62 protein-coding genes and 4 pseudogenes (2 of these 66 running past the window's edge) are annotated in these 57671 nt (G+C 44.1%); 54 read left to right on the forward strand and 12 right to left on the reverse strand.

Going from position 1 to position 57671, the window contains the following annotated elements:
• Positions 1-631, reverse strand: partial view of a carbohydrate ABC transporter permease gene (locus tag EIZ58_RS04500; protein ID WP_134699297.1) — the 5' portion only. It extends 197 nt beyond the left edge of the window; only the first 631 of its 828 coding nucleotides appear in the window; the start codon lies at positions 629-631; its stop codon lies beyond the left edge, outside the window.
• Positions 631-1581 carry a carbohydrate ABC transporter permease gene (locus tag EIZ58_RS04505; RefSeq protein WP_134699298.1) on the reverse strand — a complete coding sequence of 317 codons (951 nt, stop codon included), beginning with the start codon at positions 1579-1581 and terminating at the stop codon, positions 631-633. Before EIZ58_RS04505 ends, EIZ58_RS04500 begins: the two co-directional genes overlap by 1 nt.
• Positions 1582-1702: 121 nt before the next feature.
• On the opposite strand from EIZ58_RS04505, the gene EIZ58_RS04510 reads away from it, so the two are divergent.
• From EIZ58_RS04510 to aspA, 8 genes are all read left to right on the forward strand, one after another.
• The gene (locus EIZ58_RS04510; RefSeq protein ID WP_134699299.1) at positions 1703-3508 is read left to right on the forward strand and encodes a sensor histidine kinase; all 1806 of its coding nucleotides are present in this window, start codon (positions 1703-1705) and stop codon (positions 3506-3508) included.
• Entirely contained in the window at positions 3505-5061 is a 1557-nt protein-coding gene (locus tag EIZ58_RS04515) for a response regulator transcription factor (protein WP_134699300.1), read from the forward strand. Before EIZ58_RS04510 ends, EIZ58_RS04515 begins: the two co-directional genes overlap by 4 nt.
• A gap of 133 nt (positions 5062-5194) precedes the next feature.
• Positions 5195-5926 (forward strand): ThuA domain-containing protein, encoded by a 732-nt coding sequence (locus EIZ58_RS04520; protein WP_134699301.1) that lies wholly within the window; start codon positions 5195-5197, stop codon positions 5924-5926.
• The gene (locus EIZ58_RS04525) at positions 5926-6960 is read left to right on the forward strand and encodes a Gfo/Idh/MocA family protein (RefSeq protein ID WP_134699302.1); all 1035 of its coding nucleotides are present in this window, start codon (positions 5926-5928) and stop codon (positions 6958-6960) included. Before EIZ58_RS04520 ends, EIZ58_RS04525 begins: the two co-directional genes overlap by 1 nt.
• Before the next feature lie 2 nt (positions 6961-6962).
• A complete protein-coding gene (locus EIZ58_RS04530; RefSeq protein ID WP_134699303.1) occupies positions 6963-8003 on the forward strand; it encodes a Gfo/Idh/MocA family protein in 1041 nt (346 codons plus the stop codon).
• Entirely contained in the window at positions 8000-8968 is a 969-nt protein-coding gene (locus EIZ58_RS04535) for a sugar phosphate isomerase/epimerase family protein (RefSeq protein WP_134699304.1), read from the forward strand. The genes EIZ58_RS04530 and EIZ58_RS04535 overlap by 4 nt, the downstream gene beginning before the upstream one ends.
• 15 nt (positions 8969-8983) lie before the next feature.
• On the forward strand, positions 8984-10654 hold the full coding sequence (locus tag EIZ58_RS04540; RefSeq protein ID WP_134699305.1) for a glycoside hydrolase family 13 protein: 1671 nt from the start codon (positions 8984-8986) through the stop codon (positions 10652-10654).
• Positions 10655-10792: 138 nt separating this feature from the next.
• Positions 10793-12211, forward strand: coding sequence for an aspartate ammonia-lyase (gene aspA / locus EIZ58_RS04545; protein WP_134699306.1), 1419 nt, complete (start codon positions 10793-10795; stop codon positions 12209-12211).
• Between the two features lie 26 nt (positions 12212-12237).
• On the opposite strand, the gene EIZ58_RS04550 is transcribed toward aspA, so the two are convergent.
• Both EIZ58_RS04550 and EIZ58_RS04555 read right to left on the reverse strand, forming a co-directional pair.
• Positions 12238-13155: a response regulator gene (locus EIZ58_RS04550; protein WP_134699307.1), complete on the reverse strand. Its 918-nt coding sequence runs from the start codon at positions 13153-13155 to the stop codon at positions 12238-12240.
• Complete coding sequence (locus EIZ58_RS04555) at positions 13133-14428, reverse strand: sensor histidine kinase (RefSeq protein WP_134699308.1); 1296 nt, start codon at positions 14426-14428, stop codon at positions 13133-13135. Before EIZ58_RS04555 ends, EIZ58_RS04550 begins: the two co-directional genes overlap by 23 nt.
• Positions 14429-14591: 163 nt before the next feature.
• Here EIZ58_RS04555 and EIZ58_RS04560 point away from each other — a divergent pair, with 163 nt between their 5' ends.
• Positions 14592-15821, forward strand: a complete 1230-nt coding sequence (locus EIZ58_RS04560) for a dicarboxylate/amino acid:cation symporter (protein ID WP_134699309.1) — start codon at positions 14592-14594, stop codon at positions 15819-15821.
• A gap of 90 nt (positions 15822-15911) precedes the next feature.
• Here the strand turns inward: EIZ58_RS04560 and EIZ58_RS33070 are convergent, their stop codons facing one another.
• Positions 15912-16079, reverse strand: coding sequence for a hypothetical protein (locus EIZ58_RS33070; protein ID WP_167577484.1), 168 nt, complete (start codon positions 16077-16079; stop codon positions 15912-15914).
• Between the two features lie 449 nt (positions 16080-16528).
• Complete coding sequence (locus tag EIZ58_RS04565; protein ID WP_134699310.1) at positions 16529-16819, reverse strand: hypothetical protein; 291 nt, start codon at positions 16817-16819, stop codon at positions 16529-16531.
• Positions 16820-17085: 266 nt separating this feature from the next.
• Here EIZ58_RS04565 and EIZ58_RS04570 point away from each other — a divergent pair, with 266 nt between their 5' ends.
• The 13 genes and pseudogenes from EIZ58_RS04570 (at position 17086) to EIZ58_RS04625 (ending at position 28914) form a co-directional block, all read left to right on the forward strand.
• On the forward strand, positions 17086-17286 hold the full coding sequence (locus tag EIZ58_RS04570) for a cold-shock protein (RefSeq protein ID WP_134699311.1): 201 nt from the start codon (positions 17086-17088) through the stop codon (positions 17284-17286).
• 129 nt (positions 17287-17415) lie between these two features.
• Complete coding sequence (locus EIZ58_RS04575) at positions 17416-17898, forward strand: CarD family transcriptional regulator (protein ID WP_205672107.1); 483 nt, start codon at positions 17416-17418, stop codon at positions 17896-17898.
• Positions 17899-17981: 83 nt separating this feature from the next.
• Positions 17982-19427 (forward strand): degradosome RNA helicase CshA, encoded by a 1446-nt coding sequence (gene cshA / locus EIZ58_RS04580; RefSeq protein ID WP_134699313.1) that lies wholly within the window; start codon positions 17982-17984, stop codon positions 19425-19427.
• A gap of 463 nt (positions 19428-19890) precedes the next feature.
• Positions 19891-20973, forward strand: a complete 1083-nt coding sequence (locus tag EIZ58_RS04585; protein ID WP_167577485.1) for a glycosyltransferase — start codon at positions 19891-19893, stop codon at positions 20971-20973.
• A gap of 1 nt (position 20974) precedes the next feature.
• The gene (locus EIZ58_RS04590; RefSeq protein WP_134699315.1) at positions 20975-21766 is read left to right on the forward strand and encodes a glycosyltransferase family 2 protein; all 792 of its coding nucleotides are present in this window, start codon (positions 20975-20977) and stop codon (positions 21764-21766) included.
• Between the two features lie 129 nt (positions 21767-21895).
• Positions 21896-22369 carry a MarR family winged helix-turn-helix transcriptional regulator gene (locus tag EIZ58_RS04595; protein WP_134699316.1) on the forward strand — a complete coding sequence of 158 codons (474 nt, stop codon included), beginning with the start codon at positions 21896-21898 and terminating at the stop codon, positions 22367-22369.
• A 16-nt stretch (positions 22370-22385) separates the two neighbouring features.
• Positions 22386-24113 (forward strand): ABC transporter ATP-binding protein, encoded by a 1728-nt coding sequence (locus EIZ58_RS04600; protein WP_134699317.1) that lies wholly within the window; start codon positions 22386-22388, stop codon positions 24111-24113.
• Positions 24110-26002, forward strand: a complete 1893-nt coding sequence (locus tag EIZ58_RS04605; protein ID WP_134699318.1) for an ABC transporter ATP-binding protein — start codon at positions 24110-24112, stop codon at positions 26000-26002. Before EIZ58_RS04600 ends, EIZ58_RS04605 begins: the two co-directional genes overlap by 4 nt.
• 221 nt (positions 26003-26223) lie before the next feature.
• Positions 26224-26853, forward strand: a complete 630-nt coding sequence (locus tag EIZ58_RS04610) for a YesL family protein (protein ID WP_134699319.1) — start codon at positions 26224-26226, stop codon at positions 26851-26853.
• 227 nt (positions 26854-27080) lie between these two features.
• Positions 27081-27547 (forward strand): annotated as a pseudogene (locus tag EIZ58_RS04615) (fumarylacetoacetate hydrolase family protein); the annotation flags it as partial.
• Positions 27548-27677: 130 nt separating this feature from the next.
• Positions 27678-27827, forward strand: coding sequence for a cyclase family protein (locus tag EIZ58_RS35110; RefSeq protein ID WP_167577486.1), 150 nt, complete (start codon positions 27678-27680; stop codon positions 27825-27827).
• An 8-nt stretch (positions 27828-27835) separates the two neighbouring features.
• Positions 27836-27967 (forward strand): hypothetical protein, encoded by a 132-nt coding sequence (locus EIZ58_RS34770; protein WP_255438196.1) that lies wholly within the window; start codon positions 27836-27838, stop codon positions 27965-27967.
• A 155-nt stretch (positions 27968-28122) separates the two neighbouring features.
• The gene (locus tag EIZ58_RS04625; RefSeq protein ID WP_134699320.1) at positions 28123-28914 is read left to right on the forward strand and encodes a DUF817 domain-containing protein; all 792 of its coding nucleotides are present in this window, start codon (positions 28123-28125) and stop codon (positions 28912-28914) included.
• Between the two features lie 31 nt (positions 28915-28945).
• Here EIZ58_RS04625 and EIZ58_RS04630 read toward each other — a convergent pair whose 3' ends face one another.
• Positions 28946-29590, reverse strand: a complete 645-nt coding sequence (locus EIZ58_RS04630; protein WP_134699321.1) for a Uma2 family endonuclease — start codon at positions 29588-29590, stop codon at positions 28946-28948.
• 260 nt (positions 29591-29850) lie between these two features.
• On the opposite strand from EIZ58_RS04630, the gene EIZ58_RS04635 reads away from it, so the two are divergent.
• Positions 29851-30045, forward strand: coding sequence for a hypothetical protein (locus tag EIZ58_RS04635; protein WP_134699322.1), 195 nt, complete (start codon positions 29851-29853; stop codon positions 30043-30045).
• Between the two features lie 160 nt (positions 30046-30205).
• Here the strand turns inward: EIZ58_RS04635 and EIZ58_RS04640 are convergent, their stop codons facing one another.
• Positions 30206-31099 (reverse strand): LysR family transcriptional regulator, encoded by an 894-nt coding sequence (locus tag EIZ58_RS04640; protein ID WP_134699323.1) that lies wholly within the window; start codon positions 31097-31099, stop codon positions 30206-30208.
• Between the two features lie 141 nt (positions 31100-31240).
• Here EIZ58_RS04640 and EIZ58_RS04645 point away from each other — a divergent pair, with 141 nt between their 5' ends.
• Entirely contained in the window at positions 31241-32428 is a 1188-nt protein-coding gene (locus EIZ58_RS04645; protein WP_134699324.1) for an aminotransferase-like domain-containing protein, read from the forward strand.
• A gap of 318 nt (positions 32429-32746) precedes the next feature.
• On the opposite strand, the gene hcp is transcribed toward EIZ58_RS04645, so the two are convergent.
• Positions 32747-34390, reverse strand: a complete 1644-nt coding sequence (hcp, locus tag EIZ58_RS04650) for a hydroxylamine reductase (protein ID WP_370297622.1) — start codon at positions 34388-34390, stop codon at positions 32747-32749.
• A gap of 249 nt (positions 34391-34639) precedes the next feature.
• On the opposite strand from hcp, the gene EIZ58_RS04655 reads away from it, so the two are divergent.
• From EIZ58_RS04655 to EIZ58_RS33075, 4 genes are all read left to right on the forward strand, one after another.
• On the forward strand, positions 34640-35212 hold the full coding sequence (locus EIZ58_RS04655; protein ID WP_240688945.1) for an RNA polymerase sigma factor: 573 nt from the start codon (positions 34640-34642) through the stop codon (positions 35210-35212).
• Positions 35209-35988 (forward strand): DUF4367 domain-containing protein, encoded by a 780-nt coding sequence (locus EIZ58_RS04660; RefSeq protein WP_134699326.1) that lies wholly within the window; start codon positions 35209-35211, stop codon positions 35986-35988. Before EIZ58_RS04655 ends, EIZ58_RS04660 begins: the two co-directional genes overlap by 4 nt.
• 154 nt (positions 35989-36142) lie before the next feature.
• Positions 36143-36484 (forward strand): hypothetical protein, encoded by a 342-nt coding sequence (locus EIZ58_RS04665; protein WP_134699327.1) that lies wholly within the window; start codon positions 36143-36145, stop codon positions 36482-36484.
• 134 nt (positions 36485-36618) lie between these two features.
• A complete protein-coding gene (locus EIZ58_RS33075; protein ID WP_167577487.1) occupies positions 36619-36822 on the forward strand; it encodes a hypothetical protein in 204 nt (67 codons plus the stop codon).
• A 397-nt stretch (positions 36823-37219) separates the two neighbouring features.
• Here EIZ58_RS33075 and EIZ58_RS04670 read toward each other — a convergent pair whose 3' ends face one another.
• Positions 37220-37546, reverse strand: a complete 327-nt coding sequence (locus EIZ58_RS04670; protein ID WP_134699328.1) for a hypothetical protein — start codon at positions 37544-37546, stop codon at positions 37220-37222.
• 229 nt (positions 37547-37775) lie between these two features.
• Here EIZ58_RS04670 and EIZ58_RS04675 point away from each other — a divergent pair, with 229 nt between their 5' ends.
• The 13 genes and pseudogenes from EIZ58_RS04675 to EIZ58_RS35050 all read left to right on the forward strand — a co-directional run bounded on the left by EIZ58_RS04675 (position 37776) and on the right by EIZ58_RS35050 (position 46214).
• A complete protein-coding gene (locus tag EIZ58_RS04675; RefSeq protein WP_240688946.1) occupies positions 37776-38873 on the forward strand; it encodes an ABC transporter ATP-binding protein in 1098 nt (365 codons plus the stop codon).
• On the forward strand, positions 38870-39490 hold the full coding sequence (locus EIZ58_RS04680) for an ABC transporter permease (RefSeq protein ID WP_134699329.1): 621 nt from the start codon (positions 38870-38872) through the stop codon (positions 39488-39490). Before EIZ58_RS04675 ends, EIZ58_RS04680 begins: the two co-directional genes overlap by 4 nt.
• Positions 39427-40065 (forward strand): ABC transporter substrate-binding protein, encoded by a 639-nt coding sequence (locus EIZ58_RS04685; protein WP_167577488.1) that lies wholly within the window; start codon positions 39427-39429, stop codon positions 40063-40065. Before EIZ58_RS04680 ends, EIZ58_RS04685 begins: the two co-directional genes overlap by 64 nt.
• Before the next feature lie 568 nt (positions 40066-40633).
• Entirely contained in the window at positions 40634-40801 is a 168-nt protein-coding gene (locus EIZ58_RS04690; protein WP_240688947.1) for a DeoR/GlpR family DNA-binding transcription regulator, read from the forward strand.
• A 34-nt stretch (positions 40802-40835) separates the two neighbouring features.
• Positions 40836-41093, forward strand: coding sequence for an HPr family phosphocarrier protein (locus EIZ58_RS04695; RefSeq protein ID WP_134699332.1), 258 nt, complete (start codon positions 40836-40838; stop codon positions 41091-41093).
• Positions 41094-41220: 127 nt separating this feature from the next.
• A complete protein-coding gene (locus tag EIZ58_RS04700; protein WP_134699333.1) occupies positions 41221-41652 on the forward strand; it encodes an N-acetyltransferase in 432 nt (143 codons plus the stop codon).
• Positions 41653-41726: 74 nt separating this feature from the next.
• On the forward strand, positions 41727-42011 hold the full coding sequence (locus tag EIZ58_RS04705; protein WP_134699334.1) for a hypothetical protein: 285 nt from the start codon (positions 41727-41729) through the stop codon (positions 42009-42011).
• A gap of 652 nt (positions 42012-42663) precedes the next feature.
• Positions 42664-43008 carry a DUF3219 family protein gene (locus EIZ58_RS04715; RefSeq protein WP_240688948.1) on the forward strand — a complete coding sequence of 115 codons (345 nt, stop codon included), beginning with the start codon at positions 42664-42666 and terminating at the stop codon, positions 43006-43008.
• On the forward strand, positions 42998-43990 hold the full coding sequence (locus tag EIZ58_RS04720; protein WP_134699336.1) for an LLM class flavin-dependent oxidoreductase: 993 nt from the start codon (positions 42998-43000) through the stop codon (positions 43988-43990). Before EIZ58_RS04715 ends, EIZ58_RS04720 begins: the two co-directional genes overlap by 11 nt.
• A 171-nt stretch (positions 43991-44161) precedes the next feature.
• Positions 44162-45307, forward strand: a complete 1146-nt coding sequence (locus tag EIZ58_RS04725) for a glycerate kinase (RefSeq protein ID WP_134699337.1) — start codon at positions 44162-44164, stop codon at positions 45305-45307.
• Between the two features lie 24 nt (positions 45308-45331).
• Positions 45332-45475: a hypothetical protein gene (locus EIZ58_RS34325; RefSeq protein ID WP_240688949.1), complete on the forward strand. Its 144-nt coding sequence runs from the start codon at positions 45332-45334 to the stop codon at positions 45473-45475.
• A gap of 55 nt (positions 45476-45530) precedes the next feature.
• Positions 45531-45665 (forward strand): annotated as a pseudogene (locus EIZ58_RS35045) (pirin family protein); the annotation flags it as partial.
• 42 nt (positions 45666-45707) lie between these two features.
• Entirely contained in the window at positions 45708-46214 is a 507-nt protein-coding gene (locus tag EIZ58_RS35050; RefSeq protein WP_370297623.1) for a pirin family protein, read from the forward strand.
• A gap of 32 nt (positions 46215-46246) precedes the next feature.
• Here the strand turns inward: EIZ58_RS35050 and EIZ58_RS33080 are convergent, their stop codons facing one another.
• On the reverse strand, positions 46247-46399 hold the full coding sequence (locus EIZ58_RS33080; protein ID WP_167577489.1) for a hypothetical protein: 153 nt from the start codon (positions 46397-46399) through the stop codon (positions 46247-46249).
• Positions 46400-46654: 255 nt separating this feature from the next.
• Between EIZ58_RS33080 and EIZ58_RS04735 the strand changes: the two genes are divergently transcribed.
• Positions 46655-46846: a hypothetical protein gene (locus EIZ58_RS04735; protein ID WP_134699338.1), complete on the forward strand. Its 192-nt coding sequence runs from the start codon at positions 46655-46657 to the stop codon at positions 46844-46846.
• A gap of 34 nt (positions 46847-46880) precedes the next feature.
• Here EIZ58_RS04735 and EIZ58_RS34330 read toward each other — a convergent pair.
• Positions 46881-47046 (reverse strand): annotated as a pseudogene (locus tag EIZ58_RS34330) (response regulator); the annotation flags it as partial.
• A gap of 216 nt (positions 47047-47262) precedes the next feature.
• On the opposite strand from EIZ58_RS34330, the gene EIZ58_RS04745 reads away from it, so the two are divergent.
• The 12 genes and pseudogenes from EIZ58_RS04745 to EIZ58_RS04805 all read left to right on the forward strand — a co-directional run.
• Positions 47263-47577, forward strand: a complete 315-nt coding sequence (locus tag EIZ58_RS04745) for a hypothetical protein (protein WP_134699339.1) — start codon at positions 47263-47265, stop codon at positions 47575-47577.
• A gap of 509 nt (positions 47578-48086) precedes the next feature.
• A pseudogene (locus EIZ58_RS04750) lies at positions 48087-48832 on the forward strand (SDR family NAD(P)-dependent oxidoreductase).
• Between the two features lie 37 nt (positions 48833-48869).
• Complete coding sequence (locus tag EIZ58_RS04755; protein WP_134699340.1) at positions 48870-49613, forward strand: MBL fold metallo-hydrolase; 744 nt, start codon at positions 48870-48872, stop codon at positions 49611-49613.
• 618 nt (positions 49614-50231) lie between these two features.
• Positions 50232-50915 carry a Crp/Fnr family transcriptional regulator gene (locus EIZ58_RS04765; protein WP_134699341.1) on the forward strand — a complete coding sequence of 228 codons (684 nt, stop codon included), beginning with the start codon at positions 50232-50234 and terminating at the stop codon, positions 50913-50915.
• 413 nt (positions 50916-51328) lie between these two features.
• On the forward strand, positions 51329-51751 hold the full coding sequence (locus EIZ58_RS04770) for a c-type cytochrome (protein WP_134699342.1): 423 nt from the start codon (positions 51329-51331) through the stop codon (positions 51749-51751).
• Positions 51752-51765: 14 nt separating this feature from the next.
• Entirely contained in the window at positions 51766-53634 is a 1869-nt protein-coding gene (nosZ, locus tag EIZ58_RS04775; protein WP_134699343.1) for a Sec-dependent nitrous-oxide reductase, read from the forward strand.
• Between the two features lie 61 nt (positions 53635-53695).
• On the forward strand, positions 53696-54277 hold the full coding sequence (locus EIZ58_RS04780) for a hypothetical protein (RefSeq protein ID WP_134699344.1): 582 nt from the start codon (positions 53696-53698) through the stop codon (positions 54275-54277).
• On the forward strand, positions 54256-55566 hold the full coding sequence (gene nosD, locus EIZ58_RS04785; protein ID WP_134699345.1) for a nitrous oxide reductase family maturation protein NosD: 1311 nt from the start codon (positions 54256-54258) through the stop codon (positions 55564-55566). Before EIZ58_RS04780 ends, nosD begins: the two co-directional genes overlap by 22 nt.
• Positions 55563-56360 carry a copper ABC transporter permease gene (locus EIZ58_RS04790; RefSeq protein WP_134699346.1) on the forward strand — a complete coding sequence of 266 codons (798 nt, stop codon included), beginning with the start codon at positions 55563-55565 and terminating at the stop codon, positions 56358-56360. The genes nosD and EIZ58_RS04790 overlap by 4 nt, the downstream gene beginning before the upstream one ends.
• The gene (locus EIZ58_RS04795; protein ID WP_134699347.1) at positions 56357-57016 is read left to right on the forward strand and encodes an ABC transporter ATP-binding protein; all 660 of its coding nucleotides are present in this window, start codon (positions 56357-56359) and stop codon (positions 57014-57016) included. Before EIZ58_RS04790 ends, EIZ58_RS04795 begins: the two co-directional genes overlap by 4 nt.
• Positions 57017-57018: 2 nt before the next feature.
• Positions 57019-57378, forward strand: a complete 360-nt coding sequence (locus EIZ58_RS04800) for a FixH family protein (RefSeq protein WP_134699348.1) — start codon at positions 57019-57021, stop codon at positions 57376-57378.
• Positions 57379-57386: 8 nt separating this feature from the next.
• Positions 57387-57671, forward strand: the start of a protein-coding gene (locus EIZ58_RS04805) for a hypothetical protein (RefSeq protein ID WP_134699349.1). It continues 345 nt past the right edge of the window; 285 of the gene's 630 nt are visible here — the first part of the coding sequence; it begins with the start codon at positions 57387-57389; its stop codon lies beyond the right edge, outside the window.

Consider the following 57671-nt stretch of genomic DNA (forward strand, 5'->3'; position numbering starts at 1 on the left):
GAAAATCATTCCATATCCAAAGGCTGTTCAGAATCATGACGGTGACCGTGATCGGCTTTAACAAGGGGAAGACGATTCGCCAAAAAACGCCTAAGGCGGAACAGCCGTCAATAATGGCCGCTTCTTCCAGCTCCACTGGGATTCCTTTGATAAATCCGTGATACAAGAAGATGGTTATCCCGGCACCAAAGCCGAGGTACATCATCACAAGCCCCCACAGGCTATTGAGGAGTCCAAGGCTGCTCGCCGTCTTAATCAGCGGGATCATAATCGATTGAAACGGAATAACCATGGTCGCGATAAAAATCATGAAGATGATGTTGCTTAGTTTATTTTTAGTCCTGACAAGCATGTAGGCTGCCATCGAACCAAAAACAACAAGAACTACATTGCTTGCTACCGTAATCAAAAGCGAGTTAGTAAATGCTTGTAAATAATGGAGCTGCTTAAATGCATTCACGTAGTTTTGAAACTCGAAAACAGAAGGCAGGGCAGAGGTATTAGTTAAGATTTCCGCAAACGATTTAAAGGAGTTGGATATGACGTAATAAAAGGGAATGAGGAACAGAAGTCCAATCGTAATGGCCACCATTTCGAGTATAAAGGTTTTTCCCGTATACTTATTTTCCATTAGGCTTCTACCTCCCTTTTCTTGGTAATCATGACTTGAATGACGGTGATGGCTGCTACGACTAGGAAGAAAATAAGCGCTTTTGCTTCCCCGAGCCCGTACCTGTTATTCACAAAAGCTTCCGTATAGATGTTTAGGGCTAGCATTTCGGTTGACTTGAAGGGTCCGCCATTCGTAAGTGATAGGTTGACATCAAATATTTTAAAAGAGGACGAGATCGTCAGGAATAAGCTTATAGTGAAGGCCGGAGCCACCATCGGCAACGTAATGTGCCGGAGCACTTCCCATCTGTTGGCACCATCAATTTTGGCGGCTTCGATAATATCCAGGGGCACATTTTGCAAAGCGGCCAAGTAGATGAGCATGATATAACCTGCACCTTGCCACACGCTAACAATCACGATGCCCCAAAAAGCCGTTTGTTCATCGCCCAGCCATGGGAGTTCGAAAAAAGCGAAGCCGGTTAGTCTTCCTATTGAATCAAACCCTTTGATAAAAATAAACTGCCAGATAAACCCAAGCAAAAGGCCGCCAATTAAGTTAGGCAAGAAGAACATGGTGCGCAGGATATTTCTTGTTTTTAGCATCTGCGAGACGAGCAGGGCCAGTCCAAAGCCTACCAGATTGGTGAGGATAATCGCCACGAACGTATATTTGATCGTAAGCAGGAAGGACTGCTGGAATTGTTTATCCTCGGTCAAGAGATATTTAAAGTTATCCAGCCCGACCCATGTGACATTCCCATTTACCCCGTTCCAATCCGTAAAGGCATAATAGATGCCGGTGATAAAGGGAACCAGGACAATCAGAGAAAAAACTAAAAAAGTCGGTCCTACAAAGAGGGTAAACAACCCCACTTTCTTCCATTTCCTGTTTAGCGACAACCAATCAGGTGAGACCGTCGTGCCCCGTACTACAGGTGAATTTGCATTTTCCAGTTTACTATTCATTTTCGCACCTCCGATATCTTTATTTTAATCGGCAGCAAAAATCATGAAACGGCTTACATTGACCAAAAGGGTGTAAAATATTAAACTATGAAAACATTAAGATTTTTAAAGGGAGGTTAAAATGTGGTGGAGCATTCGTAAAAAACTGATCTTTTTCCTCATTGCTGCGACCGTTATTCCTTTTGGCTTAGCCAATGCCTTAACGTATTATCATACGACGGAGGCACTTACCCGTAAATTTGTGGCTACCGGTCATGTTGTCATCGAAAATGGGAAAGCGGATATTGCCAGCTATTTAGCGGATTTTTCCTATATCCCAACATCCCTTTATTTTTATACGCCGCTGATGAATGTTTTTCGGGATGGGGTGTCTAGCAATATGACGAATAACCAAAAAGAAATTAACCGGATTCTAGGTTACTTATACAATTCTCGTCCGGAAATTGAGCAGATGCATTTATATATCCATAATGGCAAGGACTCCTACACGAATTACCATTCTACCTTAAGCGCCCGGGGCTATTATGAAAACGTAATGGAACATCCGTATTACCGCGAGTTAAGCGAAAGGTTAGATTTTACAATCATTGAGCCGCCCCATGAAATTTACAGCTATAATAATTTATCGATTATCCCAAATTCACAAAAAAAGCCAGTTCTCAGCTTTCACAACGTGATCCGAGATATTCCTGCAGACCGGGCTCTAGCCTTTTTGTCAGTGGATATCGAGTTGTCTAGGGTGAAGTCGATTCTTGAGCGCTTATATGATCCGACTACGGAAGACTTTTACCTCATGAATGAGAAAGGGGTTGTGGTCTATTCTTCCGACGAAACCCTAATCGGGACGACCAATCATCAAGATTGGTTTACGGCGCTGAAAAAAGGGCCTGAGGCAAGTCAAAGCCTGGAGTGGAAGGATCGGGATTTTTCCGGTGTCATCGTATTTGATCAGTTCTCCGAACCCCATAAAGACTGGTACATTGTAAAAAGGATTCCCTACCATGTTCTTTATCAAAGCGCAAGAGAAACAACACTTATGAATATTCTGATTGGACTGTTCTCGTTGGTTTTTGTTGTACTTGCAACCATGTGGGTTTCCTACAAGTTCACTGCTCCGATTAACGTTTTAATCGCTAATATGAAGAATGTGGAGAAGGGTCAATTCAGTGCGGATTTTGATTCCTTGGGTAATGATGAGTTTGGATTGCTTGGAAGGCATTTTAAGATGATGATTGCAAAAATTAATCATTTGATTGAGCGAGAGTACAAGCTCGAAATTGAAAAAAAGTCTACGCAGCTCAGTGTCCTGCAGTCTCAGATCAACCCGCATTTTCTCTATAATGCACTACAGTCCATTGGGACATTGGCCCTCAAGCATCAGGCGGCACACGTATATTCTCTTCTCACATCCTTAGCCAAAATGATGAGGTACAGCATCAATATGCAGGAGGATTTTGTAACCCTATCAAGTGAAGTACAGCATGCAAAAGCCTACCTATCCCTGCAAAAGCAAAGATTCGACGACAGGTTTGACTATGGTCTCAAAATCGAGCCTGAAGCAGAGGCCATTCAGGTGCCTAAAATGATTTTGCAGCCGATTGTGGAAAATTGTTTCAAGCACGGTTTTGACCAATGGGAAGGCAAGGCTTTTATAGGGGTAGAAGCTTGCAAGCGAAAGGATAGACTGTGCATAACCATAAGGGACAACGGTATCGGTATGGCCCAAGAAGAGGCAGCTAAAATCCAAGATGGCTTGTTCAATAATATAGCACCAAAAGAAGGTTCGGTTGGATTGAAGAATATCTATGATCGCTTACAGATCTATTATCCACATGAAGCGGGGATGCTGATCCGAACTACGGAAGGTAAAGGATTTGAAGTTTCGATGGAAATTCCACTCATTCCGCCAAGGAGGTTAGAAACATGAAAGTATTAGTCGTGGACGATGAGCAGCATGTCCGGGAAGCTATACGGCTTCTTGGAAACTGGGACAAGTATGGCATAGAAGTTATTTTGGAAGCGAGTCATGGCGAAGAGGCCATAAGCTTAATTCTGGAGCATAGGCCAGAAATTGTTTTCTCCGATGTGAAGATGCCCAAGATGGATGGCCTACAGCTTTTGGAATGGATGAAGGAAAAACACCCCACCGGAAAAACCATCATCGTTACAGGGTATGACGATTACCAGTATATGAGGAAGGCAATTCATTGCGGAAGTGCCGATTATCTATTAAAACCAGTCGATCCTGAAGTCTTGAATCAAACACTGGATGAAGCCGTGCAAGCATGGGAAAGGGAAGAAGCGGAACGGAAAGAAAAGAAAAGCAGCTCCCAATTTATCAATGAGATGAAACCCATTTACCGGGACAGAATTCTTACGAAAATTTTAGATCAAGTTCATTCCGAAGACTTAGACTATCAAGCACTAAATCTACCCCCATCCGCCGCGTATCAAACCGCACTGGTAAAGATCAATGGGGATCATGAACTTGATTATTTTTCGGCCCTGAATGTGATGAATGAGATGGCAGGTAGCAAGAATTGCGGCATGGGTTTTCGTTACTTATCGGCTAAAGGGGAAATTGTCGTCGTTCTTTGGGACAGGCTAGACGATACCAAGCAGCTACTAATTCACATGTACCATTCCTTAAAGAAAGTTCTGGGCGTTTCTTGTCCGATGGCTCTCGGCAAGCCGGTTGACGGATTAATGAGCTTAACGAAGTCCTATCAAAAAGCTAAAGAGGTGCTTCTGAGCCAAAATATTCTAAAAAAAGAGAGCGTGAGGGTCTATAGTCAAGAAGAAGGAACGAAGGAACCGTTAATCAACCTCCTTTCCTATTCGACTTCTATTGAGCTTGCGATCCAGGCAGGCGAAATCGAGGCTTTTAAAGAATTAATGAAGAGAATCACGAAAGAATTCCAAGACCGATCTTTTTTATCCTTAAACCAATTGCACCATCTGGAGAAAGAATATGCCATCATTGGCAATCGATTTTTCAAAACGTATCATATTCCCTACTCCATGTCTGATGAGCTAGAAAAAAGAATCGACTGCTTTTTTGATCAGAATGGTACCTTCCAATTAGAGAAATACATGGAAAGAAAGAAAAGGGAGATCTCACTATTGCTTAGAATGGTCAAAAGATATTCGCCATCTAAAAAGGCGAACGTCATCTATGAAATTGAACAGTACTTGCAAGCCAATTTTAATAGAGATGTAAAGCTGCAGGAAATCTCCGACCATTTTTATTTAAGCAGGGAATATATTTCTAGAAAATTCAAGCAGGAGTTTAATGAAAATATCTCGGATTATATCATAAAAATTAGGATGGCCAAGGCCAAATCCTTATTAAAAAACAGTGAGTTAAAAATCTACGATATCGCCAATATGATTGGCTACCAGGACGACAAATATTTTCGCAAGGTATTCAAAAAAGTAGAAGGGATCACTCCTAATGAATACCGATCCTCCCACACTTAATACCACAGGGGCCAAACATCATGTTTGGCCCCTGTTCAATATCTTCCACCCTATGTGTCAATGTAAGCCGTTTCATTCATTCCCGTACGCTTTAAAATGATAGATAACGAAAGCGAAAAAAGGAGTGGGTGTCATGTTGAAAGTTACCGTGTGGAATGAAAACCGCCATGAACAGAAAAATCCGGCTGTAAGGGAGATTTATCCTCAAGGAATTCATGGTGCGATCGCTCAGTTTTTACAAGCAGAAGGGTTTGAAACAAGGACGGCGACACTTGATGAGGAAGCACATGGATTGACAGACGAAGTGCTGGAGGGAACCGATGTCTTGGTTTGGTGGGGGCATCTGGCACACGACGAAGTACAGGATGGGGTCGTTCAAAAGATCCATCAGCGGGTTCTTGATGGGATGGGGTTGATTGTCCTGCATTCCGGCCATTTTTCAAAGATCTTTAAACGGCTCATGGGGACCAGCTGCGATTTAAAGTGGCGGGAAGCGGATGAAAAAGAACGCCTATGGGTGGTCAGCCCAAGCCATCCGATTGTCGAAGGGATATCGGAATCTATCGAACTGGAAAAAGAAGAAATGTATGGCGAGCACTTTGATATTCCGCAGCCTGATGAACTGATTTTTGTCAGTTGGTTTGAAGGCGGAGAAGTGTTTCGCAGTGGCTGCACGTACCATCGCGGAAATGGGAAGATCTTTTATTTCCGGCCTGGGCACGAAACCTATCCGACCTACCATAACCTGCAAATTCAACGTGTGATTGCAAATGGAGTCAAATGGGCACAGCCAATCAATAGGCAGCGTCCGGTTTATGGAAATGCAAAGCCATTGGAAACCATCAAAGCCATGGAGGTACTGTAATGAACAAGCTAAGAGTAGGGGTTATCGGATGTGGAAGTATTGCGCAGCACCGCCATTTACCGGAATACCATGCAAACCCTCATGTGGAGATCGTTGCGGTTTGTGATGTCCATGCCGAGCGAGCTCATGAAGTAGCCGAGAAATTCGGCGCCACTGCGTATACAAGCTTTGAAGAGCTCTTGAATTGCGGGAATGTCGATGCGGTCAGCGTTTGTACCCCTAATTATCTACATGCACCGATCACGATTGCCGCACTGGAAGCGGGCCTTCATGTTCTTTGCGAAAAACCGATGGCTACATCCGAGGTAGAAGCCAAGTCGATGATAACAGCTGCTAAACAAAGCGGCAAAAAACTAATGATTGCCCATAACCAACGGTTTGTACCATCGCACCAAAAGGCTAGGGAGCTCATTGCGAGCGGGGAAGCAGGCAGGATCTTCAGCTTCCGCACGGCTTTTGGCCATGGAGGGCCGGAAGGCTGGAGTGTAGAGGGCAAGGAAGGTTGGTTTTTCCAAAAAGAAAAAGCTTTTGTGGGGGCCATGGGGGATCTAGGTGTTCATAAGACGGACCTGCTCCGCTATGTCCTGGGTGAGGAAATGACCGAAGTCGCTTCCTTTGTCCAAACAAATGCCAAGGATTTTGCCGATGTGGATGACAACGCGGTATGCGTCTTAAAAACGGAAAGCGGTATTATCGGTACCTTAGCCGCAAGTTGGGCTTATGTTAGCAAGGAAGACAATTCCACAGTGATTTATGGGGAAAAGGCGATCCTCCGCTTAGAGGATGACCCCGATCATTCCCTTATAGTCCAGTATGGGAACGGGGATATCGTCAAGTATCAGCTCGGCAAAATTCAGTCCAATGAAACTGGCGGACAAAATAACTCCTATGTGGTTGAAAAGTTTGTTGACGCGATCATGGAAGATAAAGAGCCGCCCATCCCTGGAGAAGAAGGAATGAAGTCCTTGCAAGTGATTTTGGCCGCGCTCGAATCCAATGAGACCAAACGAACGGTCAGCGTAAAGGGGGTGTAGCGGTGAACAAGCTTCGGATCGGGATCATCGGAGTGGGAGGCATTGCTCAGGACCGCCATATTCCGTCATTTCTTGAATTAAAGGATTGGTGTCAAATTACCGCGGTTACCGATGTCCATGTAGAACGTGCAAGAAAAGTACAGGCCACTTACAGCATTCCGCATGTGTTTGAAGATTACCATGATTTATTTGCAGAAGTGGATGCGGTTTGCATTTGTACGCCTAATAAGTTTCATGCAGAAATTTCCATTGCAGCATTGGAAGCCGGTGTTCACGTCCTGTGCGAAAAGCCGATGGCACTGAACGCTAAAGAGTGTGAGGCGATGCTGGCCGCCTCAAGGAGGTATGGCAAGGTATTGGCGATTGCCTATCACTACCGCTTTATGAAGGAAGCCCAAGCAGCAAAGACAGTCATGCAAGAAGAAGTGGGCAAGCCACTGGTGGCCCGGATCCAGGGCTTACGAAGAAGAAAGGTTCCCGGCTGGGGCGTGTTTACGAATAAAGAGCTGCAGGGAGGAGGCAGTTTGATCGATTATGGCTGCCATCTGCTTGATCTGGCGATCTGGCTCATGGGTAACCCCAATCCTATCGTCGTTCATGGAAACACATACAACACGTTAAGCAAAACCCCCAATCAAGTGAATCTGTGGGGATCCTTCGATCATGAAGGCTTTGATGTCGATGATCATGTAACAGCTTATATCACCTTTGAAAATGGCGCTTCCATGCTGTTTGAAACCTCATGGTCAGCTAACATCAAAGACGATAAGGAGCATATCAGCATTTCAGGTGATCTTGGCGGGATCAGCGTCTTTCCCTTTGAGATTTATTCAACTAAGAATGGTTTATTGTTAGACAGCGTGCCTGCTTGGCTTCCGGGGGAAGAGAACCCAGGCCTGCCGCAGGCGAAGAATTTTATTCGGGCTTGTCTTGGCATGGAGGAACTGGTGGTTAAGCCAGAAGAAGCACTTCAGGTTTCGCAGATTATGGATGCCATTTATAAGAGCAGCTACGCTTTGCAAAAGGAGGATGTAACACAATGAAATTAGGTGTGTTTACCGTATTATTTGCTGATCAATCCTTTGAAGATATGCTGGATCGGGTGCAGGCGGCGGGGCTGCAGGCAGTGGAAATTGGGACAGGCTGTTATCCGGGCAACAGCCATTGCGATTTGGACCGTCTATTGGATAGTGAAGAAGCACGCCAGGAGTATAGGCAAAAGGTGGAGGAACGGGGGCTGTTCATCAGTGCCTTCAGCTGCCACGGCAACCCGATTTCTCCTGATCCGAGCTTTGCCCGCGAGTCGCATGAAACGCTCCTTAAAACCATCAAACTAGCCTCTCTTTTAGGTGTCCCCGTTGTCAACTGCTTCTCAGGGGTCAGCGGAGACCATGAAGGAGCCAAGTCTCCCAACTGGCCGGTTACGCCATGGCCGAACGAGTATGGGGACGTTCTAAAGTGGCAGTGGGAAGAAAAGCTGATTCCTTACTGGAAAGAGGTGGGGCAATACGCCAAGGAACATCACGTCAAGATTGGGCTTGAATTACATGGGGGATTCCTGGTTCATACCCCTTATTCGTTATTGAAGCTGCGGGAAGCGACTTGTGACGCCATCGGGGCCAATCTAGATCCCAGCCATTTGTGGTGGCAGGGCATAGAGCCAGTGGCAGCGATTAAGATCTTGGCAAGGGAAAATGCCATTCATCATTTCCATGCCAAAGACACGTATATTGACCAGGATAATGTCAACATGTATGGGCTGACCGATATGCAGCCATACGGTGAAGTACAGACAAGAGCCTGGACCTTCCGCTCGGTAGGCTGCGGCCATGGCTTGAAGGAGTGGTCTAACATGATGAGCGCGCTTCGGACCTATGGTTATGATTATGTAGTCAGTATTGAACATGAAGATCCGATCATGTCGATTCAAGAAGGATTTACCCGGGCGGTCGCCAATCTGAAATCCGTCCTGATTGAAGAATCCCCTTCCCAGATGTGGTGGGTATAAAAGAGGTGGAACAGCATGAGTAAAACGTGGTGGAAAGAAAGCGTAGCCTATCAGGTGTATCCCCGCAGCTTCATGGATAGCAATGGAGACGGAATAGGCGATCTTAAGGGATTGACATCCCAGCTGGATTATTTGAAGGATTTAGGTATCGATGTGATTTGGTTGTCCCCGATGTATCAATCGCCGAATGATGATAATGGGTATGATATTTCCGATTATCATGCCATTATGGAAGAATTCGGGACGATGGATGACTTTGATGAGCTGCTGGAAGCGGTTCATCAACGCGGGATGAAGCTCATCCTTGATTTGGTAATTAATCATACCTCGGATGAGCATCCCTGGTTTATCGAATCGCGTTCATCGAAGGATAACCCGAAGCGGGACTGGTATATTTGGAGAGACGGCAAAGACGGCGCAGGACCAAATAACTGGGAATCCATTTTCAGCGGTTCCGCTTGGAAATATGACCGGGAAACAGATCAATATTTCATGCACATTTTTTCTTCCCGCCAGCCGGACTTGAATTGGGAAAACCCCGAGGTTAGGGAAGCCTTGGCTGATATGGTGAATTGGTGGTTGGATAAAGGGATCGATGGATTTCGCGTAGATGCCATTTCCCATATCAAGAAGCAGCCTGGCTTGCCTGATATGCCCAACTTAAAGCAGCTGGATTATGTTCCATGCTTTGACTATATGATGAATGTAGATGGCATTGACGCGTTTCTTTCCGAGTTTACCCAGAAAACGATTAAAAATTACGATGTCATGACCGTTGGAGAGGCCAATGGCGTGGGCCTTGAGGACGCAGACAAATGGGTTGGTGAAGAAAACGGCTATTTCAACATGATTTTCCAGTTTGAATTCTTGGATCTTTGGAATAAAAAAGAAAAGGACCAAGTGGATGTCGTTGCCTTGAAAAACGTGCTGACCAAATGGCAAACCGGGTTAGAGGGCAGGGGATGGAATGCCCTCTTCATCGAAAACCATGACCAGCCCCGTCGGGTCTCTAGTTGGGGAGACGACCAAAATTACTGGAAAGAAAGCGCCAAAATGCTGGCCGCTATGTATTTTCTCATGAAGGGCACTCCTTTCATCTATCAGGGACAAGAAATTGGGATGACCAATGTTAAATTCCCTTCTATTCAAGACTACAACGATGTTGGCATGATTAATTATTATAAGATTGAAAGAGAAAGGGGACGCCCGCATGAAGAAATCATGGAGGTCGTCTGGTCTCGCGGACGCGATAATGCCCGTACGCCCATGCAATGGAACGCATCCCATCAGGGTGGATTTACCTCGGCGGATCATACCTGGATAGGAGTAAACCCGAATTTCCGAGAGATTAATGTAGAAAGCCAATGGAGTGATGAAGGCTCCATCCTGAACTTCTATAAGAAGCTGATCAAATTGAGAAAAGAACATCCGTTATTTGTATATGGCACCTATCAGCTCCTTTTGCCGAATCATCCCAAACTCTTCGTTTATACCCGCAGCCTTGGCAACAGGAAGGCTATCGTGATATGCAACTTCTATGGGGCAGCTACCCGATTTAAACTCCCTTCCGAGGTGAAGTTCCGTTCTTCAGAGCTTGTTCTTGCCAACTATGAGCGGACGGACGGGAAGCTGGAGAAGAATTTCACGCTGAAGCCCTATGAAGCAAGAGTTTATTTATTAAGATAACCCTAACCCACATCCCTTTCTCGTAAGAAGGGGATGTTTTTATTGTCTTAGAATCTAGTTTTTTGTCTCTTTTAGTAGATCATCAGTAAGATATTCTCAAGAGAAAGCGCTTAAGAGATAACAAAGGGGATAGAAAACATGATAAAGGATATCGTTCGTGTCGAGAAAGATTTTTTGGGAGAAAAGGAGGTCCCAGCAGAAGCCTATTTCGGCATACAAACGCTGCGCGCGGTAGAGAATTTTCCTATAACCGGCTATCGGATCCATGGGGAGCTAATCAAAGCCTTAGCGATGGTGAAGAAGTCAGCGGCCATTGCCAATAGGGAAGTTTCGCGGTTGAATCCTCGGTTGGCTGAAAAAATCGTAGAAGCTGCCGATGAGATTATAGGCGGCAGGTGGCATGATCAGTTTATCGTAGACCCGATCCAAGGAGGAGCAGGGACATCGATCAATATGAACGCGAATGAAGTGATTGCGAATCGAGCATTAGAGTTGCTGGGAGAATCGAAAGGCGATTATTTCAATCTTAGTCCGAATACGCATGTGAATATGTCCCAATCCACGAATGATGCGTTTCCTACAGCGGTTCGGATTGCCCTGCTGTCCTTGCTCGAGAAGTTGCTAGCGACAATGGGGGATCTTCATCAAGCCTTCGTTCAGAAAGCAAAGGAATTTGATTCGGTAATCAAGATGGGCCGGACGCATTTGCAGGATGCGGTTCCCATCCGCCTGGGGCAGGAGTTCGAAGCATACAGTAAAGCACTGGGACGAGATCTTAAAAGGATAAAGCGAACCTGCGAATCCTTGTATGAAGTGAATATGGGCGCGACGGCGGTGGGTACCGGACTGAATGCCGATACACGCTATATCAAACGAGTCGTTGAACTGCTTAGGGAGACCAGTGGCTTTCCGTTGACCAATGCCGATCATTTGGTGGATGCCACGCAAAATACGGATGTTTATGCCGAAGTGTCAGCAGCGCTGAAAGTATGCATGATCAATATGTCAAAGATTGCGAATGACTTGCGTTTAATGGCTTCGGGTCCTCGTACGGGTTTAGGGGAAATCTCCCTTCCTGCTAGACAGCCGGGATCGTCCATTATGCCGGGAAAAGTCAACCCAGTGATGTGCGAGGTCCTCAACCAAGTGGCATTCCAAGTGATGGGCAACGATCATACGATTTGCTTGGCTGCCGAAGCTGGACAGCTTGAGCTCAATGTGATGGAGCCTGTGTTATTCTTTAATCTCATTCAATCCTTAAGCATCATGAACCAGGGCTTCCAGGCGTTCCGAACGTATTGCTTGGAAGGGATTGAAGCCAACGTGGAACGGTGCCGCGAATACGTAGAAAAAAGCGTGGGGATTATTACGGCCCTCAATCCCCATCTAGGGTATGAAACGGCAGCGCGAATCGCTAGGGAAGCAATCGAGACAGGCCAGTCCGTGCGGGCGCTGTGCCTATTGCACCAGGTGTTGACGGAGGAAGAGCTCAATTTGATACTCGATCCTTATGAAATGACGTATCCGGGAATCGCAGGCTCAAGCTTATTAGAATAAAGTAGAATGGGGTAGGTCCTTTTGACCTACCCCATTAGCTGTTTTGCCTCCAGATATAGGACTTGAATGAACTTTTTGGTGTGGATTCGCGAAGGATTAGGAGAAGTCTCTTCACTTTCCAATTCCATCATTTTCTTGCGGACCTCAGTAAAATCAAAAAACCTGGAAGCGTAGGTTTCAAATTTCGGATTCGAATAATCGGTAAGCCCAAGCGAGGCCAGATGGTTTAAGGCCTGTAAGATGGCCCTGCGAATTCTCTGCTCGGAAGCCTTCACCTCTTTTTGAAGATCACCAGCAGTTGCCTCAGGCCCCAGCCTTCTCCTTGCGATGTGCAGGAAAATGTCCTTCAGGGGAGGAAAGGGATATTCGAAGGATCCACCTTTTTCCTGTTCATCCAAAAATTCCAGGATTTCAAGCAAATCCTTGCTACCCACTTCCCCTACCATCCCCAAATCCGACAAGAGAATCTGACCAGTTGTCCCAATGCTTTTTTCTTTGTAGAACGGTTCGCGTTTAATGCCTGTATTGCCTGCGAGCACATTCAGCGATTTCTGGATATCCTCGATGGATTGCTGAAGCATGATGCGCTCTTTCACCTTTTGAATAATGTTGATGACTTCGAGTCGGTTAATCGGTTTCAAAATGAAATATTCAATGCCAAGGGAATAAGCCTCGCCAATGAGCCCTTTGGATTCCACCTGGGAAATCATTATGACTTTACCGTTAAAGTCAGGGCTGATGAGGCGCATCGTTTCAATTCCGTCTCGAATCGGCATCAGCAGATCAATCATGAGAATATCCACTTTTTTCAGGTTTAGCGTGTCTGCGTCAAGTAGCGCTCCGTCGTTTGCCTCTCCCACGACTTCTCCTAAATCCTCATCCTCAATTAGTTCAGCCAGCATCGCCCGAATCGCTGGATCATCATCTGTTATGAAATAGCGCATGTTCTTCTTTTCCTTTCGTAATGCTGATTATGGGCAAGCGAACCAGGAAGGTGGTGAACTTCCCTTCGGGATCCACCCGCAGTTGAACGCTGCCGCCCCATTTTTCCACCACTTCTTTTACATAAGACAACCCTATACCTGTCGAGGGATTACCAGAGGTATCAAATTTAGTGGTAAAGCCGGGCTGGAAAATATGCTGTTGCTTTCTCTTGGAAATTCCCGGTCCGTTGTCTGCTACTTGAAATTCAGCGACATCTTCCTTTACGTCGGCAGATAGGGTAATCTGGCCTGATTTTTCGATGGCTTCGATGGAATTGGCCACCAAGTTATTGATGATAGACAAAATTGCGTAAATGAAGTAAGGGGGATGTTCTCCTTGGATCTTTAGCTCAAATTGGATGTCTTTCCCTAACATCAAGGCGTATTTCTGATTGGTGTTGAGAATCACCTCTGCCAATTCTTCCATCTTCATATAATCAGCCAAGTTCTCATTGGAAATCAGCTTGGAGAGTCCAGCGTACACCCGCTGATTATCTTTTTTTATTTCATGAATCTGGCCGGCCAATTTCAATAGTTCCCCAGCTAACTCCGGACAGCCTGCATGATTTAGAGAACGGTATAACTCATAAGAGTCCTTCGTAATTTCCTCAGCATGATGCATCGTTTTTTTTAGGTGAAGGGATTCAACATACAGATTGGAGACGAGCGTTAACATATGCTCGTTGCGTTTCCGATGTTCTTCTTCCGCCAGTTTAGCCTGACGAAGGATAAGGATATTAAAAAATCCAAGGACAAAAAAGCTGCGGATGACGGCAATGATCACAATCTGATAGATGGCTGAGAAGGATATGGCTGTATCCGAGAGAGGATAGCGAACAGAAAGTTCAGCCAAGCTAGCGATGATCTCAACCCCTACCCCTAACCCTCCAATCAGGAGGGGGCGATGGTGATACCGGTTAATTTTGACTAAGTGAAAGAACAGGCCGTACGTGGAATAGTAGACAAAAGCGGGGAAGTGCTGGCCAAGTGCTTCTTGAAATGGAAAAGCAGGAATAAAAAACCACTCAAGGGAAATCCGCAAGAGGGTAACAGCAATCCCGACCAAAATTCCCGAGATGACGGGAGAGATCGTTCGAATCCACAATAAAAAGAAGAAAAAAGCTGGGGTTCCGAAACTGACCCGAAAGTCGTTCTGAAACGGATGAAATTTAAGCTCTCCGGCTAAGGGAACAGCAATCAGCATTAATCCAAGAATGAATAGATTATCCCGCAAGGTCTACACTTCCTCTAGCACATTATAGCTAATCATTTTAACGGAAGTAGAATAGGAAATCCAACTTATTTTTTTAGTTGGGCTCGTGTAGATTTTAGTAGGTTCCTGTGGGATTACGCTTACAATTTGTTCATCAAATGTTCACAAAAAGGGGGATTCTTTTATGAAAGATAATCTGCTGACAAAGATTTTAGTCTCATTTGTCCTTGCCATTTTGGCAGGAGCCTTGATCGGTCCGAGTATTGAGATTGTTAAACCATTAGGGGACTTGTTTTTGCGCTTAATCAAATTCATTATTGTACCTTTGGTTCTTGCTTCCCTGGTTGTTGGGGTAGCGAGTACCGGAGATATGAAAAAGCTTGGCCGAATGGGAGGCAAAACCGTAGCGTATTATTTGCTTACAACAGCCTTGGCTGTCACGATTGGACTGGTTCTCGGTAACGTCTTTGCTCCCGGTGCCGGACTAGATTTGCCAGCGATCGAAGAAAAGGTGGAACCGAAAGAAGCGCCAGGCCTTATGGATACTCTGGTGAATATAGTACCTACCAATCCCATTGCCGCTTTAGTGGAAGGGAACATGCTGCAGATCATTTTCTTTGCTATCTTCCTTGGCTTGGGTATCACGATGCTCGGAGACAAGGTGAAAACCGTTCAAAGCTTTTTTGAGCAGTTGGCAGAGATTATGTACAAAATTACTGGTTTGGTGATGCGTTTTGCCCCGATTGGGATATTTGGCTTGGTAGCCCCGATCGTTGGAAAATACGGCCTTTCCGTACTCATGCCTTTACTGAAGCTCATTCTTGCTGTGGCGGTCGGATCAATCCTGCATACCGTGATCACGTATTCCACATCGGTTAAGCTATTTGCCAAGATGAGCCCGGTTAAGTTCTTTAAGGGCATTGCTCCGGCAACTCTGGTTGCATTCAGTACGTCAAGCAGCGCCGGCACTTTGCCGATCACCATCAAGAGTACGGAGGAAAACTTGGGCGTCTCAAGAAAAGTGAGCAGCTTTGTCCTTCCTCTGGGCGCTACGATCAACATGGATGGAACAGCACTGTATCAAGGGGTTTGCGTAATCTTTGTAGCACAATTCTTCGGGATGGATCTGACGTTTGCCCAGCAACTGACAATTATTCTCACCGCGACCTTAGCTTCCATCGGTACGGCAGGTGTACCTGGGGCAGGCTTGATCATGCTGACCATGGTCATGACATCAGTAGGACTGCCGTTAGAAGGAATTGCCCTGATCGCTGGGATCGACCGAATTTTGGATATGTTCCGTACCTCCGTTAATGTTACTGGAGATGCTTCAGCTGCTGTTGTGGTCGCCGCATTGGAAGGCGAACTGGCTTCTGGCCAAGTGGACCAAGTAAAAGGAACGATTTCAGCGTAGATAAGAGGTCCCCATCTCATTAGGTGGGGACTTTATTTTTTGGACATAGCCTGGATGGGAAGATAATTGAAGAAAAAGAAACCGCAAGGTTTAGCGGTTTCTTACGATATCACGTTCTCTAACTTTTACGAACTGTCCGGTGTGAGTTCGAACAACAAGGTGATCTTCGTACACGTCCTGTACTGTAGCTGGTGCATTTTTCATTCCATGCATTCGGTCTAAGATAATTTTTTGTCCCACTGTGTATGTTTTAGTCAAATCCCTCACCTCAGCATAATATATGCTGTTCCGGTGAAATCAGTCATTAATATATAAACTTGCTGGAATGTTTGTCCATTGCTTTAGTTAATAAATTAAAGTATAGTAGGATATAGAAAACAAAATAAGAAAGATTGCAATGAGAAATTCACATGTTATAAAGGGTTATCATTCTTGGTCGCTCTTTATAGTATGTGAATTTTTTTAATTTACAATTCACATACTGATCCTCTTGTTAAGGACCCTCCCTGAATCCATGTAGATTTAATCCACCTTCCAATGGCAACTTTCCTTATACATTTTCACACAATTTCTTGAAATTTCAATTCACACTGGCACGGTCATCGGAGCCGTAAGGATGGAAGAGAGGTAGGGCTTTCGTTGTTTTGATCTTTTGATTTAAAAAAGTATCCTACGAAGGGGTAGGATACCAATTTATTGTGACTTTTTTAATCTTTCTTGGTTTTAGTGGGAATTTTTGTTTCTTTAAAACTATGGTTCAAAAAATCCATTCGAACATTTGGGTGATTCTGCAACTCGAGACCTTCGTGCTGAATTTGCTGAGTAGTCGCTTTTTCACTCGGCTTCCTGTTTAATACCTTCCACCCGCCCGTAATAAGCGATACATAATAGTATCGATAGACTTTTTTGTTTTTAGAAGCTCTAATAATCACTTGACTATCCCAGTCCGTCGTATCGATCAATTGCACGAGCTCTACCTCAACGTTGGCAAAATTCATTAGCTACCCCCAATTTTTTAACATTCTTAACTATTATTTGTCTAATGTAAGAAATATAACCATTTGTTGTTCGAATTGATTTACTTGCTTTTCTTGGCAAAGTGTTATAAAATAGGTTTTACAGTTAATTTGCTAATTCTAATGCCATGTTAAATTCACATGTTAAAAAGGGTTATCACGTTGCGGATGGTTACTCTTTTTAATATGTGAATTTTTTATTTTCTAGGAATGCAGCATATTTATCATAATAGTTGGGGGTTTTTTATATGCAAAAAGGTACAGTGAAATGGTTTAATGCAGAAAAGGGATTTGGTTTTATTGAAACAGAAAACGGAAATGACGTATTTGTCCATTTCAGCGCGATTGCTACGGATGGTTTTAAGTCTTTAGATGAAGGCCAACGTGTACAGTTCGAGGTTGTTCAAGGACAACGTGGAGCACAAGCTTCTAACGTTACAAAGCTATAAGATACTTTAATCCCCTATAGTAATAGGGGATTTCTCTTTCTTTAGGACCTCTTTAACAATCTCTTCTTAATTCTCCTGTTTTGTCTCTTCACACCGCGCTGATTTTGTGATCATGACCCAAATAGATTTTTGGAGGTGGACCTTTTGTTTCAAATTGGCGATAAGATCTTCTACCCTATGTATGGAGCAGGTACTGTAGAATCCATTGAAGAAAAAGAGATTTTAGGGGAAACGCAGTTCTATTATATTTTGAACATGACATTGAGAAATTTACAGGTCATGATACCGACCAAAAAGGCTTCAACCCTCGTGATCCGAGAAGTGGTAGGCAACGACATTCTTGAAAATTTGTTAGCTACTTTTCATCATGGTCAACCGAATGTGACAGAAGATACACATAAAGTTAGGCAACGAATTAACATAGATAAAATAAAAAGCGGAGATATTTTTGAAGGAGCGGAGGTTATCCGTGACCTAACGTACCTCAGTAAAAGCAAGAAGCTTGGCATGGAAGATAAGATGATGCTTGACAATGCCCGACAAATGTTAATCAGTGAGTTGGTGCTTGTAAAGGGATTAAATTTCGATCAAGCAGCTCGTTTAATAAACTGACGGTAAACAAAGCAATAAAACGTGCATCCGTGCGAAGATTTTGGTTCAAACTATATTCAATGTAAAAAAAAAGGGGTAATTATATGACAACATTTAATGAAATGGGTATTAGCGAACCTATTTTAAAGGCTATTACAGATATGGGGTTTGAAGAAGCGTCACCTATTCAAGAGAAAGCTATTCCTATTGCCTTAGAAGGCAAAGACATCATTGGACAGGCCCAAACCGGCACGGGAAAGACTGCGGCTTTTGCCATTCCGATCTTAGAGAAGGTGGATCCAAGCAAAAACTATGTTCAAGCCATAGCCATTGCGCCTACAAGAGAACTTGCCATCCAGGTAGCGGAGGAGATCAATCGGCTGGCGAAATATATGGGGGTTTCCGTTCTCCCCATCTATGGAGGACAGTCCATTGAACGACAATTAAACGCCTTAAAAAAGAGACCTCATATCATTACCGGAACACCCGGAAGGCTGTTGGACCATATTCAAAGAAAAACGTTGCGTTTAGAGCGTGTATCCATTGCTGTGTTAGACGAGGCAGATGAAATGTTGGATATGGGTTTTCTGGAAGATATTGAGAGAATCCTTAAAGAAACACCCGAACAAAAACAAACACTACTGTTCTCTGCAACGATGCCGAAGCCCATTCAAGATCTTGCCGAAAAGTTTATGACGGATCCGGAGCTTATTAAAATCAAAGCTAAAGAAGTGACTTCTCCTAGCGTTAGTCAAGTTTACTATGAGGTTAATGAAAGAGACAAGTTTGATGTGCTCAGCCGTCTACTCGATGTGGATAACCCTGAATTGGCGGTAATTTTTGGACGCACGAAAAGACGCGTGGATGAGTTAACCGATGCCTTGAACAAAAGAGGCTACCTTGCTGATGGACTTCATGGAGACTTAAATCAACGACAGCGCGATATGGTAATGAATAAGTTTCGCGATGGTAAAATTGATATCTTGGTTGCCACAGATGTTGCAGCAAGAGGTATTGATGTATCAGGTGTGACCCATGTCTACAATTTTGACATCCCTCAAGATCCCGAAAGCTACGTTCACCGTATCGGTAGGACGGGACGAGCGGGTAAAACGGGGGAAGCTATTACACTTGTTACACGTAGGGAAATGGGACAATTGCGCACGATTGAAAACTCGTCCAAGGGAAAGATTCAACGAAAACCTATACCAACCGTTGCTGACGCTGCAGAATCTAAACAGCGAATCGCATCAGAAAAATTGATCCGATTGGTCGAAGAAGGAAATTATAATCAGTATAAAGAAACAGCCAGTGAGTTACTTGAACAGTACGATTCCATCACACTGGTTTCCGTTGCCTTGAAACTTCTGACCAAAGAACCAAACGATATCCCTGTACAGCTTACTGCCGAAGCACCCCGAGTAGCGAAGAAGCCTAAGCTAAAAGTAGAGAGAAAAGCAGGTCACAACAACCAAAAGGGAAAGAAGTTCGGAGGTAAAGAGCAAAAAGGTAAGAGGGAACGACGTTTTAAAGAGGCCGTGCTTAAGTAAGGATTCAACAGACTGCAAAATTGCAGTCTGTTATTTATGGACATTTAATAAATTAGAAAATTTATTCCTTTCACAATTTGTTCACTTTTTTATTGTAAGGTTATGCCTTATAATAAAAACATAGGGACAAGAAATACAACCTGTGAAAATTTCTGTCCCACTATGAACATAAGGAGGATGTTGTTATGGATACATGTGTGCACTGTAGAGAAGAATTAGCTGTGATGGAACGTAATCGAACAGAGTGCTGGGAATGCCAGGACAACATATCCGTTACCTACTCTGACGACGAACTAGAATAATGAGACATAAAACCATAAAGAAAACCCCTCTATTTTTTACAAGTAGAGGGGTTTTCTTTAGATGTTAGGGACTTGCCCTTTCTCTATCACTCTCTCTATGAAAGCTGCATAAAATATAACAATCTATTATAAGAGAATTTATGAAAGGAGGCATTGATCCGGTGAGGAAAAGGATCGCATTCGTTCGTACCAAGTATCTCCCTCCCTCTGAGACGTTTATCTATGAGGAATTAAAAAATATACGCAAATATAAACCGATTGTTTTTGCTCGAAAAATATATAATCTAAGGAAGTTTCCCTATCAACCTATCCGAAGGCTTCCTTCAAGTGATAGAAAGACGGCTCGAGTTTGGAAAAAGCTTCGAATCAAGTTAATCCATGCCCGTTTCGGTACGACCGGAACCAAATTAATCAAAGCTAAAAAGATAGCCAAAATCCCCATGCTAACTTCTTTCCATGGCTTTGACCTGCCTCAGCGCCGACATAAGGATAAATCCTACCTACGTAAACTTCCACGGCTCTTCCGTATCGGAGAGAGATTTACCGTGCCTTCCAAATATGCGAAAGCCAGACTCGTAAAATGGAAATGCCCTCCCCAAAAAATTAAGGTGATGTACAGCGGCATCGATTTAAACAAATTCCATTATGTTCGGCGTAAGCCGAAGAAAGAGAAGATCCATATTATAGCTGTAGGACGTCTCCATGAAAAAAAGGGGTTTAAATATCTCATTAAAGCCTTTAAAGAAGTGCATAAAGCTTATCCTACGAGCAAACTGACGATCGTCGGAGATGGAGAGCAGTACCGTACCCTAAAGAGACTGGTTAAAAAGCTGAAGCTCAAGCATTCCGTTGAATTTAAAGGGAACTTATCTCATAAAAAGGTAGCTAAAGCGCTGAAACGCTCAGATATCTTCTGTTTGCCAAGTGTCACGACGAAGGATGGCAATCAGGAGGGGATTCCGAACGCATTAAAGGAGGCCATGGCTTCCGGACTTCCGGTTATCAGTACGAAACATAGTGGGATTCCCGAGCTAATCAAAAATGGCAGAGAAGGATTTCTTGTGCAGGAGAGGAATGCCAAGCAATTAGCCAAAAAAATGAAGGAACTCATTAAGGATCCAAAGCTGCGCATCCAAATGGGAAAAAACGGTCGTTCCAAAGTCGAGCGTTTCTTTAATTCTAAAAAGCAAGTGAAAGTCCTAGAATCGATTTATCGATCCGTTATGAAAATGAGGAGGGGCTAAGATGAAGAAGGCCCGCGTGACCGTGGTTATTCCTACGTATAATCGAGCGAAGTTTCTGCCTAGAGCCATTAGGAGTATCCTAAAGCAAAATACAAAGCACTGGAAGCTGTTGATCGTCGATGACGGCTCAACGGACGACACGAAAAAGGTCGTCAAACGTTTTTTAGAGGATGAGCGCATACGCTATGTACGGCTGAAGAAAAATCGTGGGGTCTCCTATGCTCTAAAAAAAGCCTTATCGATGGTGGACACTCCCTTTTTTGTCCAACTCGATGCCGACGACTGGTTTGAAAAAAAGACAATCAAAGCTTGTTTAAAAGCGATGAAAAAATCAAGCAACAAAGTGGCCATGGTGTATGGGAATGAAAAGGTCTGGAAGCAAAGCAAAAGCGGAAAGATCAAATATGTGAAAACGAAGAAAAAAAGACAACTAAAAGGAAAATACGATTTTATTACCTACCATCCAATGGTGTATCCTCGCTTCTATCGACGGAAGGCCCTGCGATCGGTTGGAGGATGGACAACAAAGGTTCCTCATGGCGGTCGCTTCGCCGAAGATCGGCAAATCCTGCTCAAGCTTGCTGGGCGATATCCGTTTAAATGGATTAATAAGCCCCTCTACAACCACCTCACACATGCCAATAATAATTCTCGAAAATCCAACAGTAAAAAATATGCCGCGGTAACAAGCTACTTGTATAAAGATGCCTTAAAGCGCTGGGGCAATAAGTATAAGCCGGTCTTTACATGGAAAAAAGGACGATTGAAGGTGAAAAAGCTGGTGAAAAGATAAGCTGAATCAAAGGAAGAATTAACTGGCATTTGGCTGGTTGATTTTTTCTTTGTAAGGAAATATAATTAGGTTACCTAATTAAATAATTTGGTTTGCTAATTAAGTTTAGTGTTCCGGAAGGAGACATCCATGTGTGAGGAAAAAAACGATACGATTACCCGAGATTTATTTAAAGCATTCCGCAATATTAAGCATGTAAGCCAATATTGGCGGCAACCTGTAGCGGGATGTACACCGGGCGAGGTCATGATGCTGCTGGTCGTACGCGAAAGCATGGAGAAGGATAGCCATGGGCTAAAGGCATCTGAACTCAGCGGCAGGTTGCGCGTGACCTCACCTACCGTGACGCAGATGCTGAATGTGATGGAGGCCAGAGGGCTGATCGAGCGGGGAACAGATCCGGTTGACCGTCGTGCTGTACGGATTCGTTTAACCGAAGCAGGAAGGGAAGTGACAATTCTTGCGAAAAAAGCAGTGGATCATGAAATGGAGCTGTTAATCCGTCATTTAGGAGCAGAACGCAGTCAGCAGCTGATTGAGCTGTTGAACGAAGTTTTCAGCTATTACAAAACGAGAACGGATGAAGCAGGAGAATGCGAATAGGAGTGGTGAACCGGTTATGTTAAAGCTACTGCGGTTAATGAAGCCTTATGGGCTGTGGGTGGCGCTTGCGGTGTTGCTGATTTTCTTACAAGCGATGTCAGAGCTGTACTTGCCGACCTTGATGGCCGACATGGTAGATCATGGCGTCATTGAGGGGGACACCCCCTATATCTGGCGCATTGGCGGTTTTATGCTGTTGGTTGCAGCGGTGGGCGCCTTGTGTGCCGTCGGGGGAAGCTACTTTTCTGCCAGAGCCTCGGGGGCGTTCGCACGAGATTTGCGAAGCCGTGTGTTTGCACACGTCGAGCAATTTTCCTTACATGAATTTGATAAAATGGGCACCTCCTCTCTGATTACGAGAACGACAAACGATATTACGCAGGTATACCAGGTGCTCAACGTTATGATGCGCGTGATGGTCATGGCCCCTTTGATGTGTATCGGGGGGATTGTGATGGCCGTATCGAAGGATGCCAAACTAGCGTTGGTCCTGATTTCGGTTGTACCGGTCCTAGCGGGCTTCATCGCATTCATTTTCTGGAAAGGCGGTCCGCTGTTCCGATCGATCCAGACGAAGGTGGACCGGTTGAGCTTGGTGTTGCGTGAGCATTTGACCGGCATAAGGGTCATACGTGCTTTTAACCGGACGGAGCGTGAGCTACAGCGTTTTACCGAAGCGAATGGGGATCTGACGGATACGGCCATTCGCATGAATCGGATGATGGCGGTGATCATGCCGTTTAATTTACTAGCGCTTAATCTCGCTTGCGTTCTGATCATCTGGTTTGGCGGCATTCGGATTGAGGGGGGTCATATGCAGGTTGGGGATCTCATTGCGTTTATCCAATATGGATGGCAGATAATGTTCGCCTTGGTATTCGCCTCCATGATGCTAGCGATGCTGCCACGAGCAATGGCCTCCGCCGCAAGAATCACCGAGGTGCTGGAGATGAAGCCTGAGCTGACGGATACAAAAGAGGTTGCCGATCCACCGTTGGCCCTTGCTAGCGTTGAGTTTCGCCATGTATCCTTTTACTACCCGGGAGCAGAGATGCCTGCCTTATCCGATATTTCCTTTCGAGCGAACCCGGGTGAAGTAACAGCGATCATTGGCGGGACCGGTTCAGGCAAATCCACGATGATGAACCTGATCCCTCGCTTCTATGATGTTTCAGATGGACAGGTGTTGGTCGGTGGAGTAGATGTGCGCGAGCTGCCGCAGGCCAAACTTCGATCGATGATTGGATTAGTGCCGCAAAAAGCTCTCCTGTTTACGGGGACGATTGCGGACAATATCCGCTTCGGAAACGAGCGGGCATCCCATGAAGAGATTCGAAGAATAGCAGCGGTAGCCCAAGCGGAGAATTTTATAGATGAGTTAACCGACGGTTATGATGCACCAGTAACCCAAGGAGGCACCAACCTCTCCGGCGGGCAGAAGCAGCGGTTGTCGATCGCTCGCGCCCTCGCGCGTAAGCCCGAGATTTACCTTTTTGATGATAGCTTTTCGGCGCTCGACTTTAAAACCGACGCCAAGCTGCGAGCGGCCCTTAGGGAAGAGACGAAGGAGTCCGTCGTCTTGATCGTCGCCCAAAGAGTAAGCACGGTTATGGAAGCCGATCAAATTATCGTTCTGGAAGAAGGCCGTATGGCTGGGATCGGCACCCATCGCGAGCTGCTACAGTCGAACCGCGTGTATCGCGAGATCGTAGCATCCCAGCTCTCAGAGGAGGAGATTGCATGAGTGAACAGGAGCAAAAGCCAGTCGCTGGCCCCCCTCCCGGATTAGGTTTCGGTCCTGGGCGCGGACCCGGAATGATGGGCATGCCTAGTCAGAAGGCCAAAGACTTCAAGGGGAGTTTACGCCGGCTAGCTACCTATTTAAAACCCCATCAAGGCGCTCTCGTGATTGTCCTTGTCACCGCGGTGTTGAGTACCTTGTTTGCTATATTAAGCCCCAAGATTATGGGGGATGCTACAACCGCTATCTTCGATGGCATGATAGGAAAAATGAAAGGGGAGACTGGGGCAGGAATTGATTTTGGCTATATCGGCCAGATCCTAGTGGTTCTTGCGATACTGTTTGTGGTCAGTGCCGCGTTCAGCTATATCCAGCAGTATGTGATGGCCTCAGTTTCCCAGCGAGTGGTCTACGATTTGCGTCAAGAGGTCAACCGGAAGCTGGAGCGGTTGCCCTTAAAGTACTTCGACTCACGAGCCCATGGCGATACGATGAGCCGTGTGGTCAACGACATCGAGACCATTAGCAGCACGCTGCAGCAAAGCTTAACCCAACTGATCACCTCCCTTGTTACCCTAGTTGGCGTATTAGCCATGATGCTTTGGATCAGCTGGGTCATGACGCTCAGTGTCCTCATCACCCTTCCGCTCAGCGTGATGGCGATCCGAGCGATCACACCGCGCTCGCAAAAGCATTTTCGCGGGATGACGAGGTCACTTGGCGAGTTAAACGGCCATGTGGAAGAAATGTATACGGGCCATCACGTCGTGAAGGCGTTTGGTTATGAGAAGAAGTCGCTGCAGAAGTTTGAGGGGATGAACGAGAAACTCTACCAATCGTCCTGGCGCGCTCAATTCATCTCTGGCATTGTGATGCCGTTGATGGGCTTTATCGGTAATCTTAGTTATGTTCTCGTTTGCGTAGTGGGCAGCATCTTCGTCATCCAAGGCTCCATTACGATTGGGAACGTGCAGGCTTTTCTTGCCTATACCCGACAGTTTACGATGCCGATCAGTCAGACGGCGCAAATTGCAAATATCATCCAATCGACTATCGCCGCCGCAGAACGAGTATTTGAGCTGCTCGATGAGCAGGAGGAGCTGCCGGAAGAAGAGCGAAAGCTGAGCACCGAGCAAGCCCGAGGAGAGGTGCGGTTCGAGCGCGTCGACTTCGGCTACAAACCGGATACCTTGCTGATCGAGAACATGTCGATCGAGGTGAAGCCTGGGCAGACCGTCGCCATTGTCGGTCCGACCGGCGCTGGCAAAACGACGCTGATCAATCTCCTGATGCGCTTTTATGAACTCAACGACGGGCGCATCACCATCGATAGCATGGATATCAAGGAGATGAAGCGAAGGGAGCTTCGTGGTCTGTTTGGCATGGTACTGCAGGATACATGGCTGTTTAACGGAACGATTCGCGAGAACATTGCTTACGGACGCGCAGATGCTACGGAGGAAGAAATCGTCCAAGCGGCCAAGGCTGCCTATGCGGATCACTTCATCCGGACGCTTCCGGAAGGTTATGATATGGTGCTGAACGAGGAGGCATCGAACCTTTCCCAGGGTCAGAAGCAATTGTTGACGATCGCCCGAGCCATCCTGGCCGATCCGACCATTCTCATTCTGGATGAAGCGACCAGCAGCGTCGATACCCGGACGGAGGTCCATATTCAGCAGGCGATGAACGCACTCATGAAAGGCCGCACCAGTTTTGTAATTGCCCACCGACTCTCGACCATTCGGGATGCTGACCTAATCCTGGTGATGAACAAAGGAACGGTGATTGAGCAGGGAACGCATGATGAGCTGCTCGCGAGAGATGGATTTTATGCCGATCTGTACCTCAGCCAGTTTAGTGGAAGGAGACCGGTGAAGGAAGCGGGGTAAGTTACTTAAAAAGGTGTTTTGAACGATAATGTTCAGAACACCTTTTTTCGATGAATACTAAATGCAGGGTTTCCCTTTAATATTTGGAGAAGAAACGCCATAATTCAAAGAAGCTCGGTGTCTGAAGTGGCACCGAACTGTGAATTTTTTGAAGATAAGCTAAAATAAATAGTATAGAATAGAGAAAAGGAGTCTTCGTACACATAAGGAGGAGGGCAGATATGACAAGACTCATGGGTGGATTCTATAGAATTTCAGAATGGATTACGAGATTGGCCTATGCAAATCTATTGTGGATAGCTGGAAACTTACTCGGATTATTTCTGCTAGGTTTTTTTCCTGCTACTGCAGCTCTATTTGCTATAACTAGGAAATGGGTAATGGGAGAAGCCGATATCCCTGTATTCAGAACCTTTTGGAAATCATATAAAGAAGAGTTTGTAAAGGGTAACCTTATGGGACTCATCGTTGTCATAATCGGTTACATTCTTTATATTGATTTTAACTTCCTACTGCAATTGGAAGGAAGTCCTCTACGATGGCTCTATCTGCCATTACTAGGTTTAACTTTCTTTTATGTCTTGCTATTATTCTACCTCTTTCCTGTTATGGTTCATTATGAGCTGAACAAACGCAATATTCTAAAAAACTCGTTTCTTTTCTCCGTCACGTCGCCTATCACAAGTATGGTTATGCTTCTTGGAGGGCTTCTCATCTATTTTATTATGATTCGATTCCCCGGATTGATGATCTTTTTCGGGGGGAGTAGTTTAGCTTTACTTCTTACAGGTTCTGCCCACTTTGCGTTCAGAAAAAATCAAAAGAGAATAGAATCAAATAGAATAACATAAGAATATTCGCTGACACAGCCTGTTGAAAAATCTCAACAGGCTTTTTATTGGTTGAGAATTCCAAGACTAACACTACATGTAATGTAAGAATTTTAAACATGTACAGGAAACACACATTTCACTTGTGTGTTTCTCGTACAGCATAATCAGTGATTGGTTGAGAAACAGCTACCCCATATGATTGGCATTCTTCTTGCTTATTTGTAATATCGAGCCGGTTGAAAAGGCTCATCGGGAAACAAGGAACCAACATCAAAGCCAGTGAGGCGGAGGAGTATATCTTCGGCTATACCATTCTCAATGACTGGTCTGCTCGCGATCTTCAAATGCAAGAAATGAAGGTGCTGCTGGGTCCGGCAAAAGGAAAGGATTTCGCTTCCTCCATTGGTCCCTACCTGGCAACGAAAGAGGAATTGGCCCCCTACCGGACAGGAGACCGTTTTGACTTAGAGATGACCGCGAAGATCAACGGCGAGGTGCTGACGCGTGGAAACTTCAAAGATATCCATTATAGCTTTGCCCAAATGATTGAAAGAGCCTCGGAAGAAGTCACGCTTTACCCAGGAGATATCATCGGATCGGGAACCGTTGGCTGGGGTTGCATTATGGAACATGGACCAGAGAGGTGCATCGCTGGCTCGAGCAAGGGGACGAAGTGGAGCTGGAAATCACGGGATTGGGGCGTTTGAAAAATGTCAACGTCTAGAGAACGGCTAAGAATCATTGACTTGAGCGTCCCAATTGGTACGGACTTGAAGGATCCACTTCCTTTTTCGATCCGTTTTTAAAGCCATGAAGAGGGTGCGGAATTCGGCGCCAAACTGGTGGGCGTCAACCCAGAGGATTTCCCCGAGAGAAAAGGCTTGGCAGGGGAGTTTTTGACGCTTACTCCACATGCCGGCACTCATGTGGATGCTCCTTGGCATTATTGGCCCACCTCCGAGGGAAAGCCTCCAAAATTCGTCCGGCTGTAGAGAGAATGATGGAAGAAGCGAAGTTGGCTGCTAGAAATCTTAGACATCAAAAAGAGACTGGGAATGATGAAATAAAAGAGATTTTCGGTGAATCGGAGGAAGGTAAGTCATTTAAAGTTATAGAGCATTCTTTGTATTGAAGAATGCTTTTTGTCTTGTCTAAAATCAAAAGAAATATTTAACAACAATAAGAATACAATAAACTGCAATATAAATTTATTGTTAATCGATAAATTGTGTGTTAAATTAAAAATGACACTAAAACAGTGAGGTGCTTTTGATGGAGGCACGAATCATGAGAGGACTAAAACAACTCGTTCGTTTTGGTTGGGAGCAGGCGCTATCGTGTTTGTTTCCTGTCGTCATTTTTTCCTCTTTGGCTTTTACACAAATCGTGTCGCTTCCCTTCCTGCCACGGTATGACTGGCTGCTCATCATCTGCCTTCTCATGCAGTGGTGGTTGGTGTGTTCTGGGCTTGAAACACGGGATGAGTTAAAGGTAATCAGCTTGTTCCACCTTATTGGTCTTGTTCTGGAAATTTTCAAGGTCTATATGGGATCCTGGTCTTATCCAGAGGAAGGATACTTCAAAATTCTTGGAGTGCCTTTATATAGCGGGTTCATGTACGCAAGTGTAGCAAGTTATCTTTGCCAGGCATGGCGGAGGTTAGACGTTGAACTAGTGAAGTGGCCACCGTTGATAGTTGTTGTCCCACTGGCAGCTGCGATTTATTTGAATTTTTTCACCCACCACTATTGGATGGACATTCGTTGGTGGTTATCTGGTCTTGTCCTTATCATCTTTTGGTCATCATGGGTCACTTATGAGGTTAATGGAACGCGATACCGCATGCCAATCGCTCTTTCTTTTGTGCTCATCGGATTTTTCATATGGATAGCTGAAAATATCGCTACCTTCTTTGGTGCGTGGGAATATCCAAATCAAACGGATGCATGGAGTCTCGTTCATCTAGGAAAGGTGAGTTCATGGCTGTTATTGGTAATTGTAAGCTTTCTGATCGTAGCGACGTTAAAGCAGGTAAAAGGAAAAAACTCCACTAGTGTAGATATGAGTCCATTTTTATAAACCAAAAAAGGATGAATCCCATGGCAAGTGTCTAAAGCTTATCTATATGCTCAAAGAGTCTATTGAGGGGAAATTCTATACTTTCGAAAATCGTAGACTTTACTTGGTCATACAAACTGTAGGAAACTGGAAATTTATAAAGATTGTCATCCCAAACATATTTATGTAACAAAAAGTTACTACAATCTACAATCCAATATTCCCTAACGCTTAATGCTTGGTAGACTTCAAGCTTAGTAATGAAATCAAACCCTGAGTTTGAAGCAGACAAAACTTCAGCAACTAAATCCGGAGCTCCGTAGCATTTTCCATCCTTTATCTTAGAGCGATCACAAAGGACGGTTATATCTGGACAGTAAGATTTCGGTTTTGAAGATTTGGCAATTTTGTTCTTAGGTATTACAACAGCTAAATTACTTCCGTACACGGAACAAGGGCCCCCTCGCAAAGAGGTAACAAGCTCTGCGATTAAGTTGGCTACGGTTCCTTCGTGCTCTGCTGAAGCGGGAGACATAAGGACAGGATATCCATCATGCAATTCATACCTCTCCTCGCCAGCATATTGAAAAAATTCTTCTAAAGAATATTCCCTAGTGGTATCCAACCTCTTCACGTTCGAGTCATCATTTCTGAAATCATCGGAAATCATTATTTTCCCTCCTTCAAATGTAAACATTGGTTAGAGCTTGCAGAATAGGTGTCCGTTCTTTTCTCCTATGTTAAGTTTAGCACATTCTAGCAAAGGGACCAAATCAAAGCTTTCAGGATTCCAAATGGAAGCGAAGCTTATAGTATGGAGTTTATGATTTAAATTACGTTTATGCACCTTATCAAACTTATTAGACTTTACTTTAAAATCTGCAAATTATGGACTATTATTTTGTTGTAAGTGCTATCATTTACATGGAAAATAAATACCTGATGGGGGAAAGTAACATGACTGGAACAGCCGTACTTTATATGGCGGACGAAAAAATGCTAATCCTACGAAACATTGAAAAAGAGGTAATGGAAGAAATTCAATCCCAATGCGGTCATGATCAATGCATTTGCCATGTGGATGAAAAAGAAGTGAATTATGGCAGTGTCAAGTATGCCATGTGGATGGAACGCGTGGACATCGGTGACTAATAACTTTTAATCCACTCCGGGGTATGGAGTGGTTCTTTTATCGAAATGGAATTAATGACCCGAACGGAAGACAGCCGATTTATTGGCTGCCACCTATTTTATGCACGTGATTGAGTAAAGAGGTACAGCCCTTGGAGCCTTAATGAGGCTCCATTTTTTGTTAGAATTGGTCTTCCTTAAAAGTGTCGATGAAAGCCTGTGCGCTCTTGGAAAGATAGCGCTCTCTAAGCCAAACGATACCTACATCAGATTGAAAAGTTGCATCAAGTATATCTAACATTTTGATCTCCGACATCGGAAAGGAAGACATTACAGACTTTGGTAGGATCGTAGCCCCAATACCTGCTACTACTAACGCTATAATAATTGCAACGCTTGAACATTCACAGACAATGTTCGGTTCAAAACCGAAACGTCTGCATTCATTTACGATTTTTTCGTTCAGTCTAACTGTTCTATCACTCTTTAAGGCCAAAAGAGGTAGAGAGGCAATATCTCTCATGTGGATGGATGGCTGGGATTCAATCCAATCTTGAGGAGCTACTACCACAAATGGGTCTGATGGTAAATGGATGATATCGTACTTGGAGGATGGGGAATCCGATTCAAAAGGAAGTCTTGTGATCACGAGTTCAATATCTCGATTTTCAAGATGCCTTCCCAGAGTGAAATGATCGCCTTCCAAGATTTTAAAGATCACATCCGGATACTTCTCCCGATATTGTTTCATTTTCTCTGGGAGAAGCGACACGCATGAAAACACCGAACCAATTGATAAGGTTCCTCGTAGTCCTTGATCAATCTCTTGGATTTCCGTTATCGTTTCATTCAGTTGATGTATCAATTTCTCCGCTTTTTTCTGTAAAATGATCCCCGGTTGTGTCAGTTTTAACTGCTTTCCATTTCGTTCAAACAAGGAGACACCGAGTTCTTGTTCCATTAATTTTAATTGTCTACTTAACGGCGGTTGTTCCATGCTTAGGGTTTTTGCTGCACGAGTAATTTGTTCTTCTTTTGCTATAGCCAAAAAGTATCGAAGCTGCCGAATATCCATTGAAATCCCCCTGAATGATCATACCTTTTTGATATGATAAACCAATAATATCGATATTTTAAATATATATCTTATGATGATAACATAAAAGCAGAGGATATAATTTATTGAATTTTTAATCATTAATGGGGGATTGAATTTATGCACTATGTTTTTGCAGATCGGACGAAAAATTTCACATCTTCATCCGTTCGGGATCTTTTAGCCATCATTCAGCAAGGAAATGTCATTTCTTTTGCCGGTGGACTTCCTTCTGAGGACTTCTTCCCAGTAGAACAACTCCAGTTGGCTTATGAGAAAGTTTTTGCATCGAGGGCGGGTGCATTACAGTATGGCGTAACGGAAGGTTTTATGCCCCTGCGTGTATTGCTCAAAGAAAGGATGAAAATGAAAGGGATTAATTCAGAGCCGGAATCCATCTTGTTGACGACAGGATCACAGCAGGCGATTGATCTGTTCAGTAAAGTTATGATTTCACCTGGTGACATCGTCCTGACTGAAAATCCGACCTATCTAGCAGCTTTGCAGGTATTTAAAGCCTACGAAGGACAGGTTTGCTCCGTTTTAGGGGATGAATATGGCATGGACCCCCAAGATTTAGAATCTAAAATGAAGACGTTAAAACCCAAATTCATCTATGTGGTTCCTACTTTTTCTAATCCTGAGGGGAAGGCTTGGAGTCAGGAACGTAGGATAACCTTAATAGAATTGGCTAAAAAATATAATGTCCTCATTATTGAGGATGACCCTTATGGTGAAATCCAGTTCAATGATGGGGAAACCTATCCATCTCTGGCTAGTCTAGAACAGGAACGAACACATGTATTATATACAAGTACTTTTTCTAAGACCGTTGTTCCTGCTCTTCGCAGTGGTTGGATCACAGGACCTAAAGAAGTGATCTGCATGATGGTACAGGCAAAACAAGCGTCTGACCTTCATTCTAGTTCCTTAGATCAGCAAGCCCTCTATTTTCTGTTGCGTGATTTCGATCTAAACGGCCATATTGCTCTACTTCGACGGAAATATTATGAGCGTATGAATGTCATGCGCGAATACTTAGAGAATCTAGAAGGTTTTAGCTTTACCATACCAAAAGGAGGGATGTTCATCTGGGTAGAAGCTGATGAACATTTAGATATGACCCGTTTGCTTCCAGAAGCCGTGAATCATGGTGTAGCGTATGTTCCCGGATCACCTTTTTATGTTGTAAATCCACAGAAAAACACGTTCCGATTGAACTTTACCCATTCCACTCCTGAGAAGTTAAAGCTTGGGATGACGCGTTTATCTGAAGTTCTAAGTAGGGTAGAAAAAGTAGAAATGTAAAACGGTCTTCAATAAAAAAGGTGATCACTATAGGATGTGATCACCTTTCGACCTTTGTTCTTTGCACTCAAAAGGGCCTTTATTGTTTAATCTAATAAGATATCTTCCAAAATCTCTTGTGCAAGTAATTGAACACAATGACAATCTCTAGAACTACTTTGACAGGAAATACAAACCTCTTGAGACATCATTTCTTTCCATTGAACTACCTTAGGAGCAGTGTCTGGTGGAAAGTTGGTCAATTTAAAGGGCATGGAAATTCATCCTTTTTGTTAAGTATTTTCTGTCGTATTCCCCTTGTTTTATGCATTTTTGAAATTAGAAGTTCATGAACATTTCCATGTCGTCTTTTGTATTTGTAATGCCGCCTACATTAAAGTTTTCAATTAAGAAGTTCGTTACGTTGGGTGATAAGAATGCGGGTAGAGTTGGGCCAACGTGAATATTTTTCACCCCTAGGTAGAGTAAAGATAAGAAAACGATCACCGCTTTTTGCTCATACCATGCGATATTATAAGATAAAGGTAATTCATTTACACTTTCTAAACCAAATGCCTCTTTGAGCTTCAATGCCGTCATGACGAGAGAGTAAGAATCATTGCATTGACCAGCATCCAGTACTCTTGGAATTCCGTTGATATCACCTAAATCAAGCTTATTGTATCGGTATTTGGCACAACCAGCGGTTAAAATAATCGTATCACTTGGAAGCTCTTCGGCGAACTCTTTATAATACGTTCTGCTCTTATGGCGACCATCACAGCCAGCCATCACAAAGAATCGTTTAATATCACCATTTTTCACAGCTTCTACCACTTGATCCGCGACTTGAGCCACTTGATTATGGGCAAATCCACCGATAATTTCACCTTTTTCAATTTCTACTGGTGGTTCGCATTTCTTGGCATGCTCAATAATGACGGAGAAATCTTTTGTACCATCTTCACTTTTAGGAATATGGGTTACACCTTCAACTGCCGTTGCCCCCGTTGTATACATTCGTTCTTTATAAGATGCCTTCGGTGGTACAATACAGTTGGTTGTCATTAAAATCGGTCCGTTAAAGCTCTCGAATTCACGCGTTTGTTCCCACCATGCATTTCCGTAGTTACCGACAAAATGGTCATATTTTTTGAATGCCGGATAATAATTTGCTGGAAGCATCTCACTATGTGTATACACATCTACACCCGTGCCTTCTGTTTGTTTTAATAACTGTTCCATATCCTTCAGGTCATGTCCACTAATTAAAATTCCTGGATTTTGACGTACGCCAATGTTTACTTTCGTCATTTCAGGATGGCCATATGTTGATGTATTGGCGGTATCTAGAAGCTCCATGGCATGAACGCCGAATTTTCCACATTCCATGGAAAGGTCAATTAATTGTTGCATACTTACGGCATCATCTGTGATCATGGCAAGTGCCTTTTGCATAAACGCATTGAGCTCTTCATTTTCATAGCTAAGATTTGCCGCATGCTCTAAATAAGCAGCCATCCCTTTTAAACCGTAAGTTACTAATTCTCTTAATGAACGAATATCTTCATCTCTTGTAGCTAATATACTAACTTCTTGAGAAGCTGATTTCATTTCAAGCTGATCATTGGTTTCCCCATACCAAGTGACAAAATCGCTTTGGTTGTCTACGGTGTACCCCGCCTGTTCGATTGCCGCTTTAATTTTTTCACGAAGATCTAACCCTTCTCTTACCGTTTTGAAAAACTCATTTTTATCCCAATTGGCATTGGTAATCGTCATAAAAAGGCCATTGATGATAAATTCATCTGTTTTCTTTTGATTAATCCCGATTTCACGAGCCATTGTATTTACAATTGATACTCCCTTAATCGTGTAAATCAATAAATCTTGCATATTGGCTAAATCATCTTTTTTTCCACAAACACCAGCGATTGTACAACCTGTTCCACCTGCAGTTTCTTGACATTGAAAACAAAACATACTCATTTATCATTACCTCCATTGGATGATTTACGATGATTACGTAATAAATACTACCAACCCCAGAACTAAAACGCGGTGATGAATATCACATAATTTCAAATCGTGATAATGTTTAAGGCTGTGCTAAACAGAATAGGCTGCAAATATTGCCGATAAATGGAAATTGATATAAACTATTAAACTATAGTGGCAAAATAGACAGATAGTGCAGTGAGGATTTCCTGCTGTACGGGAGGTGTCGAGAGATTGATAGATGGCATATGGAGGAAGCTGAGGAAAAAGGAGGTGCATACAGAGAAGATCTTGTTCGAGATGTTCTATCACCGGGTATTTAAAACCGCTTACTTTATAACGCATGATCGGGATCTAGCACAAGACGTAACCCAGGAAACTTTCATTAAAGCGTTTAAAAATTTACATACTTTGAATGATGGCAAAAAGATCGAAGCCTGGCTTGGAACGATTGCGACAAGGACAGCCATTGATTTTCTTCGACAAATAAAAAGATGGAAAGATTTTACCGCAGAAGACGACTATAATGATGAGATTGGGATCCAAAATGAATCCGTATCCTCTGTTGAGCGGCAAATAGTAGACCAATACATAAAAGATTTGCTTCAAGAAGAAATCTTAAAATTAAAGCCCGAATACAAACAAGTGATCATCTTGAAGTATGATTATGAGCTTAAAGATGAAGAGATCGCATCGGCACTGCAGGTAACCGTCGGAGCGGTCAAGACACGCCTGCACCGGGCTAAGCAAAAAATAAGAACCTCACTGCAAGAGCATCCAGCCATACGGGATGGTGATATCATATGATGAAAAAAGATGGACTAGATGAATTGATAAAAGACCTGATCTTGGACCAAATAAAAAATAGTCCTGCACCCCCATTATCTTCAACAGAGGCCTGGGAGAAAATTCAACCCCAGATAGGAAATGCTAGCCCCTCAAGGTATTCCTTTTCAAAATGGAAAGGGGTCTATGCTGTATCGGGTTTTATACTATTATTAGTGCTGCTAATCACATGGAGTCCTAATAACGGGGGGGCATTCCAAAAAATCATTCAAATGATGCAGGGCTTTAAAGAAAATTCAGCCCAAATGATGATTAGAGTTGGTGACACGCCCGATAACGGTAAGGGAGCACCTCCACAAGAGGAATTTAGTATTATACCTGGGTCACAGTCCGTCCCCCAAAATATGACATTGGAAGAAGCCCAGGAGATTATGAAGTTTCCGATTATGGTACCACAAGTAGTCCCTGGGAACTTTAATCTCAATCATGCTACCGTCATGACTAATGCCATTGATGAAAAGTACAGTGAAATCATACTCTATTATTCGAATGATATAGATAAGGAAAAATTCTTTTATGTTCAACAATTTACAATTAGCGACCAATTTGGTGCAGGCGCAACATATGGAGATCGGCTGATTGAGGAAGTAAATATTGGAGGTCATAAAGCAACGCTAGCCTATTCACCGAAAGAGGAGTTCAGCACGCTCACTTGGGTCACCCAAAGTCATTACATTTCAATTTGGGGGCATTTAACGAAAGACGAGATTATCCAGGTTGCAAAGTCGTTACGATAAGATCCATGCAACTGGCCAAAGATTTGGGGATGGACGCCTATCCTTCCCCCACCCCCTCGTCCGTTTATAAAAGCATGTAAACCAAATTATCGTTTTCGGGACGTTAAACATTTTTCTATATTGGATATTTGGATAAGGAAGGGGATAGCACCGGGTGAAACACGTGTTTATTATTCTATTAGGTGTTTTTTTATTCCTATCAGGATGTAATAATAAAATACCTTTTGAACAAATAAGCTTAGATGAGGTACCAGAAGATATTAGGACTTCGATTGAGGAAACGCCGTCCGCTAGCACTGGGATGGCAGAAAGAGGGAATAAGGCCTACGCTATTATTATTGGAGAAGTTGGTCAAGAAATTGAAGTGATAACAGTTGAAAAGTTTGATGTACATTATCGAATCACGGAATCATCAAATCCTAACTCCGAACGCCCGATAAAAGTAGTTAAGTTTAGGAATAACGGTTCTCCTGTTGGTTTTAAAGAGGTTAAATAAAGCTAAAACTGCAAAAAGCAGGTTTAATATAAAGTGTCTTCTTATTTTTAATCTTGTCCAACCAGTAAGCAGAGAACTAGTGCTGGTATAATAGCAATGGCAACTACAAGATAATACCATCAATATTATCACAAGTGGTCATTGTAGCTGAACCAAAAAGAACGGGTTATCAAGAGATTTGGATTGAAAGAAGAAGGTTACCTTCCGGCAAAATGTTATTGCATTTGGTCACATCATTTGAGATTGATTATTTACCCATCATGCCACCAGAAGTAAATAATCAAATAGAGATGATTACTAAAATGAAAAAGCGGAGAACAGAGTCTCCACTTGTATGAAAGGGGATTTCATGAGCTGTGCTGGGCAGCTAGATGGGGGAGAAGATTAAAAGAACCCTGGGCGGCTAACAATCACAAGTAGAATGTAGAGGACAAGAATAAACGCAAGTCCGCCACCACCAACTCCAATTGCACTCATAAGGCACAGCCTCCTTTCTCTTAAGCTACTATTATCATATGAAAATATGTTGTTAAGGTATAGGGAGATAGCCCCTAGTTTAAAGTGGATTTGAACGATCGGTAGTGAGGCCCCTTCCATTTAATTAAAAAAACGCCAGACCTTATGAGCTCGGTGGATCAATTTGAATAATGGGTCTTAGAAAAACTTGGTCAATCCCTATAGTCGCTGAAGGACTCGAATCCCGTAATCCGATAAAAATGACGGGTTCCTCAGCGCCTAAGACTGGAACCGCCATCTGCCTAAACGAAAAGTCTCTAAAGGAAGGTCAAACGTGTAATTGCTAGCTGCGGAATACGTCATAAATACTCTTCCTGTCGTGAGGCTAGTTAATCTTCTTACATAAAATAAAAGTCTATAACCTCTCCTTGTATCTAAAGGAAGGGTATATTGAGCAATGTATCGTTCTAATCCTCCACTGATTACACAGAAATTATTTCCCACCAACGCATTCCTTCTAAATAAAACACCGTCACCGTACCAAGGAGCCAATGTGCTGTTTTCGAAGCCTCCATTTTGGATAGCTCCCCACGGGGTTTGTTTCACTTTACTCCTTCTATTAAGATATTTCTTCTTATTTCGACTAGATAGGGTTAGCTTAGTTTGAGGAGATATTTTTCCTTTTAAATATAAGGGGGGATCCAAAGACAATGGCTATTCCTCCTTACGAGCTTTTATATTTCCATATATATGCAAGTCTAATTTTTGAGTAACTCGTTATGTGACACAAATAGATTATGATATTCAAACCCCAGCAAATTATGGTTAAATAAAATTGAGAAAAAAGGAGGGGGGATTCAAACTGTCACCTTACATCCTCGAACTATTAAATCTGAGTAAATCTTATGACGACCATTCTGTCATTCACGGCATTAGTCTACAGGTTGGTTTGGGGGAGTTCCTAACCCTATTGGGTCCGTCCGGCTGTGGGAAAACCACGACCTTACGTCTCTTGGCGGGATTTGAACAGCCAGACGAAGGAGAAATCCGAATGGAAGAAAAGGATATTATTCCTCTGCCGGCCTACAAACGGGATGTGAACACCGTTTTCCAAAACTATGCACTATTTCCTCATATGAATGTGTTTGACAACATCGCCTTCGGTCTTAGGATGAAGAAAGTTTCGAAATCGGAGCTGCAACAACGTGTAGCCCACATGCTGTCCCTGGTGCAAATGAGTGAATACGCCAAGCGAAAGCCGGAGCAGTTAAGTGGGGGACAGAAGCAAAGAGTAGCCATTGCCAGAGCCTTGGTGAATCAACCGAAAATTCTCCTGCTTGATGAGCCGCTAGGCGCCTTGGACCTCAAGCTTCGTAAACAAATGCAAGGGGAGCTGAAGCATCTGCAGCAGAAATTGGGAATTACGTTCATTTATATCACGCATGATCAGGAAGAGGCCTTGACGATGTCGGATCGGATTGCGGTGATGAATCAAGGAAGGATCGAACAGATCGGAACTCCGGAAGACATTTATAAGCGCCCCAATTCTCGTTTTGTTGCCCACTTTATTGGGGAGGCCAATCTTTTGGAAGCCCGTATCGAATCCCTTGAAAAGGAAACCATGCTGATAAAGTGGTTGGACTACCAATTTTGCTTGCCTCGATATCCCTTCTGTAAGGAACAGAGTCTAGTTCATCTAGCTATTCGCCCTGAACATTTGAGACTTTACCCTAGGGCACAAGTAACGTCTCCGATGATCCCAGGAACCTTTCAATCCCGAACCTATGCAGGTGCTTTTTACAAAACCATTGTTTCCATACAGGGAACCGAACTCATTGTCCATGAGACCCCTGAAGATACGGTTCCACTAACTAAAGGGGATCAAGTCTATCTTTCTTGGAGTCCACATAATCTGATGGTGGTGGAGTCATGATGATTGTTCCGTTTATCGTATGGATGCTTGCTTGTTTTGTCGTCCCCATAACCTTGGTTTTATTTGTTAGCTTGATGTCCAAAGGGATATATGGCGGGATCGACTATACCTTCACCTTAGAAAACTACCTCCGTTTATTAGACCCCATGTATCTTCACATTCTCGGCAAATCGGTATTCCTTTCTGGATTCGTAACGCTCTTATGCTTACAGTTTGGATACACTTTTGCTTATCTGGTGGCCAGGTCCCCAAAGAAATATCGGAATCTATTATTGTTTCTCGTCATTATTCCTTTCTGGATGAATTCTCTGATTCGGACCTATGCCTGGATGGTATTGCTCCGAACGGAAGGAGTCATCAATACCCTGCTGATGCAATTCGGATGGGCGAATCAGCCATTGGCGCTTCTTTACCATGATGGAGCTGTTCTGATTGGATTAGTGTATACGTTGTTTCCGTTTATGGTTTTACCCTTGTATGCTTCCATTGAAAAACTGGATCCTGCCTATTTGGAAGCAGCTAACGATTTAGGAGCAAGCCCGTGGAGGACGTTTTGGAACATTACGCTGCCTTTAACGTTTCCAGGGCCTCCGTGGCGGGCTACAAGGACTTGTTAAAAGACGAGTTTAAGCATGCGTTAGTGGTTCCGGATGATATGCGCAGCATGATTGGGGTAGCCAATCTGCTCCAAGGCCAATCATTGAATACGACCGAACCAGCGGTGCTAGAAAAATCCAAGCAGCTGCTTCTTGAGCTGCAGCCTCAAATCAAAGTATACGATAGCGACAGCCCGAAGACACTGCTCATCAATGGGGAAGTCACAGCAGGCATTGTGTGGGGAGCCGAAGCCTACCTGGCCAATCAGGAAAACCCAGCCATCCAAACGGTTCTAGCGGAAGAAGGAATGGAACTATTCCAGGATAACTTTGTCATACCTAAGGGAGCCCCTCACAAGAAAAACGCCGAGCTGTTCATTGACTTTATCCTGCGTCCCGAAATCAGCGCGGAAATTTCCAAGGAATTTCCCTATGCCAATCCAAATGTAGCTGCTCATCATTTGATTGATCCACAAGTTTTAAACGACCCGGCCGTCTATATTCCTGCTGATGCGATGAAAAGAGGGGAGTATATGACCGCCTTGGGTGAGGCGACGAAAATCTATGACCGCATTTGGTCGGAGGTTAAGCAGTAAATAGAATGTATAACCTTCTGGGAGTTATACGATCCACGCAATAAAGGATATTCACCGTAATAAAGAAGTATAAACTCTAAAATCTCGCGAAGGGCAATCAACTGCAAGACATTGGTTGTCCTTTTACCATTTCGTATTATTTCCAGTTTTTTGATATAATTAATGCACTACGGGACAAGTGGATGGTGGAATCATGTCTTGAGATAACCTGGGCAGATCGCTCGGATGAGGTACCAAATGCTCGCGGTTCGTGCCCTGAATCGGGCGTTCGCACTTAAGCCAAAGAGAATCGATACAGAGGGATATTGGTTCCGTTATTTGGGTAAAATCCTGAGTTTTTTCCTGATTATGAAGAAAATAATGTATTCCATGTCCGATCATTGCCCCAATGTAGCGTTTTTAGAGGAAATAGCGTACTCTATGTCCCTAAATCCCTCTAGAGTATCCTTGTGATAAATACTGTGGGTCTAAATGGTTCAGAAGAGGTTTGGACAGTGGACGATAGAATAGAAAAAATAATTATCAAGCTGTTAAATGAAAAAGTATCTCACTGTAAAAGATGATAGGGATGGCAGATCAAGTGATCTTGCTTGCCGACGCTAGCAAATTTGGTGTTCAAGCCTTTACACGCGTGGCTGATCTAAACCAGATCCATTCGATCATCACAGACAATCGAATTTCATCAGACACCTTAAGTCAGCTTAAAGAACGCTCGATCTCCATACGGACAGTTTAACCTGGTAGGGGATTTTCGGGAGGAGGAACTAAGCATGCTTGTTAAGGATCTCACGGTCAAGTTAAAGCAGGGCTTGCACGCAAGATCTGCTACCCAGTTTGTCAAAGCCGCGGCTTCCTTTAGTAGTAAAATCGAAATCATCAAGCAAGATCAAAAAACGGATGCAAAAAGTATACTAGGGATTATGTCGATGGCCGTTTCCAAAGGGGAAACCATTACACTGACTGCCCAAGGGGAAGATGAGCGGGAAGCGATTGATACGTTAGCCAAAATTCTTTTAGAAGAGGAATAGAGTTCCATTCTCGGGACTCTTTTTTCGTATAATGAAAAAGAGGAGTACACCTTGGTCTGTAAGGAAGTAGGGCAGAAATTCGTCTAACATAACAGTAATAATGATCAAAGTCGGGAGAGGGTATTCCATGATAAGACCTTTTAAGAATGAAGACATGGATCCTGTCTTAGAAATATGGCTTAACGGATCCTTGCAGGCCCATGAATTCATTGATTCATCCTATTGGCACGCAGCAAAGACGCAGATGAAAAACGAATATATCCCCCTGTCAGACACCTATGTAATTACTGAAGACGCAAAGCATGTGTTAGGTTTTGTTTCGATGGTTGGTGATTATCTCGCGGCCCTGTTTATTGATTGTGCGCAGCAAAACAAAGGCTACGGAAAGCGACTGTTAGATTTCATGAAGGAAAAGCATGAAAGGCTGGAGTTGAAAGTCTATCAGAAAAATACGAGCGCCGTAGAATTTTACCTAAGAAACGGATTTGAAATAACTGGTGAGAGCATCGATGAATCCACATTGGAAAAAGAATGGAAGATGTCGTGGATGAAAAATTAAGCTAAAAACGTGCGAAGGCCTATCGGTTATTGGATGGGGCCTTTTTCCAAAGTTTGGTGAAAGGCGGGGTACAGTTGTATGGGATCATCCTATTCCTATCTTTCTTAGCTTCTACAGTGATTACTGTTGCTACGAAAAAAAAGACAACTAACAAATGGTTAGGATTGTTCATAGCTTTTGGTGTAAACACCTTTACTTTAATCACCTCGACGTTGATCTTATATCAGTTTGACGAGGAAACAAGATGGTTTGGCATGGGGCATTCTGGCCTTTATGTGTTGATTCTTTGCATCCCCCTTATCACATGGCTTAACTACTTCAGTGGGGAATTGGTAGAAAGGTTGAAGAAACGCGAATGAATTAGTACTTAATCATTTCCCACAAAGGATCGATATTTGGTTCAGGGGTTAATTAGAAATATAAATTTGGGATACCCTAAATAAAGAACCAAAATGAGCCGAGGTGAAACGTTGATGATTACAAAAAGGCACTTTTTCTTTAATTTAGCGCTAGTCATTATTCCCTGGTTTACGCTGCTATTTATAGGGAAAAAAAGTTGGAAACGGTACTCCTTTTCAGGCCTTTTTATCGTCATTTTTGAGATCATCAATCATTTGTATGGTCACCAGCGGAAGTGGTGGAAGTTCTACGATAAAAGAAAATCCTTCCTTAGAGACGAGCTTCCCTTTAGTGTAGGACCCTATATGCCAATTTGTATGTGGCTACTTAAAATTTCGTATGGTAATTTTAAAAAGTTTGTTTGGCTGAATGCTGTCGCCGATGGTTTCTTTGCCTTTTTTCTCATAGATCTTCTTAAAAAATTAAGAATCATCAGACTCAATCGGTTGAATCATATTCAGTTTTTTATATACTTGAACTATAAAGCCTACTTATTATATGGGGTACAGTATTTATTTGAAAAATTGAGAACTAAACACAGCTAAGAATCCCCAAAAGAGCGATAAGTCGATTATTGCTCTTTTTTCTCATGTCCCCATGGGTGGCTTCGAAGTGAGCAAAAAATTGAAAGGAAGGAGCTCCAGTTTGGATATGGAAGTGTATGTAAATGAAGTTAAAATTAACGCTACGGGCTTTCAAGAACAAAGGATCAACGATCCGAAAACAGGAAAACGTTTATATCAGATCAGCTTTGACTTTAAAGTGAGAAGCGGAGAAGACTATCACCATATTACCACCTTATTATATAAAGAGCGTTTCGATGTGAAGGTTCCTGAACGAAATCTTGAATTCAGAGGAAGCATTGTGAACTACTCAACTTCGATTACGAATCTTTATCAGGAAAACAAAGTTGGAGATTTTTCGTTGGCGCTGATGGAGATAAACCATGAAGCTTAGCATTCTAGACCAAGCTCCCCGTCCATCTGGTATCGGCGCACGAGAAGCCTTGCAAGAATCCATGAAGCTTGCCCAACTAGGGGAAAAATGGGGATACACTCGCTATTGGATCGCGGAGCATCATGATTTGGCTGGATTAACCTGTTCAGCTCCGGAAGTCATGCTTGGCTACATCGGAGCTCATACAGAACGAATTCGACTTGGATCCGGAGCGGTGTTGTTGCCGCATTATCAGCCTTATAAAATAGCGGAAACATTTAATTTGCTTGCTACTCTTTTCCCGGATCGCATGGATGTCGGAATCGGTCGGGCGCCAGGGGGTTCGGCAGAAGCAGCCATCGCACTTTCCGGCAATTTTTTGGAGCATGTACGCCACATGCCTGGATCCTTAAAGGAACTCCTTCACTTTATTCATCACGATTTTCCATCAGACCATATGTTTTCGAAGGTGGCGGCATCTCCTTTGCCTGAGGTTCCGCCCCACGTATGGCTTTTGGGTACAAGCGAAAAAAGCGCCAGATTAGCAGCAGACAACGGAATTGCTTATGCATTTGGACATTTCATGAGCGAAAAGGACGGACCGGATATAGTAAATACCTATTATCAGCATTTCAACCCCATGGGTCGATTGCCTCAACCGAACGCTATTGTGGCCGTTTCCGTGATATGTGCCGAGACCACAGAACAAGCACAACAGCTGGCACTAAGTGAACAGATGTGGAAACATCAGTTAGCCAAGGGAGATGGATCAAATGGGATTCCTTCTATAGAAGAAGCGAAAGATTATTTTAAAGGAATGGAGAAGGGGCTACATTCAGGCCCGCAAACGGTAATAGGCAATCCGAGGGAAGTAAAAGAACAATTGTGGAACATCCAATCTCTTTACCAAGCCGATGAAATTATGATGGTCACTATTACCAATTGTTTTAAAGATCGGGCTCGATCCTATGAGTTGGTAGCGGAGGAGATATTTGGAGGATGACACGGGTCATATGTACGGCTAGGGATGCATCAAAACTTACTGTAACTCTGTTGAGCTTGGACAGGCTATGATAAAATAAAGTCATGCAAATTTTATGATAACAAACTGGTGGAGCATGAGAAACAGTTGTTTAAGATCCTAACAGATTCGTTTAAAAAAGGCGGTAGAAAAATGAAAATTGTCATTGCACCAGATTCGTTTAAGGGAAGCATGTCGGCTTGGGAAGCATGTGCTGCGATTCAAAATGGAATAAAAAATGTATTACCGGATGCGGATCTGCACCTGATTCCGGTTGCGGATGGGGGCGAGGGGACGATGGATAGTCTTGTGACCGCAACCTCAGGTCATAAGGTAGAAGTTACCGTTACTGGCCCCTTATCTGAACCGGTAACCGCGGCTTACGGAATTCTTGGCGATCAGGAAACCTGCGTGATTGAAATGGCGAGTGCCTCAGGGTTATGTCTCGTTCCGAATGAGCAGCGCAATCCGATGAAGACCACTACATTTGGAACGGGGGAGCTAATCAAGAGCGCTCTAGATGCTGGCTGCAAAAAATTCATCTTGGCGATTGGCGGAAGCGCCACCAATGACGGTGGAATCGGGATGCTTCAGGCCTTGGGCATGAGATTGCTAGATTCCGAGGGAACGCCCATCGGGTTAGGTGCCCAGGAGCTCCACAGGATATCTAGAATCGACACCCAGAAATTCGACGCGCGAATAGCGGGAGCCGAATTTCTGATTGCGACGGATGTCCAAAATCCTCTTGTTGGCCCGCAGGGTGCATCTTTTGTATTTGGCCCGCAAAAAGGGGCTTCAGCTGAAATGGTTCACGTTTTGGACGACTATTTGAACCACTGGGCTAATCTCATTGAAGCCCATAGCGGGATACGTCTACATGACTTGCCGGGAGCAGGAGCAGCGGGCGGAATAGGCGGAGCCTTTCAAGCTTTCTTCCCGTCGCAGACGAGACGCGGAATTGACATCGTAATCGAGTATACCAAGCTCGCAGAGACGATGGAAGGAGCTGACCTTGTTATCACGGGAGAAGGCCAAATTGACTACCAGACCGCATCAGGCAAAACACCGATGGGGGTAGCACAAGTAGCTGCCAAGAAAGGGATTCCCGTTTTTGTTCTTGCGGGCTCCATTGGAAAAGGCATTGATACGCTTTATCAATACGGCATCCACAGTATACATAGCATTGTAAATGCGCCCATGCCTTTGCAGGAAGCAATGGATAAAGGGAAGGAATTGCTTTCGCTTACAGCGGAACAGGTGCTTCGTACTTATGTAGCCTCACTTCATCCTCGTCCGTAACAAAACTTGAAAGGATGATCTAGGATGACAACTTTTCGTACGATTGAAGGAACCTATAGAGGGACGCCTTTTCAAATGGTAGGCAATGGGTTTCGGGTATCAAACTACTTTCCCTCAGGAAATAAGCTGCAACAGCGCATAAGTCCATTTATTTTGCTGAGATTATAACTCTCCTTATGAGTTCACGCCGACCTCTGAGCCAAGAGGGGTAGGTGCGCATCCCCACCGAGGCTTCGAAACGGTGACCATTGCCTACGAAGGCTATGTTGAACATCATGACAATGCTGGAAACCATGGGGTTATTGGCCCGGGCGATGTACAGTGGATGACCGCTGGATCTGGGGTATTGCATAAAGAATATCACGAAAAAGCCTTTGCGCAGAGGGGCGGTGTGCTCCACATGATTCAGCTATGGGTCAATCTCCCGAAACAGCATAAAATGACTCCACCCCGGTACCAAACCCTGTCGAAGGAACAAATGGGACATGTTGACCTGCCAGACCAAGGGGGAACCGTGCGAATTATAGCTGGCGAATTCGATGGGGTAAAGGGACCCGCTCGAACTTTTACCCCTGTTCATCTCTTTGATATTACGTTTAAAGCGCACGGTAAAGCTCGTTTTGCCCAACTGGCTTCCTTCAACACAGCTATCCTAGTCCTTTCTGGCAAGGTAAAATTTAACGATACAGAGCTTGCCTCGGAAGGGGATTTTATCCTTTTTAATAATGAAGAAGGAGACATCCTCCTAGAAGGAACTACGGATCATGCCATGGTGATCGTCCTGAGTGGACAGCCGATAAATGAACCCATGGTTCAGTATGGCCTCTTTGTCATGAATAGCAAGGAAGAGATTAAACAAGCCTATGAGGATTTCCAAGCAGGAAAATTGGGCAATCCTGACTTTTAACACATGAAGCACAATCTACGGATTGTGCTTTTTTAAGTGCGTGCGGTATCTCTTAATTCTAGCCTGCCATTTTGGAAGGAAACCGATAAACGATGCAGATGAGGGGCCACATCCTCTCGATAGTAAATAGTCAGATCGTTTACCTCGGTCACAAAATCTCCGCTCTTGAACTCATCCAGAGTCAATTTGAAAGAGGAAAGTCCTCAAGTACTTTTCTCGCTATATCCAATGCGAACACCGCTCTTGACACGCTTCCTCATCAATTGCTGCAGAAATTCACTAGCATCATCTGTCATCATCATAGTATAAATCCCCCTTTTAGCCCTTGTGTTTATTATATAGTATTGAAATTCAGAAGTTCTAACAAATCCAAACCGATGGGGCACAGAAAACATAGAATGTAAGCGTGATCGTTATCTAAGAAAGGGGAGGGGAAAAGCTTGCATATTCCTTCCGGTAAGCGGGTCAAGGTGAACGTTTGGGAAAAAGGGTTATCTTTTATAGGAAAAGTGAAGAAATGGGATTTGGAGGAAGTGGTGATTCTTCAGGTGATCACAAACCAGGAGTGGAAGTTTCCTTATCAAGAAATTATTAGAGGGAAAGTGAAGATCTCTAAGATGGAAGTAAGCTAATTAATAGCCCTGTCCACTTGTGTGGATAGGGCTGCAGAATTCCCCGTATATCAAAAGGCTTAGTGATATAATCATCTGCTCCTAGCTCAAGTCCGAGAACCTTATCAACGATATCATCTCGAGCCGTTAACAGTAATCTCTTTACAAAGCTCAGATCCCGACGTATCTGAAAGCATAAGATCTAGCAGGATAATATCAGGCAACCACTCTAGGTAAGGAAATAAATTGAAACAAATGATCAGTAAAATACGTCTTAATTAATAGTATGGATACGCTACGAAAAGGAGCTAGGCACGTGAAGAAAATAGTAATACTACTGCTAGCCATGACTGTTTTTCTGATAGGTTGTTCAACAGGAGAAACAACTAAGGAATCCCTCGAGCTAAGAATTACGAATATGAATTCTTCTCTGGGGCTTGTTTAAAGAAGATCCGGCATACCAAAATTTCGGATACGAAATCACCATTGAAAATGTTTCTTCCGTTCCCGTTGATGTAGACTATGTAGAGCCTGTTATTTTGAACAATGTGAAAATAAGGTTGAAGGAGGAAACCGATCTAAGACTATCCATCAATGCGGTAATGAATAAAAATGATTTCATAACCTTGAAAAGGAATGTATTAATTAAAGCTGATGATTTAACAAAAGAAGAGATGTCTTCTTTTAAGATTATTGAAGGGGTCATGGTATACATGAAAACAGGCGAGCCCTATTTTGTGAAATTGAACTAAGAATTAATTCCATAAACTTACACAATACTTAAACCCACCAATCCTCATATAATTAACTCATCAACTGAGGTTAGGTGGTCTATATGCTCAAAATTACAAAAAATTGGGTTATCGGAACTGTATTGGGAAGTTTGCTCCTCACAGCTTCCTGACGAGAGATGGGACACTAAACGTAAACTAATCGGAATGAAGCAATTCCAATATAAAAACGGAAAGCTTGAATTTGAATCCGAACTAAAATAAGAACAATTAGGAGGAGCCACCCATTTGTGCGCTCCTCCTCTTTTTGTTGTTGTTTAATCAAGCCTATTTCTCGCCGAAACTGGTGCTGCTGCGCTTAAGCCGAGAAACATGACGTTCGAAGAGGCGACTACGGTACTGTATGAAAAAGTAAGAAGGAAAAACAGCTTTGAACTTAAGTTCAGTTTTTCTGAACCAAACAATCAATTCTTTCAATTATACAAATATCAGGTGAAAATATACAATCAGCTAAAAGGAGATGATCATCTATGGATTTGAAAAACAAAGTCGCTCTTGTTACCGGCCCGGCGGCGGCACCGGTATTGGCCGGGCAACCTGCTTTGCACTGGCTGAGCGAGGGGTACTTGTTGCTGTCAACTATTCGCGCTCTAAAACAGAGGCGGAAGAAACGGCACATACGATTAATCAAAAAGGAGGGTGTGCTATAGCCATTCCTGCCAATGTTTCAGTGGATCAGGAAGTACGAGGGATGGTGAATCAAATCGTACAACAATTTGGCACCATTGATTTGCTTGTGAATAATGCCAGCATTACACGGCACATCCCGCTGAATGATCTGGATGCGGCAATGGAGGAGGTATGGGACGAACTTTATGCTGTGAATGTCAAAGAGATGTATTTCTGCGCGCGAGCCGTTTCCCCTTTCCTAAAAATGAAGAAGCAAGGAGCGATCGTTAATCTAGGCAGTATAGCAGGACAAACAGGAGTAGGCTCCTCTCTTCCATACGCTGTATCCAAAGCAGCAGTTCATGGTCTAACTAAATCGCTGGCACACGCGCTTGCTCCAGATATTAGAGTCAATAGCGTTGTTCCAGGCGCCGTCTCAACAAGATGGTGGGAGGGAAGGGAGGAACAGATGAAGAGGTTAGCTCCTAAACTTCTATTGCAGCAGATTGCAACACCTAAAGATATCGCTCAATTGATCTGTGCAATCTTGGAACAAGAAGCCATGACAGGGCAAATCCTTACAGTGGATAGCGGTCAAACGTTATAGGCCGTGAAACTACAAGAGAAAAGGCGGACTGAAATCTATGCTAATCCAGAAACTGCCTTGGGCAGGAATTCTCGTGAAAGACGATGAAACCACCATCGTGATAGATCCCTTATATCATGTAAATACGAAGTTTTTTGGGGAACCTCTAGAAGAGTTTTACCCACTCGATGATTTCTACAAACCGGAGGCGGTATTTGTTACCCACCTTCACTCCGATCATTTTGATCCCAAAGGAATTGAACAGTTTTATGGTAAATCTATACCTGTCTATGTGCCAAAAGAGGATAATCACGCCACTCCTATAACTCCTCTTCACAATGTTCAAGGGGTAGGAGAAGGTACAACTGTAAAAATAGGCAAAATGTCCATTACGTCCACTTATTCCGTAGATGGGTTGGGAGATCAGCAAGTAGCTTGGATCGTTGAAGCTGAAGGAAAGAAACTCATTCATTGCGGGGATACATTATGGCATGGGTATTGGTGGAAAATATGTGAAAAATTCGGTCCATTTGATGTTGCGTGTTTGCCCATCAACGGCGCTATCCTATCCGTCTCTGAACTCACACCAAGTGGGCAGCCCATTTGTTTGACCCCCGAACAGGCTGTTTCAGCTGCCGTTATCTTAAAAGCCAAGGCTCTAATCCCTATCCATTATGGCGCTTTTCACTCACCTCCGAACTATAGCCAAACTGAAAATGCTACTGAGAGGTTGATATCCAGTGCTTTATCAAACCAGATTCATCCCGTCCTTTTAAAAACGAAAGAATGGTATGAAGTATAGTCAAGAGTAGGGGGTGCATCTACACCTCCTTTCACTCTTTTGCAGATTGGACAGGCTATGTAAAAGAGCCAGGAGGTGAATGAAATGAGTTAATTCTTGATAGGTCCCGAAAAGAAAAGGACAAGCGGTGAATGGCTCAATCTGGCATTGGCACACGAGTGATGAACACAAATTTGAATTGTGGGATGGATTAGTGATCGTCACGCCAGAAGGATCCTGCATCACTTTGAATTACAGTTCCTTTGCGTCGCAAGTGGAAAAAAACGTGCTCGAACCTATAAGCTGCGATTTTAAGCGGACACACGATCCCTTATATAACTCTGAACCGCCACTTTGAACATCTTAGAGGACATAGGATCTTTTACTAGAAATTCATCAAAAATGAGCTTCATTCCTCAAAATAAAGGAACCCATGTCCGAACAAACCCAGAAACCCCTCCTCATGGCCACATAACGGACCTCATGTCAGAAAAACAGCCCATCGATCAGCTTACAGAGGGCTTATAGTCTGTTCACACATTTTTAAGAAAGAAGGGGAAATTGGTGACATAAATCACGACTTCGCTTCCCTTTTGCTCTCTATAATGAAGACAGACTACATCGCAGGAGGAAAAAACTATGGACACATGTTCACCGCCGTCCCTCTTTACAGAGGAATCCCTGACTAAATTGATGAAAAAAATGATTATGAAACCATTCAAAGCAAGATCTCCGATATTCAAGGCGGGGGAGGCTGCTGGCCGGCTCTACTATATCCGCCACGGGCGCGTATGGATCAAGAGGAAGGCCTTCGATCGCAAGGATTTTATTCTTCACCTTCTTCACGAAGGCGATGTCTTTAGTACGATTTATCAAATGAAGGATCTAAGTGCCCGGGCCTTAACCGATGGCGAAATTGGAATCTTGGATCAAGCGTCTTTAGATGAACTTTTATGTGAGGAAGGAAGCTTGGCTGTGGAGTTTACTCATTACCTCGAGTCTTCGAGGCGTGCGGCTGAATCCAAATTAAGAGATCTCATGTTTTTTGGAAAGCGCGGAGCCTTGTGTTCTATCCTGATTCGGTTGGCCAAGAACTTTGGCAAGCCTGTAGAAGAGGGGGTGCAGATCACCATCCGATTAACAAACGTGGAACTCGCTCTCCTTGCGGGCTCCTCACGGGAAAATGTGAACCGAATGATCAGTGACTTTCGACAGCAAGAGATTATTGCGTTCAAGAATGATTATATTGTTATCCGGAATTTCAATTATTTAAAGAAAATGTGTCAATGCCTAGACTGTCCTCTTGAAGTTTGTCGAATTTAGTGGATATCCGACATGAACTGCATGTCTGCCCGGACACTCGATCCCTTATTTCCCCCAGAACAGCTGATGTGAACCTGCTAGAGGACATAGGGTCCTCTATTTGGCCGTAACACGTGAAAAAAGAGCATCATTCACTTAAATAAAGGAACCGATGTCCGCACAAACCCAGAAACCTATCCTCATGCCCCCGTTAACGGAACCCAGGTCCGTAAGGCGATCCCCTTACCCTATCCAAGGTAGACCCCCTGGATAGGTTTTTTTATGTCCAAATTATGACACTCTCCCTTTTTGTGATGCCTATCACAAACAAATATCCACACTTGTCATATTCTAGAGACATCTCAGTGAGAAACAAGGTCGAATCCGGATTCAACGACACAGACAGATTGTTAATAAACTAGAGGAGGTTTGAAATGGGCAAAAAAGGGATTCAATTTATCCTTGGATTTGTAATTGCCTTTGGACTTGGATACTTGATTTATCAAGGAGTGGGTCAGAAGCCAGTCGAAGTGGCCGATACGCCAATAACGGAACCTGCCCCGGCAAGCACATCCACACAGCCAGCATCTACGACTACAGCCGAGGCTGACGTATTCGTGCAAAAGGGCTGCCTAGCTTGCCATGCGGTATCCGGTCTTGGTTTGGATGGGGGAGTGACGGGACCCGACTTGTCGCAGTCGTTTTTGAATGTGGAAGATAAGCATGGTGTACCGCTGGATGAGTTCCTGAAGAAGCCGACATCGGCCGTGATGTCTGGCGTAATAGGCGGCAACCCGCTGACTGACGAGGAGCGTCAAGCCTTGATCGAGGCCTTAAAGAAAGCATCGGGACATTAGGGGAGGGTTAGGAGATGAAGAAGTGGTTTCCAGTTGTATCAGGTATTACGGCGGGTTTTTTGGCTGCAACGGTGTTTTTCGCAGACTTTAATGTAGGATCGAAAACGGTGGCCGTGGACCCAGCCAAGAAAAGCAATGCCGAAAAAGTGTATGTGCCTTTTGGTGAGAAGGATGAGTATTACTTATTTGCTTCAGGCGGGCATTCCGGGCAAATGTTTATCTACGGCGTGCCTTCCATGAGACATATTCGTACCGTTCCCGTCTTCTCGCAGGATTCCGCCACGGGTTACGGATGGGACGAGCATACGAAGGAGCTGATGGGCGGTTATACCTGGGGAGATTTACACCATCCGGCATTTTCCGAGACCAATGGAGATTATGACGGAAAATGGATGTTCGCCACCGATGTCGGAAACAGCCGGGCGGCTGTAATGGGACTTGATTCCTTTACCGTCCGCGATATTATCAGCGTACCCAATACCAGCGGACCGCATTGTGCGGCCTTCGTTACCGAGAATACCGAATACATTTTCTTGCCTACCCGCTTTGCCGTTCCGTTAGGCAGTGAGTATGCTTCCTTGGATGAATACAGTGAGAAATACCGTGGCGTAATGTCTGCTGTCAGTTTTGATGAAACAACAGAAAAATTGGGTGTCGCTTGGCAAGTCGCGCTTCCACCTTGGTCCTATGATCTGTCCGATGCAGGAAAAGGGATGTCAAAGGATTGGGCGGTGCTGACAACCTATAACACCGAAGAAGCCACCACCAACTTAGAAATCAATGCCTCTCAGGCGGATCGAGATTACATTGTTCTCTTTAACTGGAAGGAACTTGAGAAGATGGTGGCCGATGGCCAATTTGATGAAGTGAATGGGCAAAAAATCATTTTCCCGGAAAAGCATAAAGGATCGATTTACCTTATTCCAGTTGCAAAGTCTCCACACGGGGTAGACGTCACGCCAGACGGAAAGCGATTCATTGCTTCCGGTAAGCTGGCTCCAGCGATGACGGTATTCTCGTTTGAAAAAGCCTTTGCTGCTATTGGAAACAAGGACTTTTCTGGAGAAAGAAACGGAATCCCTGTCTTGAACTATGAATCCGTCATGGAACGAGAAGTCAATCCGGAAAATGCATTAGGGCCATTGCATACGCAGTTCGATGATAAAGGCATGGCTTATACGACGATGTTCATTTCCTCTGAGGTCGTCAAGTGGGATCCGAATACTGGAGAAACGCTGGATCGTGTAGCGGTTCAATATTCGCCTGGACACTCTGTCGCTGCGGAAGGGGATACCATGAGTCCCGATGGAAAGTATTTGGTTGCCCTTAACAAAATTGCCAAGGACAGCTACCTGTCAGTTGGACCATCCCATCCGGAATCGATGCAGCTAATTGATATCTCCGGAAAAATGGAAGTCATCCAATCGGCGCCTGTAAACCCGGAACCGCATTATGCGCAAATGATCAAAGCGGACAAAATCAAGACGTTTACCGTCTATCCGAAGGATGAGAATCGACCGAACTCCGTTTGGAAGCAAGAGGACACGCGCATTGAACGCATTGGGGATGAGGTCCATGTTTACGGGATTGCCATGAGATCGAAGTTTATCTTCGATGCCAAATCCCAGCGACCCGACGTCATTGAAGTCAACGAAGGGGATAATGTGGTGCTTCACTTAACGAATATTGACCTAGATCAGGATATTACGCACGGTTTTGCCATCAATATGCATGACATTAACATTGAAGTGCAACCGGGCCAAACCAATACATTGAAGTTTAAAGCAGACAAGGCCGGAACGTATCCGCTGTACTGCACGAACTTCTGCTCGGCGCTGCACCAGGAGATGACGGGGTATCTTCTCGTCAAGCCGAAACAGTAACGAGGGAGTGGGGATCAGGTCACGATCCCTCCTTCTCTCTTAAGGAAAGAGGAATAAAACCATGGATAAGAAACTTTCCCTGTCCTCATCGGTCCTTGTAACCATAGCCTCTTTGCTTTTGTTTGCTAGTCTTTACTTTCCTTGGTGGGGGATGCAATTTATAGCTCCACAATATCCGGAAGGACTGGATATTATCGTCTATCCCCATAAATTGGAGGGGCAGGTCGACATTATCAATGGCCTGAATCACTATATCGGGATGAAGGAGTTTAGTGAAAAAAATTTCCCAGAGTTAAACTACTTACCCTATGTGATTGCCGGGTTGGCTCTTCTCGTTTTAATCAGCGGATGGTGGAGAAGATGGAAGGGATTGGCCGCGGTAGCGATGCTCTATGCCGTGGGAGGCGTCCTGGGCATTTACGATATTCACCGCTGGCTCCGAGACTTCGGTATGAACTTAGATCCGAGGGCACCGATTAAGATAGATCCTTTCGTTCCTCCGGTTTACGGGGAAAATCAGATCGCCAACTTTATCACGTACAGCTATTTTTCTATAGGCTCATTTCTGCTGGGAGCCTCATTCCTAATCATACTTTGGGTTCTGTGGAAGGAGTGGCAAACATGTTCAAGAAAAGCATCCTGACAGCGGGCTTGTTCTGTGCCTTGTTTACCGCTTCTCCCGTTCAGGCCAGCGCGGACCTGCAGCGGTTGGTAGACCAGACGGAGGAGGGTGGGGTGCTCACCTTACCCGCCACTGCTGTATATGAGGGAAACGTGGTGATCGATAAGCCCATGACTCTTCGCGGGGAAGACGGAACGGTTATTCGAGGGGATGGAAAAGGCAATGTCATCACGATTAAAGCGCCCGGTGTCCGGATCGAAAGACTTCATGTAACCGGAAGTAGCTTTAGTCGAAATTCAGAAGAGGAATATGCCGCTATCAAGGTCATGTCGGATGGAAACATCCTCAAAAATCTAACCATTACCAATTCCTACCACGGTATTTATCTGAGTGCAGCGCATTACAACCAAATCACTCAAACGACGATTATGGGCCAAGGAGCTCAAGAAATCGCGGGTCAAGGAAATGGGATTCATGTCTATTATTCGAACCACAATCAATTTAACCACAATACCATCTCCCATATGCGGGACGGCATGTTCTTCGATTATTCCAATGACAGTCAGGTCATAGCCAATCGCGTCAGCCATAACCGGTACGGCCTCCACTACATGTATTCGGATCGAAACGTCTTGGCGGAGAATGAATTTAGCTTCAACGTGGGAGGGGCGACGCTTATGCATTCCAAATCGATCCGCCTCGAGAAAAATCGATTCACGCTTCACCAAGGAACGCGTTCTTTTGGCGCGATGGTTCAAGCTTGCGATGACAGTGAGATCACAGATAACGTTTTTTTCTATAATCAGCGGGCTCTTTATATTGATCAGTCTCAGCGAAACCGCATTTCCGGCAATCAACTGATGAATAATCACGTCGGAATCGAGTTGTGGGCCAGTTCGGCTGGTCAGTTTTTCAGTGACAACCACTTTGAACGCAATACTGCACCCGTCCTCTTGATTGGCGGACAAAGCACCAACCATTGGAGCGAGAATGGAAAAGGAAATAGATGGGGAAATGACTATCCCATGATGGATCTAAACCAAGATGGGATTGGGGATTTGCCCGTTCAATATAGTTCAACCCTTTATAAGCTAATTGAAGAAAATGAGTTGGTTTACTTGTTCCTCAATAGTCCTGCGGTTAGAGTTTACGAGCTTCTTGGACGTTTCTCCCAAAATCATATGGTCATGATGGAGGATCCTCATCCCCTCATGCCGCTAAAACGGTCTTTGCCACTGAGGTGGATGGTCCTGGGCATTGCGACGATTATGGGCGTATGGCTAAGCCGGCGAAAGGAGGTCAAACGATGATTTATATTTGGAAAGAGCTGATGGAGCAATCCCGTGGAAAAGGATTATGGCTGTCTTTGACTATGCTAGGTACGGTTTCGTTGTTTCTCTTGCTTCAAGTTCAATCGTACCCGGCAGAACAGGGCTTTACCGTCTTCCTGATTTCCCTTTATGAAGTGAATGTGCTGCTCCTTCCTTTGCTTTGCCTGTTTATCGGCTCTTTTTCTTTCTGGCAGGAAAAGGAGCAACGAACGCACCTCATCCTCTTAGCCAAGCGAGAGTCTTATCGTGGCTTTCTCCTTAAGAAAAGCATGGCGATACAGGTCGTGATGATGGGCATGATCACCATATGGCTATTTACCCTGGCTCTCCCCATGAAATGGCTGTTTGCGTTTGAGGTTTATTCGTTTTTAGCCTTTTGGTGTTCGACGCTCGTGTTATCGATCATCTTCTCGCAAATGGGAGTATTCTGGGGGAGTGTGGCAGCCAACCGGATGCAAATCGTCGGGATGAACTTGTTCAGCTGGTTTTTCTTTCTCTTCTTGGTCGATTTGGTGACTCTGTTCTATCTTCCTGCGGTATCTTATGAAAACATCAAGGCATTTTCATTCGTTTATTTTCTAAGTCCGATCCACGCGCTTCAAATCTTTTTGGAAACCTCTATCGGGTTGTTTCCGATTAACCATATGTCGCGTCTCATGGAGCGGTTAATCTGGATGCCTCCCGTCGGCTTTATGCTAATCAATCTAGTTGCTTGGACCATGGTGCTGTTTGAGTGTTCCGTTCGCATAGGAAGAAGGGGGAGTCATTTATGATTGATATTCAGGGCTTAACCCAGTTTTATCGCAGCAAGCGTATCCTCCACGATGTATCGCTACAAATTGGTCAGCATGAAATTTGTGCCTTAGTCGGCCGGAACGGGGCGGGAAAGTCCACCTTAATTCATTCCATGCTTGGGATCTTACCGATCCGGACGGGAACGATTCACATAGCGGGCATTTCTTCTAACGAGGAAGGATGGAAGAAAAGAGTGGCCTATCTGCCGGAGAAATTCCAGCTCTACCCCCACTTGACGGGAGAGGAGAACCTGCGTTTTTTCGCTTCCCTTGAAGGCGAGGCCAGAGAGGAGAAGCTCGAGGAATGCTTGCGAATGGTCCAACTTTGGGATGCTCGAAAGGAAAGAATTAAGGGCTATTCCAAAGGGATGCTGCAGCGGCTGGGACTAGGAGTGATGCTGTACTATCCTGCAGATATCCTTATTCTCGATGAACCGACAAGTGGTCTTGATCCCATGGGGAGAACTGAGATTCTAAATATTTTAAAATCGCTACAAGACAAAACGATTCTCTTTTCCTCGCACCACATGGATGAAATTAAACAAATATGCACCCACGTGGCTTTTTTACATGAACAAAAAATCACCAAGTATAAGATGGACTCTTTCGATATGCAGTCCTTAGTCAGGGGGTAAAGATGAAAAAGCTAAAGGTTACCGTCGCTTCACTGCTTGTCTTGATTCTAGCTGGATGTAGCGGCGGAGCGGATTGGCAAGGCACCATCGAGCCGATAACATCTTATACCGATCAGGGCGTTCCTTTCAAGCTCCATATCCAAGAGGGAGGCAAAGGAATAACCGGGTTAGAGATTGAAGCGGAACTCGAGATGAAGCATATGGACCACGGATCTGTTCCTGTAAGTTTTGCCGATCAAGGAGACGGCATCTACGAAGGGATAGGGCAGGTACCGATGGGCGGGGATTGGATTGCTGTAGTATCAGCAACGGACGGAAAACGGAAAAAGGAGCTTATTTTACCTTTCACGATAAAGGAGTAGTGGATTAGATGAAGGAAATATTGATTGCAGTTATGATGTTGTCTATTGGGATTCTTATGGTTGGCTGCTCGCAGGAGTCCAGTCGTGGGCCTTCTTCCGTCGCTACGATTAACGGGGAGGGCATTACCGGAGAGGATCTCGCTTTTTACGAATTAATTAACCAGATTCAGCTTGAGATGAACCGAGAGGCGGATCGTGGGCGGTATACAGGTCAAGAATTGGAGGCGGCAATGAAGTTTTGGGATCAACGAATGGAGGAAACAAAAGAACGCAATTTGCTTCTTACTCAGATT

Source organism: Ammoniphilus sp. YIM 78166, from assembly GCF_004522215.1.
In the GTDB taxonomy this organism is placed as follows: domain Bacteria; phylum Bacillota; class Bacilli; order Aneurinibacillales; family RAOX-1; genus YIM-78166.

Bases quoted from the DNA above. Each gene is read 5' to 3' on its own strand.
- EIZ58_RS04505 (WP_134699298.1), bottom strand. From the start codon at position 1,581: ATGAATAGTAAACTGGAAAATGCAAATTCACCTGTAGTACGGGGCACG.
- EIZ58_RS04510 (WP_134699299.1), top strand. From the start codon at position 1,703: ATGTGGTGGAGCATTCGTAAAAAACTGATCTTTTTCCTCATTGCTGCG.
- EIZ58_RS04515 (WP_134699300.1), top strand. From the start codon at position 3,505: ATGAAAGTATTAGTCGTGGACGATGAGCAGCATGTCCGGGAAGCTATA.
- EIZ58_RS04520 (WP_134699301.1), top strand. From the start codon at position 5,195: ATGTTGAAAGTTACCGTGTGGAATGAAAACCGCCATGAACAGAAAAAT.
- EIZ58_RS04525 (WP_134699302.1), top strand. From the start codon at position 5,926: ATGAACAAGCTAAGAGTAGGGGTTATCGGATGTGGAAGTATTGCGCAG.
- EIZ58_RS04535 (WP_134699304.1), top strand. From the start codon at position 8,000: ATGAAATTAGGTGTGTTTACCGTATTATTTGCTGATCAATCCTTTGAA.
- EIZ58_RS04540 (WP_134699305.1), top strand. From the start codon at position 8,984: ATGAGTAAAACGTGGTGGAAAGAAAGCGTAGCCTATCAGGTGTATCCC.
- aspA (WP_134699306.1), top strand. From the start codon at position 10,793: ATGATAAAGGATATCGTTCGTGTCGAGAAAGATTTTTTGGGAGAAAAG.
- EIZ58_RS04550 (WP_134699307.1), bottom strand. From the start codon at position 13,155: ATGCGCTATTTCATAACAGATGATGATCCAGCGATTCGGGCGATGCTG.
- EIZ58_RS04560 (WP_134699309.1), top strand. From the start codon at position 14,592: ATGAAAGATAATCTGCTGACAAAGATTTTAGTCTCATTTGTCCTTGCC.
- EIZ58_RS04565 (WP_134699310.1), bottom strand. From the start codon at position 16,819: ATGAATTTTGCCAACGTTGAGGTAGAGCTCGTGCAATTGATCGATACG.
- EIZ58_RS04570 (WP_134699311.1), top strand. From the start codon at position 17,086: ATGCAAAAAGGTACAGTGAAATGGTTTAATGCAGAAAAGGGATTTGGT.
- cshA (WP_134699313.1), top strand. From the start codon at position 17,982: ATGACAACATTTAATGAAATGGGTATTAGCGAACCTATTTTAAAGGCT.
- EIZ58_RS04590 (WP_134699315.1), top strand. From the start codon at position 20,975: ATGAAGAAGGCCCGCGTGACCGTGGTTATTCCTACGTATAATCGAGCG.
- EIZ58_RS04595 (WP_134699316.1), top strand. From the start codon at position 21,896: ATGTGTGAGGAAAAAAACGATACGATTACCCGAGATTTATTTAAAGCA.
- EIZ58_RS04600 (WP_134699317.1), top strand. From the start codon at position 22,386: ATGTTAAAGCTACTGCGGTTAATGAAGCCTTATGGGCTGTGGGTGGCG.
- EIZ58_RS04605 (WP_134699318.1), top strand. From the start codon at position 24,110: ATGAGTGAACAGGAGCAAAAGCCAGTCGCTGGCCCCCCTCCCGGATTA.
- EIZ58_RS04610 (WP_134699319.1), top strand. From the start codon at position 26,224: ATGACAAGACTCATGGGTGGATTCTATAGAATTTCAGAATGGATTACG.
- EIZ58_RS34770 (WP_255438196.1), top strand. From the start codon at position 27,836: ATGGAAGAAGCGAAGTTGGCTGCTAGAAATCTTAGACATCAAAAAGAG.
- EIZ58_RS04625 (WP_134699320.1), top strand. From the start codon at position 28,123: ATGAGAGGACTAAAACAACTCGTTCGTTTTGGTTGGGAGCAGGCGCTA.
- EIZ58_RS04630 (WP_134699321.1), bottom strand. From the start codon at position 29,590: ATGTTTACATTTGAAGGAGGGAAAATAATGATTTCCGATGATTTCAGA.
- EIZ58_RS04635 (WP_134699322.1), top strand. From the start codon at position 29,851: ATGACTGGAACAGCCGTACTTTATATGGCGGACGAAAAAATGCTAATC.
- EIZ58_RS04640 (WP_134699323.1), bottom strand. From the start codon at position 31,099: ATGGATATTCGGCAGCTTCGATACTTTTTGGCTATAGCAAAAGAAGAA.
- EIZ58_RS04645 (WP_134699324.1), top strand. From the start codon at position 31,241: ATGCACTATGTTTTTGCAGATCGGACGAAAAATTTCACATCTTCATCC.
- hcp (WP_370297622.1), bottom strand. From the start codon at position 34,390: ATGTTTTGTTTTCAATGTCAAGAAACTGCAGGTGGAACAGGTTGTACA.
- EIZ58_RS04660 (WP_134699326.1), top strand. From the start codon at position 35,209: ATGATGAAAAAAGATGGACTAGATGAATTGATAAAAGACCTGATCTTG.
- EIZ58_RS04680 (WP_134699329.1), top strand. From the start codon at position 38,870: ATGATGATTGTTCCGTTTATCGTATGGATGCTTGCTTGTTTTGTCGTC.
- EIZ58_RS04690 (WP_240688947.1), top strand. From the start codon at position 40,634: ATGGCAGATCAAGTGATCTTGCTTGCCGACGCTAGCAAATTTGGTGTT.
- EIZ58_RS04695 (WP_134699332.1), top strand. From the start codon at position 40,836: ATGCTTGTTAAGGATCTCACGGTCAAGTTAAAGCAGGGCTTGCACGCA.
- EIZ58_RS04700 (WP_134699333.1), top strand. From the start codon at position 41,221: ATGATAAGACCTTTTAAGAATGAAGACATGGATCCTGTCTTAGAAATA.
- EIZ58_RS04720 (WP_134699336.1), top strand. From the start codon at position 42,998: ATGAAGCTTAGCATTCTAGACCAAGCTCCCCGTCCATCTGGTATCGGC.
- EIZ58_RS04725 (WP_134699337.1), top strand. From the start codon at position 44,162: ATGAAAATTGTCATTGCACCAGATTCGTTTAAGGGAAGCATGTCGGCT.
- EIZ58_RS34325 (WP_240688949.1), top strand. From the start codon at position 45,332: ATGACAACTTTTCGTACGATTGAAGGAACCTATAGAGGGACGCCTTTT.
- EIZ58_RS35050 (WP_370297623.1), top strand. From the start codon at position 45,708: ATGATTCAGCTATGGGTCAATCTCCCGAAACAGCATAAAATGACTCCA.
- EIZ58_RS04755 (WP_134699340.1), top strand. From the start codon at position 48,870: ATGCTAATCCAGAAACTGCCTTGGGCAGGAATTCTCGTGAAAGACGAT.
- EIZ58_RS04765 (WP_134699341.1), top strand. From the start codon at position 50,232: ATGGACACATGTTCACCGCCGTCCCTCTTTACAGAGGAATCCCTGACT.
- EIZ58_RS04770 (WP_134699342.1), top strand. From the start codon at position 51,329: ATGGGCAAAAAAGGGATTCAATTTATCCTTGGATTTGTAATTGCCTTT.
- nosZ (WP_134699343.1), top strand. From the start codon at position 51,766: ATGAAGAAGTGGTTTCCAGTTGTATCAGGTATTACGGCGGGTTTTTTG.
- EIZ58_RS04780 (WP_134699344.1), top strand. From the start codon at position 53,696: ATGGATAAGAAACTTTCCCTGTCCTCATCGGTCCTTGTAACCATAGCC.
- nosD (WP_134699345.1), top strand. From the start codon at position 54,256: ATGTTCAAGAAAAGCATCCTGACAGCGGGCTTGTTCTGTGCCTTGTTT.
- EIZ58_RS04790 (WP_134699346.1), top strand. From the start codon at position 55,563: ATGATTTATATTTGGAAAGAGCTGATGGAGCAATCCCGTGGAAAAGGA.
- EIZ58_RS04795 (WP_134699347.1), top strand. From the start codon at position 56,357: ATGATTGATATTCAGGGCTTAACCCAGTTTTATCGCAGCAAGCGTATC.
- EIZ58_RS04800 (WP_134699348.1), top strand. From the start codon at position 57,019: ATGAAAAAGCTAAAGGTTACCGTCGCTTCACTGCTTGTCTTGATTCTA.